The organism is Veillonella magna DSM 19857 (assembly GCF_000428745.1).
Lineage (GTDB): Bacteria > Bacillota > Negativicutes > Veillonellales > Veillonellaceae > Veillonella_A > Veillonella_A magna.
This window is the reverse complement of record NZ_AUAN01000005.1, coordinates 57,672-115,342: the sequence shown is the minus strand read 5'-3', so window position 1 is coordinate 115,342 and position 57,671 is coordinate 57,672. Positions and strand designations below refer to the sequence as shown.

53 protein-coding genes, 1 tRNA gene and 1 other RNA gene (2 of these 55 cut by a window edge) are annotated in these 57,671 nt (G+C 43.0%); 54 read left to right on the top strand and 1 reads right to left on the bottom strand.

The window, feature by feature from the left end:
* The 11 genes from mmdA to pyrR form a co-directional block, all read left to right on the top strand.
* Positions 1-1,159 carry the 3' portion of a methylmalonyl-CoA decarboxylase subunit alpha gene (gene mmdA, locus G344_RS0102305; RefSeq protein ID WP_028254786.1) on the top strand. It extends 371 nt beyond the left edge of the window, so the window shows 1,159 of its 1,530 coding nt (coding positions 372-1,530); the start codon falls outside the window, past its left edge; the stop codon is at positions 1,157-1,159.
* 72 nt (positions 1,160-1,231) lie between these two features.
* Positions 1,232-1,576 (top strand): methylmalonyl-CoA decarboxylase subunit delta, encoded by a 345-nt coding sequence (mmdD, locus tag G344_RS0102300; protein ID WP_028254785.1) that lies wholly within the window; start codon positions 1,232-1,234, stop codon positions 1,574-1,576.
* Between the two features lie 26 nt (positions 1,577-1,602).
* Positions 1,603-1,788 (top strand): methylmalonyl-CoA decarboxylase subunit epsilon, encoded by a 186-nt coding sequence (mmdE, locus tag G344_RS10475; protein ID WP_038154757.1) that lies wholly within the window; start codon positions 1,603-1,605, stop codon positions 1,786-1,788.
* A 59-nt stretch (positions 1,789-1,847) separates the two neighbouring features.
* A complete protein-coding gene (mmdC, locus tag G344_RS0102290) occupies positions 1,848-2,237 on the top strand; it encodes a methylmalonyl-CoA decarboxylase subunit gamma (RefSeq protein ID WP_028254784.1) in 390 nt (129 codons plus the stop codon).
* Positions 2,238-2,287: 50 nt separating this feature from the next.
* On the top strand, positions 2,288-3,406 hold the full coding sequence (locus G344_RS0102285; RefSeq protein ID WP_028254783.1) for a sodium ion-translocating decarboxylase subunit beta: 1,119 nt from the start codon (positions 2,288-2,290) through the stop codon (positions 3,404-3,406).
* Positions 3,407-3,571: 165 nt separating this feature from the next.
* Positions 3,572-3,826: a hypothetical protein gene (locus G344_RS0102280; RefSeq protein ID WP_028254782.1), complete on the top strand. Its 255-nt coding sequence runs from the start codon at positions 3,572-3,574 to the stop codon at positions 3,824-3,826.
* A gap of 95 nt (positions 3,827-3,921) precedes the next feature.
* A complete protein-coding gene (locus G344_RS0102275) occupies positions 3,922-5,181 on the top strand; it encodes an SLC13 family permease (RefSeq protein WP_028254781.1) in 1,260 nt (419 codons plus the stop codon).
* Positions 5,182-5,654: 473 nt separating this feature from the next.
* On the top strand, positions 5,655-5,822 hold the full coding sequence (locus G344_RS0102270) for a DUF362 domain-containing protein (protein WP_028254780.1): 168 nt from the start codon (positions 5,655-5,657) through the stop codon (positions 5,820-5,822).
* 158 nt (positions 5,823-5,980) lie between these two features.
* Positions 5,981-6,415, top strand: a complete 435-nt coding sequence (lspA, locus tag G344_RS0102260; RefSeq protein WP_028254779.1) for a signal peptidase II — start codon at positions 5,981-5,983, stop codon at positions 6,413-6,415.
* 136 nt (positions 6,416-6,551) lie between these two features.
* Positions 6,552-7,469 (top strand): RluA family pseudouridine synthase, encoded by a 918-nt coding sequence (locus G344_RS0102255; protein WP_028254778.1) that lies wholly within the window; start codon positions 6,552-6,554, stop codon positions 7,467-7,469.
* A 64-nt stretch (positions 7,470-7,533) separates the two neighbouring features.
* The gene (pyrR, locus tag G344_RS0102250; RefSeq protein ID WP_028254777.1) at positions 7,534-8,052 is read left to right on the top strand and encodes a bifunctional pyr operon transcriptional regulator/uracil phosphoribosyltransferase PyrR; all 519 of its coding nucleotides are present in this window, start codon (positions 7,534-7,536) and stop codon (positions 8,050-8,052) included.
* A gap of 163 nt (positions 8,053-8,215) precedes the next feature.
* On the opposite strand, the gene G344_RS0102245 is transcribed toward pyrR, so the two are convergent.
* Positions 8,216-9,421, bottom strand: a complete 1,206-nt coding sequence (locus tag G344_RS0102245; RefSeq protein ID WP_028254776.1) for a nucleotidyltransferase family protein — start codon at positions 9,419-9,421, stop codon at positions 8,216-8,218.
* 182 nt (positions 9,422-9,603) lie between these two features.
* Here G344_RS0102245 and G344_RS0102240 point away from each other — a divergent pair, with 182 nt between their 5' ends.
* The 43 genes from G344_RS0102240 to G344_RS11360 form a co-directional block, all read left to right on the top strand.
* Complete coding sequence (locus tag G344_RS0102240; RefSeq protein ID WP_156886130.1) at positions 9,604-10,167, top strand: hypothetical protein; 564 nt, start codon at positions 9,604-9,606, stop codon at positions 10,165-10,167.
* A gap of 3 nt (positions 10,168-10,170) precedes the next feature.
* On the top strand, positions 10,171-11,385 hold the full coding sequence (locus G344_RS0102235; protein WP_028254774.1) for an acetate/propionate family kinase: 1,215 nt from the start codon (positions 10,171-10,173) through the stop codon (positions 11,383-11,385).
* A gap of 164 nt (positions 11,386-11,549) precedes the next feature.
* Positions 11,550-12,242 carry a hypothetical protein gene (locus G344_RS10470; protein ID WP_051245660.1) on the top strand — a complete coding sequence of 231 codons (693 nt, stop codon included), beginning with the start codon at positions 11,550-11,552 and terminating at the stop codon, positions 12,240-12,242.
* Positions 12,243-12,426: 184 nt separating this feature from the next.
* On the top strand, positions 12,427-13,005 hold the full coding sequence (locus tag G344_RS0102225; RefSeq protein WP_028254773.1) for a Maf family protein: 579 nt from the start codon (positions 12,427-12,429) through the stop codon (positions 13,003-13,005).
* The gene (gene radC / locus G344_RS0102220) at positions 13,005-13,688 is read left to right on the top strand and encodes a RadC family protein (protein WP_038154752.1); all 684 of its coding nucleotides are present in this window, start codon (positions 13,005-13,007) and stop codon (positions 13,686-13,688) included. The genes G344_RS0102225 and radC overlap by 1 nt, the downstream gene beginning before the upstream one ends.
* A 72-nt stretch (positions 13,689-13,760) precedes the next feature.
* On the top strand, positions 13,761-14,798 hold the full coding sequence (mreB, locus tag G344_RS0102215; RefSeq protein ID WP_028254771.1) for a rod shape-determining protein: 1,038 nt from the start codon (positions 13,761-13,763) through the stop codon (positions 14,796-14,798).
* On the top strand, positions 14,798-15,715 hold the full coding sequence (mreC, locus tag G344_RS0102210; protein ID WP_028254770.1) for a rod shape-determining protein MreC: 918 nt from the start codon (positions 14,798-14,800) through the stop codon (positions 15,713-15,715). Before mreB ends, mreC begins: the two co-directional genes overlap by 1 nt.
* Positions 15,712-16,203 carry a rod shape-determining protein MreD gene (gene mreD, locus G344_RS0102205; RefSeq protein WP_028254769.1) on the top strand — a complete coding sequence of 164 codons (492 nt, stop codon included), beginning with the start codon at positions 15,712-15,714 and terminating at the stop codon, positions 16,201-16,203. Before mreC ends, mreD begins: the two co-directional genes overlap by 4 nt.
* A 17-nt stretch (positions 16,204-16,220) precedes the next feature.
* Entirely contained in the window at positions 16,221-18,116 is a 1,896-nt protein-coding gene (gene mrdA / locus G344_RS0102200) for a penicillin-binding protein 2 (protein WP_028254768.1), read from the top strand.
* Positions 18,117-18,128: 12 nt separating this feature from the next.
* Complete coding sequence (locus G344_RS10465; protein WP_051245658.1) at positions 18,129-18,980, top strand: AAA family ATPase; 852 nt, start codon at positions 18,129-18,131, stop codon at positions 18,978-18,980.
* An 8-nt stretch (positions 18,981-18,988) separates the two neighbouring features.
* On the top strand, positions 18,989-20,092 hold the full coding sequence (rodA, locus tag G344_RS0102190; RefSeq protein WP_028254767.1) for a rod shape-determining protein RodA: 1,104 nt from the start codon (positions 18,989-18,991) through the stop codon (positions 20,090-20,092).
* 104 nt (positions 20,093-20,196) lie between these two features.
* On the top strand, positions 20,197-22,077 hold the full coding sequence (locus G344_RS0102185; protein WP_028254766.1) for a TIGR03960 family B12-binding radical SAM protein: 1,881 nt from the start codon (positions 20,197-20,199) through the stop codon (positions 22,075-22,077).
* Positions 22,052-22,741 carry a TIGR03936 family radical SAM-associated protein gene (locus tag G344_RS0102180; protein WP_028254765.1) on the top strand — a complete coding sequence of 230 codons (690 nt, stop codon included), beginning with the start codon at positions 22,052-22,054 and terminating at the stop codon, positions 22,739-22,741. The genes G344_RS0102185 and G344_RS0102180 overlap by 26 nt, the downstream gene beginning before the upstream one ends.
* Before the next feature lie 28 nt (positions 22,742-22,769).
* On the top strand, positions 22,770-24,191 hold the full coding sequence (locus G344_RS0102175; RefSeq protein ID WP_028254764.1) for an Rne/Rng family ribonuclease: 1,422 nt from the start codon (positions 22,770-22,772) through the stop codon (positions 24,189-24,191).
* Between the two features lie 120 nt (positions 24,192-24,311).
* Complete coding sequence (locus G344_RS0102170; RefSeq protein WP_028254763.1) at positions 24,312-24,875, top strand: manganese efflux pump MntP; 564 nt, start codon at positions 24,312-24,314, stop codon at positions 24,873-24,875.
* Between the two features lie 154 nt (positions 24,876-25,029).
* Positions 25,030-25,341: a 50S ribosomal protein L21 gene (gene rplU, locus G344_RS0102165; RefSeq protein WP_028254762.1), complete on the top strand. Its 312-nt coding sequence runs from the start codon at positions 25,030-25,032 to the stop codon at positions 25,339-25,341.
* 3 nt (positions 25,342-25,344) lie between these two features.
* Positions 25,345-25,659 (top strand): ribosomal-processing cysteine protease Prp, encoded by a 315-nt coding sequence (locus tag G344_RS0102160; RefSeq protein ID WP_028254761.1) that lies wholly within the window; start codon positions 25,345-25,347, stop codon positions 25,657-25,659.
* Between the two features lie 12 nt (positions 25,660-25,671).
* Entirely contained in the window at positions 25,672-25,956 is a 285-nt protein-coding gene (gene rpmA, locus G344_RS0102155; protein WP_004696430.1) for a 50S ribosomal protein L27, read from the top strand.
* A 259-nt stretch (positions 25,957-26,215) separates the two neighbouring features.
* Entirely contained in the window at positions 26,216-27,634 is a 1,419-nt protein-coding gene (hydG, locus tag G344_RS0102150) for a [FeFe] hydrogenase H-cluster radical SAM maturase HydG (protein WP_028254760.1), read from the top strand.
* Between the two features lie 324 nt (positions 27,635-27,958).
* On the top strand, positions 27,959-29,950 hold the full coding sequence (recJ, locus tag G344_RS0102145; protein WP_028254759.1) for a single-stranded-DNA-specific exonuclease RecJ: 1,992 nt from the start codon (positions 27,959-27,961) through the stop codon (positions 29,948-29,950).
* A gap of 12 nt (positions 29,951-29,962) precedes the next feature.
* Positions 29,963-32,200 (top strand): RelA/SpoT family protein, encoded by a 2,238-nt coding sequence (locus G344_RS0102140; protein WP_038154749.1) that lies wholly within the window; start codon positions 29,963-29,965, stop codon positions 32,198-32,200.
* Complete coding sequence (gene dtd / locus G344_RS0102135) at positions 32,200-32,649, top strand: D-aminoacyl-tRNA deacylase (protein WP_028254757.1); 450 nt, start codon at positions 32,200-32,202, stop codon at positions 32,647-32,649. The genes G344_RS0102140 and dtd overlap by 1 nt, the downstream gene beginning before the upstream one ends.
* A 22-nt stretch (positions 32,650-32,671) precedes the next feature.
* Complete coding sequence (locus G344_RS0102130) at positions 32,672-33,292, top strand: MBL fold metallo-hydrolase (protein ID WP_028254756.1); 621 nt, start codon at positions 32,672-32,674, stop codon at positions 33,290-33,292.
* Between the two features lie 11 nt (positions 33,293-33,303).
* Positions 33,304-34,368 (top strand): AI-2E family transporter, encoded by a 1,065-nt coding sequence (locus tag G344_RS0102125; protein WP_028254755.1) that lies wholly within the window; start codon positions 33,304-33,306, stop codon positions 34,366-34,368.
* Positions 34,365-34,838, top strand: coding sequence for a Fur family transcriptional regulator (locus G344_RS0102120; RefSeq protein ID WP_028254754.1), 474 nt, complete (start codon positions 34,365-34,367; stop codon positions 34,836-34,838). Before G344_RS0102125 ends, G344_RS0102120 begins: the two co-directional genes overlap by 4 nt.
* Positions 34,828-36,267, top strand: a complete 1,440-nt coding sequence (gene hemZ, locus G344_RS0102115; protein ID WP_028254753.1) for a coproporphyrinogen dehydrogenase HemZ — start codon at positions 34,828-34,830, stop codon at positions 36,265-36,267. Before G344_RS0102120 ends, hemZ begins: the two co-directional genes overlap by 11 nt.
* A 6-nt stretch (positions 36,268-36,273) precedes the next feature.
* Positions 36,274-37,545: a histidine--tRNA ligase gene (gene hisS / locus G344_RS0102110; RefSeq protein ID WP_028254752.1), complete on the top strand. Its 1,272-nt coding sequence runs from the start codon at positions 36,274-36,276 to the stop codon at positions 37,543-37,545.
* Positions 37,546-37,550: 5 nt separating this feature from the next.
* Positions 37,551-39,347 carry an aspartate--tRNA ligase gene (gene aspS, locus G344_RS0102105; RefSeq protein WP_028254751.1) on the top strand — a complete coding sequence of 599 codons (1,797 nt, stop codon included), beginning with the start codon at positions 37,551-37,553 and terminating at the stop codon, positions 39,345-39,347.
* Positions 39,348-39,500: 153 nt separating this feature from the next.
* A non-coding RNA gene (gene ssrS, locus G344_RS11610) (6S RNA) lies at positions 39,501-39,673 on the top strand.
* 122 nt (positions 39,674-39,795) lie between these two features.
* Positions 39,796-41,103 carry a replication-associated recombination protein A gene (locus G344_RS0102100; protein WP_028254750.1) on the top strand — a complete coding sequence of 436 codons (1,308 nt, stop codon included), beginning with the start codon at positions 39,796-39,798 and terminating at the stop codon, positions 41,101-41,103.
* An 86-nt stretch (positions 41,104-41,189) separates the two neighbouring features.
* On the top strand, positions 41,190-43,937 hold the full coding sequence (locus G344_RS0102095; protein WP_420864495.1) for an FtsK/SpoIIIE family DNA translocase: 2,748 nt from the start codon (positions 41,190-41,192) through the stop codon (positions 43,935-43,937).
* An 11-nt stretch (positions 43,938-43,948) separates the two neighbouring features.
* Entirely contained in the window at positions 43,949-44,398 is a 450-nt protein-coding gene (locus G344_RS0102090; protein WP_028254748.1) for a helix-turn-helix domain-containing protein, read from the top strand.
* Between the two features lie 36 nt (positions 44,399-44,434).
* A complete protein-coding gene (locus tag G344_RS10460) occupies positions 44,435-46,435 on the top strand; it encodes a YgiQ family radical SAM protein (RefSeq protein WP_083963043.1) in 2,001 nt (666 codons plus the stop codon).
* Between the two features lie 23 nt (positions 46,436-46,458).
* The gene (locus G344_RS0102080) at positions 46,459-47,499 is read left to right on the top strand and encodes an extracellular solute-binding protein (protein ID WP_028254747.1); all 1,041 of its coding nucleotides are present in this window, start codon (positions 46,459-46,461) and stop codon (positions 47,497-47,499) included.
* A gap of 3 nt (positions 47,500-47,502) precedes the next feature.
* A complete protein-coding gene (rimO, locus tag G344_RS0102075) occupies positions 47,503-48,846 on the top strand; it encodes a 30S ribosomal protein S12 methylthiotransferase RimO (RefSeq protein WP_028254746.1) in 1,344 nt (447 codons plus the stop codon).
* A complete protein-coding gene (locus G344_RS0102070) occupies positions 48,843-50,096 on the top strand; it encodes a competence/damage-inducible protein A (protein WP_028254745.1) in 1,254 nt (417 codons plus the stop codon). The genes rimO and G344_RS0102070 overlap by 4 nt, the downstream gene beginning before the upstream one ends.
* Entirely contained in the window at positions 50,093-51,133 is a 1,041-nt protein-coding gene (recA, locus tag G344_RS0102065) for a recombinase RecA (RefSeq protein WP_028254744.1), read from the top strand. Before G344_RS0102070 ends, recA begins: the two co-directional genes overlap by 4 nt.
* Before the next feature lie 31 nt (positions 51,134-51,164).
* Positions 51,165-51,728, top strand: coding sequence for a regulatory protein RecX (locus tag G344_RS11365; protein WP_028254743.1), 564 nt, complete (start codon positions 51,165-51,167; stop codon positions 51,726-51,728).
* A gap of 205 nt (positions 51,729-51,933) precedes the next feature.
* Complete coding sequence (gene rny / locus G344_RS0102055; RefSeq protein WP_028254742.1) at positions 51,934-53,478, top strand: ribonuclease Y; 1,545 nt, start codon at positions 51,934-51,936, stop codon at positions 53,476-53,478.
* A 393-nt stretch (positions 53,479-53,871) separates the two neighbouring features.
* The gene (gene dnaG, locus G344_RS0102050) at positions 53,872-55,641 is read left to right on the top strand and encodes a DNA primase (protein WP_028254741.1); all 1,770 of its coding nucleotides are present in this window, start codon (positions 53,872-53,874) and stop codon (positions 55,639-55,641) included.
* A complete protein-coding gene (gene rpoD, locus G344_RS0102045) occupies positions 55,641-56,837 on the top strand; it encodes an RNA polymerase sigma factor RpoD (RefSeq protein ID WP_071838080.1) in 1,197 nt (398 codons plus the stop codon). The genes dnaG and rpoD overlap by 1 nt, the downstream gene beginning before the upstream one ends.
* An 81-nt stretch (positions 56,838-56,918) precedes the next feature.
* Positions 56,919-56,993: transfer RNA gene (locus tag G344_RS0102040), tRNA-Ile, on the top strand.
* 68 nt (positions 56,994-57,061) lie between these two features.
* Positions 57,062-57,671, top strand: partial view of a tRNA (adenine(22)-N(1))-methyltransferase gene (locus G344_RS11360; RefSeq protein ID WP_028254739.1) — the 5' portion only. Its footprint extends 86 nt past the window's final position; only the first 610 of its 696 coding nucleotides appear in the window; the start codon lies at positions 57,062-57,064; the stop codon falls past the right edge of the window.

The window sequence follows — 57,671 nt, the reverse complement described above, 5'->3', positions numbered from 1 at the left end:
TATTATCGGTATTAATGATTCCGGCGGGGCACGTATTCAAGAAGCAGTTGATGCACTTGCTGGCTATGGTAAAATTTTCTTTGAAAATACTTGTGCATCAGGTGTTATTCCGCAGATTTCTGTAATTATGGGACCATGTGCAGGTGGTGCTGTTTATTCTCCGGCATTAACTGACTTTATCTACATGGTTAAGAATACATCCCAGATGTTTATTACTGGTCCGGCAGTTATTAAATCCGTAACCGCCGAAGAAGTAACAGCTGAAGATTTGGGTGGTGCAATGGCACATAACAGTGTATCTGGTGTAGCTCACTTTGCTGCTGAAAATGAAGATGATTGCTTGGCTCAGATTCGTTATCTGTTAAGCTTCTTACCGAGCAATAACTTGGAAGATGCTCCGATTGTTGAAACTGGTGATGATCCGACTCGCGAAGATGAAGCTCTTAACAGCTTGCTTCCGGACAACAGCAACATGCCTTATGATATGTTTGATGTAATTCGTGCGTGCGTAGATAATGGTGAATACTATGAAGTTCAGCCGTTCTATGCACAGAACATCATTACTTGCTTCGCTCGTTTTGATGGACAGAGCGTAGGTATCATTGCTAACCAACCGCGTGTAATGGCTGGTTGCCTTGACATCAATGCTTCTGATAAATCTTCACGCTTTATCCGTTTCTGTGATGCATTTAACATCCCTATTGTTAACTTTGTTGACGTTCCTGGTTTCTTACCGGGTACTAATCAGGAATGGGGCGGCATCATTCGTCATGGTGCTAAAATGCTTTACGCATATTCCGAAGCAACTGTACCTAAGATTACTGTTATTACTCGTAAAGCTTACGGCGGTTCCTACCTTGCTATGTGTTCTCAAGACCTTGGTGCTGATCAGGTTTATGCATGGCCAACTTCTGAAATTGCAGTTATGGGACCGGCAGGTGCAGCTAATATTATCTTCAAGAAGGACGAAGATAAAGAAGAAAAAACAGCTAAGTATGTTGAAGAATTCGCAACTCCGTATAAAGCTGCTGAACGTGGCTTCGTAGACGTAGTTATTGAACCAAAACAGACTCGTCCGGCTGTTATTAACGCGTTAGCAATGCTTGCAAGCAAACGCGAAGCTCGTCCGCCTAAGAAACATGGCAATATTCCATTATAATATGGTATAATATGCAAGTTCAAAGCATATATTGCTTATGACGACTTATCATTATAAGAAAGGGTGGAGAGCATGGAAGGACATGTAGTTACTACGAATCCTTGGCTGGTAATGGCCATAAATATGACCGTTGTTTTCGGCGTCCTGATTTGCCTAGGTTTTCTAATGAAGTTGATATATATTATCGACCCGACCAAAAAAAAACCGGTAAAAGCTGAAACGGTTGTGCCTGCCCCGGCTACGGAATCGACCAAATCGGTTGAACAGCCTGTTGCAACGTCTAACGACGAAGAAATCGTAGCAGTTATCACTGCCGCTATCTGTGCAATGGGATATTCGTCTGACCGAATTGCATCTATTAGACCAGCAATTAGTAATAGTTGGAAGCTCGACGGACGACTTACCGGAAGGACGTAATACGTACGAGATTAGGAGGTATTCCAATGACTAAAACTGCAACTTCGAATAACTCGAAGAATGCAGGTGCTGCTTCCTTGAATCAGGAGGTAGTAGCTGTTATTGTTGGCGCTATTGCGGCTATGGGCTATTCTGAAAATCAGATTGCTAGCATTCGTCCCGTAATCAGTCGCGGATGGAGATTTGAAGGTCGCTTAAGAGGCCGATTCTAATACTGGGTAGAGCACAAACAAACACGATAAACACAAGGTTTATTTAGGAGGATTCAAAAATGAAAAAATTCAATGTTACAGTAAATGGCACCGTATATGAAGTTGAAGTTAACGAAGTAGGCGGCGCTGCTCCGGCAGCAGCTCCTAAAGCAGCACCGGCTCCGGCAGCAGCTCCGGCTCCTAAGGCAGCTCCAGCACCGGCTCCGGCTGCAGCAGCAGCTCCGGTACCGGCAGGTGCAGCAACTGTTAAATGCCCAATGCCGGGTAAAATTCTTTCTGTTGCAGTAAGCGCTGGCGCAGCTGTTAAGAAAGGTGATCTTCTTTTAGTTCTTGAAGCTATGAAAATGCAGAACGAAATTTACGCTCCGCAGGATGGTACTGTTTCTGAAGTTCGCGTAGCAGCTAATCAGACTGTTGCAACCGGCGACGTATTGGTTGTTCTCGGCTAATTGACTAACACAACATTATATTAGTTTATTAGAATCGAGGAGGAACGTTCATGGATGCTTTTATGGTCGCATTGAACTCTGTTTGGACAGACAGTGGTTTAATCGTCTTCACATGGGGCCATGCAGTAATGATCGCCGTTGGGTGCTTGTTAATGTACATGGCATTTGCAAAAAACTTTGAACCTTTACTCTTGGGTCCGATTGCCTTCGGTTGTATTCTTGCTAACCTGCCGCGCAATGGTTTTGAAGAGGGGGTTATGGCGCTTATTGGCGCAGGGATTAAATATGAAATTTTCCCACCGTTAATTTTCTTGGGTGTAGGGGCCATGACCGACTTTGGTCCGTTGCTCGCTAACCCGAAGACGTTGTTATTAGGTGCTGCAGCACAGATTGGTGTGTTTGTTGCATTAGCTGGCGCTATGTTACTTGGCTTTACGGAACAGCAAGCAGCAGCGATTGGCATTATTGGTGGTGCTGATGGTCCGACATCTATTTATCTGGCTTCAAAGCTGGCACCGGAATTACTGGGTGCGATTGCTGTTGCCGCATATTCGTATATGTCGTTGGTACCGTTGATTCAGCCACCTATCATGAAACTTTTCACGACGCAAAAAGATAGAGAAATTGTAATGGAACAGCTTCGCGAAGTATCTCGCTTTGAAAAGATTGTATTTCCAATTGCTTCAACTATCTTCATTTCGCTCTTGTTACCTCCAATTACCTCTTTGTTGGGTATGTTGATGTTAGGTAACTTGTTCCGTGAATCTGGTGTAACTGCTCGTTTGGCGGATACATCTGAAAATGCACTTATCAATATTGTAACCATTTTCTTGGCAACCGGTACTGGTTTAACGATGAGTGCTGACAGTTTCCTGAACTTCGATACATTGCTTATTATCGCTTTGGGCTTGGTAGCTTTTATTGGCGGTACTGCCGGCGGTGTATTGTTTGGTAAATTGATGTGTATGCTTGATGGTGGTAAAACAAATCCACTTATCGGTTCAGCAGGTGTATCTGCCGTGCCGATGGCAGCCCGTGTATCACAGGTTGTTGGTGCGAAAGCAAATCCATCAAACTTCTTATTAATGCATGCAATGGGTCCGAACGTAGCTGGTGTAATTGGTACAGCAGTTGCTGCAGGTACTATGCTTGCAATGATGTCTCGCTGATCAATGTTGGAAGGAGGGTTCGGCGCCCACTGAACCCTTTCCTTTCCACATAGCATATATTTTTTAAATGAGTATATCTATGTAGTTTGATTGGGCAATGAGCATGATATCGGGCAGATTAGGCCGTGTAGATCTATTGTTTTCACAGCTTGAGGTGAGTGTTTCATGAGTGATCTGGAAAGAGTATTTATTTGTCTTGGTATTGCGTTCATTGTATTCTTGGCCACTGCGCTTCTGATTGGACCGGAACGGAAGGCTCGCTGGTTTAGAAAGCGCAAAAAGGAATCCTTCTTTACCAAACGGGGCCCTATGGGTGAAGTACTTCGCTTTGGGCGTCCTGTGACATGGGAAGGCTACCTGACTACTTTAATTATGTTTGGTGTTATAGGACTGTGTAGTTGGTTAGTGGGGGCTATATAAAAGCCTATCGATATTATTATATTTGATTCTTACACAGCACACATAGGGCCGAGCATAGACAGGATTCATTATGTTATGGCATAGGAGATGATTTTATGGATCCCGCAGTACAGACCCTAATAGTATTAGGCGTAATGGCAATTTTCTTCGTGACGGAATTAGTTCCGTTGGCAATCACCTCTTTGAGCGGTGCGATTGCGTTAGGTCTTTTGGGTGTAATCTCCCCAAAAGCTGTATTTAGTGGCTTGTCAGACAGTACGGTTGTATTGTTTGCAGGCATGTTCGTTGTTGGTGGCGCATTGTTTTATACCGGTTTGGCTCAAAAAATTGGTATAGCTGTTGTAAAGCGTGCCGGTACGAATGAAAACTCGTTGATGTTTGCTGTAATGTTGGTAACGGCAGTTATGTCATCTGTCTTATCCAACACTGGTACAGCAGCAGCCTTATTACCGGTAGTCGTTGGTATTTGCTCTGTTGCGAAAATCCCAGCATCCCGTCAGTTAATGCCAATGGCATTTGCTGCAGGTATCGGTGGTATTATCACAATGGTTGGTACGCCTCCAAATATTATCGCAAACGGTGCATTGAAGGCCGCCGGGTTACAGCAGTTTGGTTTCTTCGAATTTGCTTGGATTGGCGTTCCTTTGACTGTAGCTACTATCGCATTTATGATGTTAATCGGTAAACGTTTTTTACCGAAGCATATTATCAGCGGTGATGTAGAAGTAGAACAGGAAGTTGATGAAGTATCCAATGATCCGAGAAAACAGTTGTATGCAGGTCTTATCTTAGCAGGTGTTGTTGTTGTAATGGCTGCTAATATTATGCCTCTTCATATTGCGGCTGTAATCGGGGCAATCCTTTGTGTATTGACTGGTTGCTTAAAAGAAAAACAGGCGTACACTTCTATTGACTGGGTAACGATTTTCTTGTTTGCTGGCATGATGCCGGTAGCAACAGCTATGGATAAATCTGGTGCTGGTAAAATGATTGCTGATCTTGTTGTTGGATTAATGGGTAGTGATCCTAGTCCGTATATGGCTACAGCAATTTTGTTCTTATTGTCTTGTATCTTAACTCAGTTTATGTCCAATACGGCATCAAGTGCATTGTTAGCACCGATTGCAATTGCTATTGCAAAAGGTATGGGTGCCAGCCCATATGCAGTTATGATGGCAGTTGCGGTTGCCGCATCTTGTGCATTTGCTACACCGGTAGGTACCCCTCCGAATACATTGGTATTGGGCCCTGGCGAATACAGCTTTATGGATTATGTAAAAGCAGGTATTCCACTTATCATAGTATGCTTCATTGTAAGTATCATTGTTATTCCGATGGTATGGCCGTTCTTCTAATAAGGACTGGTCGGTAGAATACTTGTTGTGGGCGAAAAAGAGAGTCTCCGAGAGGGGACTTTCTTTTTATATGTTTCTATGCATTGGGGAGTTGTATTAGTAATACCGATGATTAATAAAGAGTGAGTTATTGTGTATTAAAAGATTGCCGTTATATTTACCTGGTAAATGATAATGATATGCAATAAAACACACTAAATTTAAATGCTTTAAATGAGAATTATAATGAAGCGGCTCATTATATTGTAAGGGTTAAAAATATTTATGATAAAAATTATCAAATAATAGAAATCCAGTTATTTACTATGACGAAAGCTACTAACTGGATGCGTAAAATTAATAGAAAATCTTTATCCAAAAGTTTGACAAGCAATGAATTTCATGTAATAATGAGAACATAAAGTTAAGGTAAGTTCCTTACGACAGATGATAATTAAGCTGTTATCTATAACTATTTTTGGAGGTGTCCAACAATGAGAATTATTGGCGATGAATGTATTAAATGTGGTTCCTGTGCTTCCGTGTGCCCGGTAGGCGCTATTAGCGAAGGCGAAACTAAATACGAAATTAACGAAACTTGCATCGACTGCGGTTCTTGCGAATCCGTTTGCCCGGTTGGTACAATTCATCCGGCAGAATAATTAAGGATGCCAAAGCCCTCCATGTGGAGGGCTTTTTTGTTGCTTATATTTAAGGTACAATATAAGCATGTGATGTGTAGAGAAGCTGGCATTTTGGTAGGATGGGAGCTTTTCATTTGCGGTGTATATGCTTAGAAAGGATTGAATACATGCCAGGTATTGTGTATGTTATAGAAGCCATTGTTATATTAGTTGATGGGATTACCAAGCAACTGGTTCAAAGTCATATGAGTTTAGGTGAATCCATTCCTATTATACCTAATATTTTTCATCTTACATATATTATAAACAGGGGGGCAGCATTTGGTTTGTTCTTAAACCAGCAGGTCATGTTTGTTGGTGTAGCAGTTGTATTGGTGATTGCTGTTGTTTATTGGCGCAAACAGATTCGAGAAGGAAGCAAATCATTGCAAGCTGGTGTCGGTTTACTAGTGGGTGGTGCTATTGGTAATGCATGGGATCGAATTTCTAATGTAGGGGTTGTTGATTTTTTTGACTTTAGAGTTTGGCCTATTTTTAATGTAGCGGATATAGCGATATGTATTGGGGTAGCCTGTATTATGTATGCGTTATGGAATGATAGAAGTGAATAGATATATTAAAAGTGAATAGGTAAATTAAATGCGAATAGGTAAATTAAATGCGAATAGATATATTAAATGTGGATAGGCATACAACATAAAAACTTACAACAGTAGTATATAGATGTACAGCGTGATGGAGGAAATAATGGAAGAGCAGAAATTTGTTATAACAGCAGACCAAGAAAATCAGAGGTTGGACGTGTTTTTGACAGAACAGTTAGAAGGATCGCGCAGTTATATACAGCAATTAATTAAGGACGGCCATGTAGAAGTGCATCCTAAAAAAGCAAAACCAAACTTACGCTTAACAGAAGGCATGGAAATAATGGTTACTATTCCGGAACCAGAATCAACCGAAGTATTGCCCGAAGCGATACCATTAGATATTCTTTATGAGGACCATGATATTATTATCATAAATAAAGCACGTGGCATGGTAGTTCATCCGGCAGTAGGAAATTATTCGGGAACATTGGTGAATGCGCTACTCTATCATTGTGACGATTTATCGGGCATTAATGGTGAGATACGACCGGGAATCGTTCATCGACTGGATAAAGATACTTCCGGCGTGATGATGGCAGCAAAGACGAATCAGGCGCATTTAGGGTTAGCGGAGCAAGTGAAGGCTCATACTGCAAAACGCACGTATTATGCATTGGTGCAGGGAAATATTGTGGAAGAGAAGGGTGTTATCAAGGCTCCCATAGGACGTCATCCAAAGGACCGTATGAAAATGGCAGTTGTTTTTGAGAACAGTAAAGAGGCGGTTACTCATTTCACTGTATTGGAGCGTTATGGTAAACATACACTAGTTGAATGCGTGTTGGAAACAGGACGTACTCATCAAATTCGTGTACACTTTGCACATATTGGTCATCCTGTAGTCAATGATCCTTTTTACGGATACAGAAAGATGGATTTCCCTATAGAGGGGCAGGCATTGCACTCTAGGACGCTGGATATCATACATCCCATTAGTGGTGAGCCTATGCATTTTGAAGCTCCACTTCCGAAGGACTTCTTGGATTGCATCGCGTATGCGAAGGAACATAATCATTAAGGTTGCTATCGTTTTATCTCAGCCATAGTAGGATAAAACGATTAGATTAATAGGAGGAACGGCCATGGAAGAGAAGCGTATTTTAATGGATGAAGCAGCGATGATGCGCGCCATTCGACGAATTAGCCATGAGATATTAGAAAAAAATAAAGGATTGCATGATGCATTGCTTATTGGTATTGAAAGTCGCGGTGTTTATTTAGCACAACGATTACAACGAGAAATTAGAGCTATCGAAGGGGTCGATGTTGCTGTGGAGCCGATGAATGTAGCAATGTACCGTGATGATAGGGATACAAGGCCCAAGAATGGAATGCCCTTCGAATTGGATACTACCGATAAATTAGTTATCTTGGTGGATGATGTTTTATATACGGGACGCACTATTCGATCGGCACTTAATGCATTAATGGAAGCAGGACGGCCGAGGGCGATACAGTTGGCAGTTTTAGTTGATCGTGGGCATCGTGAGTTACCGATTCGCGCAGATTTTGTGGGCAAAAATGTACCTACTTCGCATACGGAAATTGTTAAGGTGTTTATGCAAGAACAGGATGGGCTTGATAGTGTTATCATCCAATAAGAGAAGCGCTATAATAAGACGAGTAGTATAATAAAAAGAGTAGTATAATAAAAAGAGTAGTGTAATAAAAAAGTAGCGTAATGTAATACAAAAACGCGGCGCAGTATATTGAAACTGTGCCGCGTTTTTATGTAATCGTTATTAGATTATAGATGTTAGATTACTAGGCTAGATAATGTGGTGTAAAGCGATAGTCGGTATCGCCTAATCGCATAGCTTCGGCTGTGAAACAAGCATGTTGTATATCGGTAGCAAGCATATCTGCCAATACATAATCCTTAACTAACCCCGTACTGTGGCGAACAAAAGGTGCCCACTTTTGAATGAGGGGAAGAGTACTGTCATTACCGCGTAACCAATCACGGGCAGCCCCGGTAAATCCTAAGAGACGAGCGTAAAGAGGTCCGTGTTGATGAGCTTTTTTTTGTAATGCTGCAGAGCGACGTAACACAGTGTAGGCAGCCATGCGATCTAGGCGAGAAAAGGAATATCGCTTTGACTTAAGTTGATGGCGCGCCAGGAACCAAGAGGGCAGTGAAGCCCCCTTTTTCCATGCATTTTCTAAACCTTCCCCAAAGTCTGTTAGCTGGGACAATTCTGCTGTTGATAAGATACGACTTTGCCAATGAACCATATCATAGTAACGTTGCATGTTTACATAACGACCGAGCGATAAGGCGTTTTCTACTGAGGGTAATACGTCCTCCGGAAAATAGCAGGCGAGTGAGGCTGTACTGGGGTTTGCTTGTAAATAGTTGCGAAGTGCTGAAGCTGAGGGAAGTGATTCGGTAAGAGAGGTGCTATTATAGTCACTTTGCCGTTCGATGACAATGGGAAGTAGTGAAAGTCCATAGGTGTCGATGGCACGTAAATATTCTATCCCTAAGGTGGCATTGGGATGGTTCAGTGCCTCATCGGCATGAGGCACAATTTCAAGCAAAGCTTGTCTTAGTGCGGCCCCGTAAAAATGTCCCGACTTGAGGAGCTCGCGAATTCTTTCGTTTACGCTGGCATTGTTGGCTGCTTCCGCAATAGAGGTAAGCATGTCAAGATTGGTCACCTCTGAACCAAAGCAAAAGGCATCAACTCCCAGCGCAGCTAATAGTCGCATAGCACCGGCGGAAAAAATTTCTGCACTTCCCAATGCAAAGAGTGATGGCAACTCGATGACCATGTCGGCTCCGGCTAATAAGGCCCAGTACGCACGATCGTACTTACTAAAGAAGGCCGGCATACCGCGTTGTACAAAGGAACCGCTCATGACTACAATGCGTAATGCTTGGGGCCACCGTTCGGCCAAGTACGAAAGTTGGTAGGCATGGCCCATGTGCAATGGATTGTATTCGGCGACAATGCCTATGGTGTTCATGATAAAACCTCCCTTAGAAGATAACTTTCAACTTGTATTATAATAGATAGCATAATTGTGGTAAAATGTAAATTGACCAGCATGCTGAAAACTGATAGCAACTATATCGAAAAAGAGTAATGCAAGGTGTCGAAGAGAGTGATATAATGATTGAGTACATGTAAGTAAAGTAGGGGTAATGTATGAGACGAATTCTAATGGGATTATTAGGGCTGATGCTCATGTTTGTTGTCAGTGGGTGTGGTACTACCACTGCGCTGGATACCTACAGCTTTGGTAATAAAGTAGTCAATGTAGGTGTTTCGGAGATTATTGTACCAACTCCCTTTGACTTAGGAAAGTTAGCAAATCCTACCATAACTGATGATGGTTATCCTATTACTGTGTATCAGAATGGAGATGCCAATTTCATAACGACGATAAAAGCGATGACGGCGGCACCGGGTAAACCGTTGCCAACACCATTGGCACGAGCTGAGTATAGTCGCGATCATGAGTATAAACATTATTTTGGCGACTCCTTGCAATGGGAAAATACAGCAATTACATTAGATGGTGTTCCCGCTGTAGAATCTACCGGATTATATACGGTAAAAAATAAACAGATACGTTTCTTGCAGTATACCTTTATCAGCAACGGGGTACTGTGGAATATAGCCTATCAATATGCAGCCGATAGCACAGTCGGAGCTGAGGCATTAAAACTCGTTGAGGGCAAGATTCAAATTATCAAGAAAGAGGGTTAAGTAATGAACGTTCTAGTAGTAAACTGTGGTAGTTCTTCTTTGAAGTACCAGCTTATTGACATGGACAACGAACATGTAATGGCTAAAGGCCAGTTCGAAAAAATCGGTGCGGAGGATGCAATTTTTACGCATAAACGTCCGGATGCAGAAAAATTGGAACGCGTAGAACCGATTTTGGACCACAAAAAGGCATTAACCATTTTATTAGACATCTTGGTAGATCCTGAATTTGGGGTAATTTCTTCCATGGATGAAATTGATGCGGTAGGTCATCGTGTAGTACACGGGGCTGAAAAATTTGCTGACTCCGTATTGATTACACCGGCTGTTATGGATGCATTGGAAGAATGTGCTAAGATTGCACCGCTTCATAATCCGCCAAACATTCAAGGTATTGAAGCTTGCCAGAGCATTATGCCTAAGGTTCCGCAGGTAGCTGTATTCGATACTGCTTTCCATCAGACTATGCCGGCGGAAGCATTCTTGTATGGTCTTCCGTACGAAGCTTACACTGAACTCGGTGTTCGTCGTTATGGCTTCCATGGTACTAGCCATAAATATGTGTCCCAGCGTGTAGCTGAACTTATGGGCAAGCATATGAGCGATCTTCGCATTATTTCTTGCCACTTGGGTAACGGTTCCAGTGTTACTGCTATTAAAGGCGGTCGCTCCATCGACACATCTATGGGCTTTACTCCGTTGTCCGGTTTGATCATGGGTACTCGTTGCGGTGATATCGACCCGGCAATTGTACCGTTCTTGATGGACAAATGGGATATGACTTATCATGAAATTGATGCCATCATGAATAAAAAATCCGGTGTGCTCGGAATTTCCGGCGTATCCAATGACTTCCGCGTAATCGAAGAAGCTGCACAGGAAGGCAATAAACGTGCGCAGCTCGCGTTGGATATGTTCCATTACAAAGTACGTGCGACTATCGGTGCCTATGCAGCTGTTATGGGCGGCGTTGATGCTATCGTATTTACGGCCGGTATCGGTGAAAACGGTATTGGCAACCGCGATGCAATCTGCAATGGTTTGGAATACTTGGGCACGCGTCTTGACCGTGATCGCAATAACATTCGCGGTGAAGAAGCTGAAATCAGTGCAGAAGGCTCCAAGGTTAAGATTTTCGTAGTTCCGACAAACGAAGAAATCATGATTGCTCGCGATACGAAACGTATTACGGCTAGCCTTGTGATGAAAAACTGGTAATTAACTTTATACTAGAGAATAGAGAATCATCTATTTCGTAGGGACCGCTTCGGTATATTTGTGAAAACAAATTCTTTTGCCGAGGCGGTCTTTTTAGTAGTAAATCCGGTTGATTTTAGTTATAATAAAAGACGTAATAATTTTTTACGGATGGAGAGATTGTTATGACGGTAGTCTATCGAGAAAAGTCTAAGCGTTCGCGTAGCGGATTGCGATTGGTATTGTTGCTGTTAGCTTTTGTAGCGCTTATTTTAGGATACGCTACCTATGTGTCAATGGAAGCCGGGAAGTTAGCCATTGATTTATATTTTGTCGGAGTTTTCTTAGGCATTGTTGTTTGGACACAAGCTTTTGGTCGTTATGAATATGTATTGACGGAAGATAGTCTGATTATTATTGAGCAAGGGCTGTTTGGTAAAAAGTCTATGACGATTCCGTATGCCATGATTGATGGTGTATATGCTTTTAAACAACAATTAATGGGGGGACTTAAGTTTAGATATAAATTCCGCAAGCTATCCTCTATGGACCCAAGACCTGTATGGGCGTTGGCGTATGCCGTGGAAGCCGGAAATAAAATCAAGCACGGTCGTATTTTGTTAAAGGCAGACGAGTCCTTCTTTGAGAAGCTTAACGAATTTGTACCGAACCGTGTGTGCGTTCCTCAGGAAGATGTAGTGTTTTATGCCTATGTTCGCGAGGATGCGCATAAGCATGGAGAGAATGTAGAGACATACTACGCACAAATTATGGCGCAGTCTAATGAACAAAATGATGATGTTACCAAAGGGATGAGTATTGAAACGGAAATTTCCGACACAGCCGGTGAGCAAGTCAAGACAACATCGGCACGATAAAACTGTATAGAAGTATATTGCACGCAGCGTTCATGGGAATGCTGCGTGTTTATCAGTTATGGCTACGGTTGCGACAAGGATAAAAGATAGTCGGTCGATGAATTGGCATGTTACGAAGTCATAGGAAGTATAGACATGTAATGTAAATAGATAATAGATAGAGGAAGGAAGAATGAATATGAAAATAGGCAAGGTATGGTTAGCATCATCTTCACCGCGGCGTCGGGAATTATTAGAGCAAGTAGGGATTCCTTTTGAAGTAGTAACAAGTACGTATGAAGAAACCAATCAATGCTATGGAAGTCCAGTTGAATTGGTCGAAAGACAGGCAGAAGGAAAGGCCATGGCAGCTTCTGTTGATGGAATCCTGCAACCTGTTATCGGCGCCGATACCATTGTTGCTTACGGTAATCGTGTACTGGGAAAACCGGAAGACGAAGAAAACGCGAGACGTATGCTGCACTTGTTGTCTGGCAAGGTGCACAGTGTAATAACCGGCGTTTGTATACGCTATGGCCAATGCATTCATACATTTCATTGTGAAACTAAGGTGCACTTCTACACATTGAGTGATGATGATATTGATGCTTACATTACAACCGGTGAGCCTATGGACAAAGCCGGTGCATATGGCATTCAAGGAAAAGGGGCGCTCTTTGTGGAACGGATAGAGGGTTCGTATACGAATGTTGTGGGCTTGCCTGTTGAAATGGTGGCAAGGAAGTTAAGAAATATAAGTGAAGATAAAGGGATGAATGAGTAATGTTACGCATACAGGAGTTACGACCTTTTCAACGGCCGCGAGAAAAATTTTTTGCACATGGAGCAGCCGTGATGACAACGGAAGAGTTGATAGCAATACTGCTACGCACCGGTCATCGTGGAAAGTCGGCGATTGATATAGCCCATGATATAGTAGCTTCGTTACCGGAAGGGGAAACGGGATTACAAACCATTTCCGTGGAGGAGTTGTGCCAAATAAAAGGAATTGGTCGAGATAAAGCCGTTACTCTTTGTGCGGCTATTGAGCTGGGCAGACGGTTAACAGCCCTGCATGCAAAACAAGAATATAGCGATTTCAGCTCTCCGGAAGCAGTGGCCGATTACGTAATGGAGCAATTGCGCCACGAACCTAGTGAGCATGTATGCGTTGCCTATTTGACCTGTAAAAATAAACTTATTGCGGTTGAAACCATTTCTACCGGCGGTTTGACAGCAAGCTATGCAGAGCAGCGTAGTGTATTTCGCGGCGCGGTGCGAGCTAATGCAGCTTCTATCATTTTGATTCATAATCATCCATCCGGAGAGGCAACGGCTAGTCCTCAGGATGTGCGTATTACAAAAGAGTTTGAAAAGGCGGGACAGATTATGGGGATACCCGTGTTGGATCATATTATAATTGGTGATGGAGAGTATGTAAGCTTGGCAAAAGAAGGACTGTTATAGCCTAATTTTTTCTTATCATAATGAGTGTTTTGTGCTATCATTTAAAGATAGACTAACACAAGGAGATTTACGATGATTCGCTTATTTTCATCTCTTGAAAGAGATTTAGGGATAGATATGGGAAGCGTTAATACCCACGTATACGTACAGGGACGCGGGGTCGTGCTTTCCGAACCATCGGTGGTAGCCACCGATACTAAACAAGAATTTATTGTGGCTGTCGGAGCCGATGCAGAACGATTATTACTTCGCACGCCGGATATGCTGGAGGAGCTGCGTCCTCTTAAAGATGGATTTATTGTAGATTATCGTGTTATGCTTACTATGTTGCGCCATTTTATGCACAAAGCTTCTCGTTTGGTAAGTCGGGCACGTGTTATTATGGCTGTGCCATGTGGCATTACCGATGTAGAAAAACGAGCCATGACCGATGCTATTATCCAGGCCGGAGCGAGAGAGGCCTATTTAATCGAAACACCGGTGGCTTCTGCATTAGGATGCAAGTTACCGGTATTCGAAGCGCAGGGTAATATGGTTGTCGATATCGGTGGCGGTACAACAGACATCGGTGTATTGTCATTGGGTGGTAAAGTGGTAGCCTCTTCGGCACGTATCGGTGGTAATGATTTAAATGAGGCGATTCTACAATATATTAAGGAATGCTTTGCCGTTATGGTTGCCGAAGAAACCATAGAAGCAATCAAGCTTGAATTAGGAACAGCAAAGATGCCGGAAGAGGAAGCGGAATTGACTTTTACCGGTCGCGATATGTCCAATGGTTTAACGAAACGTATCATGGTGCGTAAAACAGAAGTGTACCAAGTACTGCAAGACCCCTTGAAGAGAATGGCCGATGAAGTGAAGCGAGTGATGGAAGTTACTCCGCCGGAATTGTTGGCTGATATCATGGAGCATGGTGTTTTGTTAACCGGAGCCGTTGCCGATATGGATGGACTGGCAGACTACTTCAGTCACGAATTGGGTGTGCCGGTATGGGTGCCACAGCAGCCGGGCTTTACAGTCGCTGTCGGCTTAGGTAAGGCATCGCAGGAGTTTGAACGTATGGATCGATTTATTATTGCGTCAAAAAATAGGAAGGGGCGTGCCTGATGTTTTCTTCAGATCGTAAACTGACGGTATTCGTCGTGATATGCTGTATAATATTGGCACTCTTAGGATATGGTTGGAAACATCGTACGATTATTCCCTATGTGACGGTGCCGCTTGAAAAAGTAACAACACCTTTTGCCTACGGGGCGTCCCGTGTATTGGACGGTGTACATACCGGAATTACTGTTATTGATAATGCGATTGCGGCAACTAAAAAAATAGAAGCCTTGGAAGCGGATAATGCACAGCTACAACAACGAGCTACCGACTATGACGAACGTGTGGCAGAAAATATTCGTTTGCGGCAATTGCTAAATTTCAGAACTACGCATCCGCAGTTTGATATGGTGCCGGCTATGGTTATGACGCGAGATATCGGAACGTGGACGAATACGTTTACTATTGATCGCGGCGAAGCAGAAGGCATTGCCGTTAATATGGCTGTGGTAGTACCCGGTGGGGTTGTTGGATTTGTAAGTGATGTATATGAGCATTCGGCGCGGGTACAGACTATGTTGGACCCGAGAACTGCAATCGGGGTTATCGTGCAGCGTCCGGAATCAAGAGTCGCTTCCGTTATTAAAGGGAATGGTAACCATCCGGATGAACCGCGGCTTGTTGATGTAGCGCGTGACGGTGATGTACTTGATGGGGATGCTCTGATTACATCCGGTTATGGTGGTATTTATCCGAAGGGACTCTTGGTTGGCCATGTAGTGCGCATTGAAAATGATGCGGAAGGTTTTGTAAAAAATGCTATAGTACAGCCGTCTGCTAATTTCCGTAATATAGAAGAGGTATTTGTTATTTTACGATCTCGCGAAGGGGATCCGGTAAAACCGGCATTGGAACCCAAATTGGTACCACAGACACAACGTGACCAAGTACAGGGTGTTAAAGGAGCGATGTCGCAATGAGAACAGCTGCCTTGATTTGCGTTGGGATTATCACATGTTTCCTGCAGAGCGAGTTATTACCGCTGCTCTTTAAGCAAGCGTGGATGCCCAATCTCATATTGACTTGGATTATTGTGGTGGCCCTTTTGAAAGGGCGTCGTGCAGGTATAACCGTAGCTGTTATCGGTGGTTTGGTTCACGATATTTTAATCAGCAATTTATTTGGATTACACTTGTTTCCCTATCTTGTGGTAGCATATGTTCTTAGCATGTGGTCTCACTCTGTATACGAAGAACAATGGTACGTCACTTTTTTCTGGGTTTTAGGAGGTACATTGCTGGATGCGGCAGTTCGTATAGGCATGCTGCTGATGGCACGGGAATCCGTTGATGTGCTGATATATGCTTGGCACTTTGTTTGGCCGGTTGTTTGGCTTAATGGCCTTATCGGCATAGGGCTGCATGAATTGATTTGGAATTTTGAAAAAGATGATGAGTATATTTGGTAGAAACGGAGGGCAGCAAAGTGCTGGAGGCACTCTATAAAAAAAGAAAAAAGGGCCGCTTTGATGCCCTCATGTATATTGTGATTGCCATTTTTGTGATATTGGTAACGCGTTTATTTTATTTGCAAATCGTCGAAGGGGAATACTACCACTCAAAGGCGGAAGGAAATCGGTTGCGCATGCTATCGGTGACGGCAGCACGAGGGATTATGTATGATCGAAACGGTCAAATATTGGTGGGCTCGCGGCCTGCATATACCGTATCCATTATGCCTACCGATAAAGAAATTGATGACAGTGAGCTGCAGCGATTGGCCGGTATTTTGGGCATGAAACCGGAAGCGATTAAAGAAAAAGTAAAAGCTCATGAAGGCGGATATGAGCCGATTCGCTTGGCTAACGATATTACCATGGATACAGTCACAAAAATTGCAGAACGCAGTCATGAATTGCCGGGGGTATCTATTGATGTAGAACCGCTTCGCTATTATCCTTATGATACAATGGCCTCCCAGCTTTTTGGGTATGTCGGAGAAGTAGGCGAAGAAGAGTTAGCTGATATTCGTGAAAAAGATCCTAATACAAGAGTCGGGCCGGGTACCATTTTAGGACGAGCCGGCTTAGAGCGGATGTATGATAATGTATTGCGCGGGATTGACGGTGGTAAGCAAGTAGAAGTAGATGCAGCGGGCCGTCCCGTAGCCGAAGTCGGACGGCAAAATACGGTACCGGGACGCGATATTCATTTGACCATCGACTTACCGTTGCAGAAGGCTGCCGAAAAAGCCGTAGCCGATCAGCTGGCTTCCTTGCGTTCACAAGGCATACCGGCCAAAGGAGCTGCCGTAGTGGCTATGGATCCCAATACGGGGGCTATTTTGGCTATGGTGAGTGCACCGGAATTTAATCCTAACTGGTTTGCACGCGGTATTACCTCGGCACAATGGAAACAATTAAACACGGATATGAATCACCCCTTTGATAATAAGGTGGTCTCCGGTGAATACCCGCCTGGCTCGCCGTTTAAGATTATTACCGGAGCTGCGGCCTTAGAATTAAAAAAGGTAACGCCGGATGAAATGATTTTTGACAGCGGGCGCCATTGGCTTATTGATAAACGAAATGCAGAAGGCGAAGCATTGGGCTGGCTTGATTTCAATACTGCTTTGGCTAAGTCGGATAATGTATATTTCTACGAAATGGGCAATCGTGTAGGTATTGAAAATCTTGATAAGTTTGCACGCTTATTTGGTTTGGGAGAAAAGACGGGCATCAAGTTATTCGGTGAAGCTGCTGGTAATATAGCCAGTCCGGAATACAAACGCAAGGTGTTTGATCAAGATTGGTATTTAGGGGAAACCTTTGATGCTGCAATAGGTCAGTCGTTTACGTTGGTAACACCGATTCAAATGGCTATGGTTATGTCTGAAGTAGCTAACGGCGGCATTCGATATCAACCGTACGTTGTCAGTCGTATCGATAACAGTGACGGCACGCCGGAAGAAATATTCGGACCTAAAAAGATAGGGGTCTTGCAGGTATCAAAAAGCGTTATGGATCTTATTCGTAACGCCTTACGTGACGTAACGGCTGAAGGTGGTACTGCAGGGTCTCTCTTTAAAGATTTGCCGATTGCTGTAGCCGGTAAAACGGGGACCGCAGAAAACGCTACAGGGCGCGATCATGGCTGGTTTGTTGCCTATGCGCCTTACGATAAACCGCGTATTGTTGTGGTGGCATTGGTTGAACAGGGCAGCTTTGGTGCCGGTTCGGCAGGACCTATTGTTAGAGCTGTCTTAGAAGAATATTTCCATGTAGGACAGAAATCGCAGACAAAGGCAGATGATGGTAATACTAAAGCTACAGAGGTGATTAAAGCCTCGGAGCCGGCCATTACAGGTCCACAAATGCGATAGAAAGGACATGCTATGGGACTCATTATTGCGATGGTATCCGGCAAGGGTGGCGTTGGTAAGACGACGTTAACAGCCGGGTTAGGCGGTGCATTGGCACGTCGTGGAAAAAAGATTTTGATTACTGACGGTGACTTGGGACTACGAGATTTGGATCTCGTTATCGGTAAGGAAAACGAAATTCTCTATGATGCGCTGGACGTGTGGAAAAAGAGATGCCGAGCGGAAGATGCTATTGTATCTGTCTCGGAAGGGCTTGATTTTTTACCAGCCAGTCAAGGCGTGCGTTGGGAGGACGTAGGCCGTAAAGGTTACGGCCGGTTATTGAAAAAAATGGCGAAACAATACGATTATGTGATTGTAGATGCACCGGCCGGTATCGGTCGCGGTAATGATGCAATTTTGCGTGTAGCCCAGCGACTGGTAATCGTTACGGAACCGGTATGGGTGGCGCTACGTAATGCGCAACGCGTGATGCAGGTATGTCGAGAACAGAGACAGCTTGACTATGCGCTGGTATTTAACAGAATTAATCCGCATATGTCGGTAGCGGATATAGAAGAGGCTTGGTATTCGTTGTCGGCGGAAATGCTGGGAGCCGTATTACCTTATAGTGAAGCGGTATGGCAACAAGGGCAAGCGGGTAAATTATACAATCCTATAGCTGATACGTTTGATAATCTGCTTACACCTTTGTGTGATTTTTGTCAAAGCGGTAATGCGTGGGATGATACAACAATATTTACGCAATATGCATCAGTGATGTCGGCAGAACAAAAGAAATTTGAAGAAAATAAACGACAGAAAGAGCAGCCAAGGTTACTTGTGCGTCAGCGCGATAGCCGATGGCGGCGCTTACGTCGATAGGAGGATATATGTGGCGACGAATATGGAGGGAGTGGGACTGGACTGTAGTACTATGTACTCTCGGGCTTATCGGTACGGGAATTGTTATTATAGGAAGTGCGACCCATGTAAATAAGGACGGCATCACTCTTTCGGGATTGGTTACGAAGCAATTTAGCTTTTTTTGTATAAATGCTATCATCGTTGTAGCTATGCAGTGGTTTGACTATAGACGATTAGCGTCGTGGGGAAAGCCCTTATATGCGATTACCCTACTTTTGTTGGTAGCGGTTATGCTTGTAGGCACCTCGGCATTAGGGGCTCAGCGATGGATTCAGATTGGACCGATTACGATTCAACCATCGGAGTTTACGAAATTATTGATGATAATTAGTATGGCTTCCATGATGACGAAGCATGTACAAAAGTTAAATACCTTTAAGTCACTGGTACCTATTGTTATATTTGTGGGTATTCCCGCCCTTCTGGTATTTAAACAGCCGGACTTAGGAACATCATTGGTATATCTGGCCATTCTTTTCGGTATGCTTTTCGTAGGCGGCATTCGCATGCGATTGGTTCAGATTATTGTTGGCGTAGCGGTAGTACTGGCTCCGCTAGGGTGGTTTGTATTGAAAGAATACCAAAAACAACGTATACTGGTATTCTTAAATCCTAATATTGATCCTTTCGGTGCCGGATATCATATTATTCAATCGAAAATAGCAATTGGTTCAGGTATGATACTGGGGAAAGGTTTGTTTGAAGGTACGCAAAGCCAGCTAAACTTTCTGCCGGAAAATCATACGGACTTCATTTTTTCGGTAATTGGTGAGGAACTGGGATTTGTAGGATGCTTTATTGTTTTGGTACTATTGTGTGTATTAATCTATCGCAGCATAGCCATTGCTAAAAGTGCTAATGATACATTCGGCATGTTGTTGGCTACGGGGATAGGTTCCATGCTTGTATTCCAGGTATTGGTAAACGTGGGGATGACTACCGGTATTATGCCTGTAACGGGAATTCCACTACCGTTTATTAGCTATGGAGTCAGTGCGTTGACAACGAATATGCTTAGTGTAGGACTTTTATTAAACATAGCTATGCATCGCAAACAACTGATGTTTTAATTGGTATTGTGAGAAATTACATAGTAATTTTTCATGGGGTTAAGCGTAGAACTTAAATGAGGCATTATTATTGAGATAAATGATAAGACTGTATAGGAGGCTATATGATTCAATTAGATGCGGCGTGGTTACAGCATGTAAGCAAGCCGGCTCGTTATACCGGCGGAGAATGGAACAGTATCGTTAAAAATCATGATGAAGTAGATGTGACGATGGCGTTGGCATTTCCCGATGTATATGAAGTAAGCATGAGTCATCTGGGAATTAAAATTTTATATTCTTTATTGAATGAACGTGCCGATGTAGCGGCAGAACGTGTATTTGCTCCATGGGTAGATATGGAGGAAGAAATGCGAAAACGTCATATTCCTCTGTTTTCACTGGAAACAAAGACTCCGGCTAAGGATTTTGATTTATTGGGATTCACTTTGCAATATGAAATGAGTTATACCAATATTTTGAATATGTTGGACTTGGCAGGGATTCCTTTTTACGCAAAAGATCGCGATCTTAGTTTTCCCTTGCTGTTGGCAGGTGGCCCTTGCGCCTATAATATCGAACCGATAGCTGACTTTTTTGACATTGTGTCTATTGGTGAATCGGAAGAATGGCTTAATGAATTTGTCGATTTATACAAGGCTGAAAAAGCGGCCGGTTTTCCCGGTGGTAAGGAAGCATTTTTACGTAAAGCGGCTCTGATTCCGGGCACGTATGTTCCTGCTTTGTATAAGCCGGAATATACCGCAGCCGGTGATTTCAAGGGAATGAAACGCTTGGCTGAAGAAGCACCGGAGGTAATCAAAAAGCGTATTATTGAAGATATGGAACATAGTTTTTATCCAACGAAACCCGTGGTTCCTTTTTTAGATGTTGTTCATGATAGAGCCGTATTGGAATTGTTCCGCGGTTGCACACGAGGATGTCGTTTCTGTCAAGCCGGCATGTTGTACCGACCGGTGCGCGAACGCACCCCGGAACGATTGGTACAGTTGGCTAAAGACATTATTGCCAATACAGGATATAACGAAATATCTTTGATGTCGCTTAGCTCAGCGGATTACTCAAAGCTTCCCGAGTTGGTAGATATGCTTATGGAGGAATTTAAAGACAAGCAGGTCAGCGTTAGTCTGCCGTCACTTCGTATCGATGCATTTTCTATTGATATTGCAAAAAAAGTACAGCAAGTGCGTAAGAGCGGTCTTACCTTTGCGCCGGAGGCTGGTTCGCAGCGCATGCGTGACGTAATCAATAAAGGTGTCAGTGAAGAAGACCTTATAGCAGCTTGTACGAATGCTTTTAAATCGGGATGGCATACGGTGAAACTGTATTTTATGATGGGATTGCCAACGGAAACCGATGAGGATGTAGCCGGAATTGCCGATTTAGCCTATAAAGTGTTGGATTTACATCGCGAAATTACAGGCAAACGCAACGGTAAGGTTACAGTTAGTGTATCCTTCTTTGTACCTAAAAGTCATTCCCCCTATCAGTGGTACGGTCAACAGGCAGTGGAGGAAATTCATCGTAAGCAACAGTATTTAAAGACGCTCATTAATAATCGCAATATTTCTTATCATTATCATGACGGGGCTACCGGTTATATGGAAGCGGTGTTTGCTCGCGGCGATCGTCGTTTGGCTAAAACACTTATTGAAGCATGGAGGCTGGGCTGTAAGTTTGATGGCTGGACGGAATACTTCTCTATTGATACATGGCTGGAAGCTTTTAAAAATACAGGTATTGATCCGGATTACTATGCGCGGCGCAATCGTGATTTTGATGAACCTTTGCCGTGGGATCACTTAGATGATACGGTAAGTAAAAATTATCTTAAACAAGAGTGGGAGCGTGCCGTGCGGGCCGATTTAACTCGCGACTGCCGACGGTTACCTTGCAATGGCTGTAATGTATGCCCTGAATTGGACACAGCTATTATTGATTATAAGGAGGGTGGACGCGTTGAAAAAGTTACGTTTGGCATTTAAAAAGGGGGAGCAATTGCGATTTTTATCGCATTTGGACTATGCGCAAGCTGTAGAACGCACAATCCGACGGGCCGGTATAGCCATGGCATATTCAGAAGGTTTTAATCCTCATATGAAAATTAGCTTTTCCTCGGCGTTGGCATTAGGGATTACGGCTACCTGCGAATACGCAGATCTTGATATATTGGAAGACACACCGGTAGACGCAGTTATAGCGCGTCTGAATCGTGTGGCTCCTCCGGGATTGGAAGTCATTGATGGCTGCGAAATGCCGAATAAGGTTCGAAAAATGATGGCTATCTGTAATTATGCCGTTTATGAAGTGACGGGGCCGGTTGAAGATAAAGCTGATTGGAAGTCGTTGCTGGTTCCTTTTAATGAAGCAACGGAAATTAGTTATGAAAAAGTAACGCCTAAAAAAATGCGACTTATCGATGTGAAACATTTCGTAAAAGAGCCTATTACGGCAGCGGTCAACGGCAACCGGGTTACATTGACTATGGGAATTGGTATTTATCCGGAAGGGACGATTAAGCCCGGTGAGGTATGGTTGCTAGGTCGTGATCGATACGGATGGCCTTTGACGGATGCGTATACTATTCATCGTAAAGCTATCTTGGTGGAAGAAAACGGTGAACGAAAATCCCCGTTAGATGTGGTATAACCAGTTATGATAGGAAAGGAGGTGTAGTATGAAGCGAATCATAATTACTACGATGCCTGAAGAAAGTCGCATCGCCATTACCGATGAAGCGGGGGTATTAACCGATATATTATATGAGCGTCCGGAAGCAACACACACGGTTAATCATATCTATAAAGGTGTCGTGCGCAATGTATTGCCCGGTATGGCATCCGCTTTTGTTGACATCGGTCGTGGGCAAAATGCATATTTAAACTTAAAGCATGGTAAGCAAACACGAGAAATGGGCAAGCTCTTCGTGGGACAGGTTATTATGGTGCAAGCGGTAAAGGAAGAGATGCGCGGCAAAGGAATACGTGTTAGTGCGGATATTAGTTTGGCCGGTCGCTTCATGGTACTACTTCCTTACTCAAAGGGCATTCATATTTCTAAAAAAATTACCGATACTGCACGACGACAGGCCCTTGAGTCTATGGCAGCACCGTATTTGGCAAGAGGCTGTGGCTTCATATTGCGAACGGCCGCAGCCGATGCAAAGGAAGAGGATATTGCAGCCGATATGGAATTCTTATGGCAAACATGGGAACAATTGCAGCGGCGTTTTGCAGTGGCAAAAAATGGAACGGAGATTTACAGTGATGCCGATGTATGGTTACGGTTGTTGCGCGATTACGTAGGGCGTGGTGACACGGAAATTGTAGCAGATGATGAGGCGGTAGTTCAACGTTTAGGAGAATTATGCCGTAATATGGCGGCTATGAGCAATGTTGTAATCCGTTATGTGGAAAGCAAAGAGGACATTTTTAAGCATTACGAAATAGATACCCAAATCGAGGCATTGGTAAGTAATCGCGTAGAGTTGCCATCCGGTGGATTTTTACAAATTGATTATACGGAGGCCTTGACTGTTATTGATGTTAACTCAGGACATTTTACCGGCGGAAATCCCGGTGAAACAGCGCGGATTGTCAATATGGAAGCAGCCGATGCGATTTGTCGACAGTTGCGTTTGCGCGATATTGGCGGTATCATCTTATGTGACTTTATAGATATGCCTAAAAAAGAGCAACGTGAAGCATTGATAGCCTATCTGACTAAGCAGGTGCGCTATGATCGCGTTAAAACTGTGGTTTGTGGTATTACATCACTGGGACTGGTGGAAATGACACGCAAGCGGGAGCGACAAGGATTACAGAGCTTGTTATTTGATACGTGCTCCCACTGTGGTGGCAGTGGCACGGTCTTATCTGCGCAGACGGTCTATTTACAGATTTTGCGACGCCTTCGTCAGTTATCTCGTTCGGGACGACTTAAGACTGATATTATGATTACAGTACATCCTGAAGTAGGCGCATGTTTTACAAAAGGTGTTTTGAAAGAGTTGCGCCAAGAACTGCAGCGTGATATACGTGTTGAATGTGATGCCGTATTGCATCGAGAAGCATATTCTCTATTGGCCGTAAATGAATAGCAGTATTCTGCTATCGGGAGATACCTGGTGTAGTAATAAGTTTAGGCAAGGTACCATAGAAGGCATATGATAGTGTCAAGATTATAGATATAAGTATATAGCTTGGAGTGAAGAAGAGTAATGAGTGGCTTTGAAATTGTATTGTTGGCGGTGGGATTGGCCATGGATGCTTTTGCGGTATCGGTAGCCAAAGCGCCTTGTATCGGACCTAAGGAACAATATAAGAAGGTAGTATTACCTTTCTTATTTGGGCTTTTTCAGATGGGAATGCCTATTATAGGTTGGTTGGTAGGTGCACAATTAGCCGATATTATCAGTGAATACGATCATTGGATTATTTTTGCACTCCTTGGGTATCTTGGTATAAATATGATTCGCGAGGCCTATCATAAGGATGCTGATGATGATATATGTCTTTTCATGGACTGGAAGGAAATGCTGATGTTAGCATTGGCTACCAGCATTGATGCATTAGCGATAGGTATTACATTGGCCTTTTTGTCGGTCAATGTACTCTGGGCATCCGGTATTATAGGAATTATTACCTTTGGTATTTCATTAGTTGGTATTTATCTGGGACATCAACTGGCAAAGCTATTGCGTGGACGAGCAGAGATTATTGGAGGGATCGTATTGGTTCTTATTGGTACTAAGATTTTATTGCAGCATTTGGGAATTATTTAAAGGACGATTCTTGACAGAACCGTCCTTTTTTGCTATATTTATTAAGTCGTAGTTTGGGTACGCCTAAGCTATTGCAGCCGCATGGAGGGGTAGTAAATTCCGACTCCACGTCGGGTACCGTATTCAGCGAGTTCGAAAACAAGGAGGTGTCACAATGTACGCAATCATTAAAACCGGTGGTAAACAGTATCGCGTTGCAGAAGGCGATGTTATTACCATTGAAAAATTGGAAGCTGCTGCTGAAGCAACCGTAACGTTTGACGAAGTATTAACTGTTGTTAACGACGGTGATGTTAAAGTAGGCGCTCCGCTTGTGGACGGTGCAAAGGTTACAGGTACTGTACTTGAACATGGTAAGGCTAAAAAGATTTTGGTTTTCAAATACAAAGCTAAATCTAATTATCGTCGTCGCCAGGGTCATCGTCAGCCGTTCACTAAAGTTCGCATTGACTCCATCCAGGCATAAGCTATGATTTCGATTGTAGTTGATCGTGATGCGGAAGGCCTCGTCCGGGCCTGTCAAATTTCCGGTCATGCCGGGTATGATGTAGCGGGCTATGACATAGTGTGTGCTGCTGTATCAGCCTTGTCTTGTACGGCTATTGTCGGACTTGAGCAAGTAGCGAAACAGAAGGGACACTATTCGAACGGCGAAGGTCAGTGCCGGATTGAGCTTTCCGGTCTTATAACGGAAAGCGGACAAGCTATATTGGAGACAATGATTCTCGGGCTTTCTGAAATCAGTCGTCAGTATAGTGAATTTGTAAAGATTAGTGAAACGTAGGAGGTGAACACAATGTTTACTTTTGATTTGCAGTTGTTTGCGCATAAGAAAGGTGTATCCAGTACACGTAATGGTCGCGATAGCGAATCCAAACGTCTTGGTGTGAAATGCCATGATGGTTCTATCGTTAAGAGCGGTAACATCATCGTTCGTCAGCGCGGAACTCATTTCCATCCGGGTACCAACGTTGGTATCGGTAAGGACGACACGTTGTTTGCATTGGTTCCGGGCAAGGTTGCCTTTGAACGTGCAGGTCGTTATAACCGTAAAGTAAGCGTTTACCCTGTAGAAGCGTAAAAGCATATACACTGGAGCCGAAGGCCAAGGTCTTCGGCTCTTTTTGCGTGTAATTGTAGCTACGGTCATTCACAAAATCATCTAAATGAGGTATACTTAGTACATATCCGGTGAAATGGGTATGATATAAGTTTTATGCATAATTATAATACCCCGGTGAGAATCATTGGGGAGGTAATCGGTATGTAAGCTGCTAATGGCATTAACAGGTAGGTGGCTGAATATCGGGTTGTATGCACCGAGAGTAAAGGAGATACGTATGTATGATGTTCGCTCCTCCAAAGCAGAGGAATTTATTAATCATGAAGAAATTTTAGATACCTTAGCTTATGCGGAAGCTAATAAAGAGAACAGAGAGCTTTTAGATCAAATTTTGGCTAAGGCAGCTACTTACAAGGGATTGAATCACCGTGAAGCAGCTGTATTGCTAGAATGCCCGTTGCCTGAGTACAAGGAAAAGCTGTTTGCTTTGGCGAAAGAAATTAAGCAGAAAATTTATGGTGACCGTATTGTTCTTTTTGCGCCGTTGTATTTGTCTAATTACTGCGTTAATGGTTGTGTATACTGTCCTTACCATGCAAAGAATCGCCACATTTCCCGCAAAAAATTGACGCAGGAGCAGGTACGGGAAGAAGTTATGGCTTTGGAAGCTATGGGGCATAAACGCATTGTTATCGAAGCCGGTGAAGATCCGATTAATAATCCGCTTGAATATATCTTGGATTGTATTAAAACTATTTATAGTATTAAAAATAAAAATGGCGAAATTCGTCGCGTAAATGTAAACATTGCCGCTTGCGAAGTAGAAGATTATAAGAAGCTTCATGAAGTAGGCATCGGTACGTATACATTATTCCAAGAAACCTATAATAAAGAAAATTATGAAATGCTTCATCCTCATGGTCCTAAGAGTAATTATGCTTACCATACGGAAGCTATGGACCGCGCCATGCAGGGTGGTATTGATGATGTAGGTATTGGCGTGTTGTATGGCCTTGAACATTATCGTTACGATTTTGTCGGCTTACTAATGCATGCGGAACATTTGGAAGCTGTTTTCGGTGTAGGCCCGCATACAATTAGCGTACCGCGCATTTGTCCGGCTGATGATATTGATGTGGATGATTTCAGCAATGCTGTGCCGGATGATATTTTTGAAAAGATTGTAGCTTTGATTCGCGTATCTACACCGTACACGGGTATGATTATGTCTACTCGCGAAAGTAAGCGCATGCGTGAACGTGGTTTGGCATTGGGTATTTCTCAAATCAGCGGAGGCTCCCGTACTAGTGTAGGTGGTTATGCAGAAGAAGAGTTGCCTGATGATAACTCGGCACAGTTTGATACCAGTGACCGTCGTTCCTTGGATGAAATTGTCGAATGGTTATTAGGCCTTGGTTATGTACCAAGCTTCTGTACGGCTTGTTATCGAGCAGGGCGTACAGGTGATCGCTTCATGGCATTGGCTAAAAGTGGTCAGATTTCCAATTGTTGTCAGCCTAATGCGTTGATGACGTTGAAGGAATATCTGTTAGACTATGCAACAGACGAAACAACCGAAGTGGGGCAACGCGTAATTGATAAGCAACTAGCATCTATTAAGAATGAAAAGGTTAAGGAAACAGCCCGTAATTACATTGCACAAATGGAAGATGGGGAACGCGATTTCCGTTTTTAATAGATGGTTGGAAAAGATATAAAAATATGTAATGGCCAATTCCGGAGAACGCACCAACTAATGATAGTGCAGGAGCTGTTATAAAATAATACAGTTAGTTCTGGCAATATAACAGAATATATACCAATGAATAGAAAATGAGTGGTGATTCTAAATGATAACCACTCATTTTTTATTATCTGGTGAAGTAATGATGGAATACGAAAATATGGGCTTTTATTAGGAAGTTGAATGGTGTATAATGTACCTATATTGATAATGATAATAGACTAGCGAAGAAAAAAGTAGTTTCGAGGATTCGAAATAGATGAGGCAGTGAGATATATGAAGCAGAGTAAAGAGAGGCGGTGGCGAATCGCTACCGGTGATACGGCAGAGGAAGAACGCTTAGTACGAGAAATCGGTGTGTACCCGGTGGTGGCAAAGTTACTGGTAAATAGAGGTTTAGGGTCTGTAAAGGACGCGGCAGCATTTTTAAGAGGGACCATGGATGAGTTGCCGGATCCGTTTGGACTCAAGGGGATGGAAAAAGCAGTAGCCACTATAGAAGAGGCTATAACGAACAAGGTTCCTATTGTTGTTTATGGAGATTATGATGTGGATGGTATTACAGCCACATCGTTGCTGTATCGTTTTTTGAAACGCTGCGAAGCAGATGTTACCTACTATATTCCTGAACGACAAAGTGAAGGATATGGTCTAAATGAGGAAGCATTAGAACATATTATAGAACGCGGTGTTGGACTGGTAGTTACAGTGGATTGTGGAATCAGTTCTTATGATATTGTGGAAGGTGTCCGCCAGCGTTTACAGATGATTATAACTGACCATCATAATGCGCCGGATCAAATACCACGGGCTGCTGCCGTGGTCAATCCGAAACAACCGGGGTGCATGTACGAGGACAAGAACCTATCCGGAGTTGGAGTGGCATTCAAATTATGCCAAGCGATCTGGCACCGGAGGACAGGATTGAGTTATCGGGAAGATTTGGATATCGTGGCATTGGGGACAATAGCCGATGTGGTTCCGCTGGTAGGTGAGAATCGTATTATTGTTAGAGAAGGACTTCGCAAGATGGAAGAATCTCCCAACTTAGGTATTGAAGCGCTTATCAAGGTAGCTGGCTTGGAGGGACGAAAGCTTAATGCCGGGCATATCGGATTTACTTTAGCTCCGAGACTTAATGCAGCCGGGCGCGTGACACATGCTACGCGAGCCGTTGAGCTGTTAACAACGACAGATCCACAGGCAGCGGTGGCCATTGCAGAGGAGTTACAGGCTACAAATACAGAACGGCAGATGATCGAACGCAGTATCTACGAGGAAGCGCATAGAGATGTACTTAATCAAGGTGAGAGTGCTGATAAGGTTATTGTTGTTGCCGGTGAGGAATGGCATCCCGGAGTTATCGGCATTGTGGCTTCACGATTGGTAGAGGAATTTTATCGGCCCACATTGGTTATAAGTGTTCATGATGGTGTTGGCAAAGGATCATGTCGCAGTATTGAAAACTGTAATATCTATGAGGCACTAAAATCAGCAGAGGATTTATTAATACAGTTTGGCGGACATAGACAGGCGGCAGGTTTTAGTATTGCCGTAGAAAATATTCCGGCATTGCGGGAACGATTGACAGCGTATTGTGAAGAGCATCTTAGCAGTGAAGATTATGTGCCGATTGTCGATATTGATGCATTGTTGGAAACAGAGGAAATTACCGTAGAACTGGTTGATCAAATCGAAACGTTGGAGCCGTACGGTATGGGAAACAGTACGCCTGTATTTGCACTGCCTAAAGTTACCGTTCGTGATGTGTATTTAATGGGGCAGCAAAAAAATCATTGTAAGATTTTATTGGACACTGAAGGGGCTCCTTTAGATGCCATCGCATGGCAGGGGGAAGCATATCATCGCGAGATATTCCCTAATCAAACGGTTAAAATGGCAGTTACGTTACAAAAGAATGAATGGCAAGGCAGGATTTCTCCTCAGTTGGTCATACAAGATATATCTCCGATGGAAAGACAAAGAGCTCGTTTGACAGAAAATGGTTTGCGTGAGATGTATCTGGTGGTTAAATCAGTATTTCGCAGTGCTACCGCGCCGCGATATATTGTTGAAAATGAGGTAATTCACCATCATCCGGCCAATCAGTCGGATCGAGAGGCTATTTTGTCTTTGGATGTATTTAAAGAGTTAGGCATATTAAAAGAAGAAACATCACCGGATGGTATGATGCTGTACCGTTGGTGTCATATAAAAGAAAAGCTAGAGTTAATTACTTCATTAACATTCTTGAAGTATAGCTCGTAGGAGGTGTGTTATATGGCAGAAAATGAAGAAGGCAAGGTACTGGTTGAGAACAGCACCTTTAATAAAGAAGAAGCCTTGGGGCGTTTAATGGATATCGTGAAATCCTATTTGGATGATGCCGATTGTGAACGCATTATGGAGGCGTTTCGATTAGCTGATAAAGCACATGCGCCTCAGAAGCGTGCCTCCGGGGAGCCGTACATTCTGCATCCGTTGGCAGTCGCTACTATTTTGGCGCATCTACAGATTGATGCGACTACAGTTATTGCGGCTTTACTGCATGATGTGGTAGAGGATACGGAATACACGTTAGAGCAAATCGAAGAGATGTTCGGTAAGGATGTAGCATTTTTGGTTGATGGCGTGACGAAGTTAAATCAGTTCCAATATCAGACAAAAGAAGATCAACAGCTGGAAAATTACCGTAAGATGATATTGGCGATGGCTAAGGATGTGCGTGTTGTTGTTATAAAATTGGGTGATAGATTACATAACATGCGCACGCTGAAGCATATGCGCAGTGATAAACAAAAACGCATTGCTAAGGAAACGCTGGAAATCTTTGCACCATTGGCCCATCGTTTAGGGATTTTCAATATTAAATGGGAGTTAGAGGATTTATCATTCCGTTACTTGGAACCGGACAAGTACTATGATCTGGTTGAGCAGATGAAAGAAAAACGCAAAGCCAGAGAAGAAATCGTTAATGATACGATGGTACAGTTAAAAAAGGCTTTGGAAGAAGCGCATATTAAGGCAGATGTAAAAGGGCGCCCAAAGCATTTTTATAGTATCTACAAAAAAATGAAGAAGGATAACCGTGATTTATCGCAGATTTATGATTTATATGCGGTGCGTGTTATCGTTGATACAATTCCCGATTGCTATGCCGTGTTGGGGATTGCCCATAGTTTATGGAAGCCGTTGCCATATCGTTTTAAAGATTATATTGCTATGCCGAAGTCAAATATGTATCAGTCGTTGCATACCACAGTTATAGGCACGATGGGACACTCCGTCGAAATACAAATTCGAACTTGGGAAATGCATCGTGTATCCGAGTATGGTGTAGCGGCACATTGGCGTTACAAAGAAGGTAATAAAGGTGGCGACAAGGATTTTGATCAAAAAGTAGGGTGGCTTCGCCAAGTATTGGAATGGCAGGATGCCAGCAACCCGAAGGAATTAGTGAATGCTCTTAAATTAGACGTGTTCTCCGGCGAAGTTTTCGTATTTACACCGCGCGGCGATGTGATGAAGCTTCCCAAGGGGGCCGTACCGTTAGACTTTGCCTACCGTATTCATACCGATGTGGGACATCAATGTGTAGGGGCAAAGGTAAATGGTAAAATTGTATCTTTGGATTATACTTTGCAAAATGGCGACATTGTAGATATCATTACGTCGAAAAACGGTAAGCCGAGCTTAGATTGGTTGAATATTGTAGGTTCTACGGAAAGTAAGAGCAAAATCCGTAATTGGTTTAAAAAGGAAAACCGAGAAGAGAATATCGTCAAAGGACGCGAGTTGTTAGAAAAAGAGGCAAAGCGTCTTAACTATGATTGGAAAGCGCTCAACAAGTCGGGACGTATGGAGCAAATCGCTAAATCATTAAATGCGGGTAGCGAAACGGAACTGTTATCAGCCGTAGGTTATGGCGGCGTGCCGGTTAACTCCGTATTACTTCGCTTGATTGATATGTATAAACGAGATCAGGCAAAAGAAGATAATCGTAAAGATACGATGGCTATGCTCGAAAAATTGAAGAGCCATGAACCGGTGCGTAAGAAAAGTAGCAATGGGATTTTGGTCAAAGGCGAAGCTGATGTAATGGTTCGAATGGCGCGTTGCTGTAATCCGGTGCCGGGCGATGAAATTATTGGTTATATTACGCGAGGGCGCGGTGTTTCCGTCCATCGCGCGGATTGTCCGAATATTGGTCATACTTCGGAAGATGTGGAGCGCATGATCGAGGTTTCTTGGGATGGGGCAACAAGTGATAATTTCCAGGTGGCTATCGATATTATGGCCTATGATCGCGGCGGTATGCTTATGGAAATCATGGCTACTTTGTCGGAGATGAAAATCAACATTGTCAATATTAATGCTAAAGTAGACGATACAAAGAATGCACATATCTCAATGATTATAGAAATTAGAGACTTGTCACAGCTTGATTTTGTAATGACAAAAGTGCGGCGTATTCGTGATGTATACACGGTACAGCGTGCCAATAACGGAGGTGCGTAATGCGGGCAGTTATACAGCGTGTTACTGATGCCAGGGTAACGGTGGAAGGTGATGTTACTGGAGCTATCGAGCAAGGACTGGTAGTTCTGCTCGGTGTAGGAAAAGAGGATAACAGCAAAGATGTGGCGTATCTGGCAGAGAAGGTATGTAATCTCAGGATTTTTGAAGACGAAAATGAAAAAATGAATTTATCTCTTCGTGATATCGGCGGTTCATTATTAGTCGTCTCACAGTTTACCTTATATGGTGATGTGCGTAAGGGACGACGCCCGGGCTTTGAAGGGGCAGCTTCACCGGACAGAGCGAATGCGTTATACGAAGAGTTTGTAGAAGCCTGTCAGGCATTGGGTGTCAAGGTAGATACCGGCAAATTTCAGACCCATATGCAAGTTGCCTTAGTTAATGATGGGCCGGTTACTATTTTGTTAGATAGTAAGAAATTATTTTAATGCTGTGCATGAGGTAATGTGTATGAAGCTTTATAGAATGCCCTTGGGAATGTTGGGCACGAATTGCTATATTGTTGTGGATGAACAAAGCAATCAATGTTTGGTAGTTGATCCGGGTTCGGACGGTGAACATGTAGTAGAGGTACTGCAAGAAAAAAAATTAAATCCTTTAGGTGTGGTTCTAACGCACGGACATAGTGATCATATCGGTGGCATACAGCCGATAGTGGATACCTATCATTGTCCGATTTATGTGCATAAAAAGGATGAACCCTTTTTGACGGACAGTCGATTGAATCTGAGTGTGTATAGTGGTAGTACTGTAGAAGCGCATGGTGAAGTTCGTCATGTCAAGGAGAGCGATATTCTTTCTTGTGGTAGTTTATCTTTTCGAGTAATTGAAACGCCGGGACATACACCGGGTGGCGTGTGCTATTACGGGGAAGGAGTTTTATTGGCCGGAGATACTCTCTTTAGGGAGTCTGTGGGGCGTACAGATTTTCCCGGTGGATCGTTTGATGATTTGGTGGCAGCTGTCAGTGAGAAGCTATTTCCCCTACCGGAAGAAACGGTCGTATACCCGGGGCATGGTCCGGAAACAACGATAGCACATGAGAAAGAATATAATCCTTTCGTGCGATAGGTGGTGAAACTATGGTACAGCGATCGACCCAATACTGGTTACGCTTGCTATTGCTGGTCGCTGGTGTAGCATTGCTTATCTGGGTTACGCCAGTGACCTTACCGTTGCTACTGGCGTTAGTACTTACTGTAATTCTTTTGCCGGTAGTCAATGGTATTCAAGATTATACGCGGAAAAGAGTGGGGTTGAAATGGTTTCCACGGAGTCTAGCCATTTTGCCGGCTTTCTTATTGGTAGCGTTGGCGACAGTAGTTATTATTCAATATATTATTGTCCCCTTTTTGGTAGAATTTACAAAGCTGTTAAATAATTTGCCGGTACTTATTAATCAGCTTCTTCATGTATGGAAAGAAACACAAGCGCAATATGCGCTGGTGTTACCGCCGGAGATAAACGGGCTCATTGGGAGTACGCTGAATAAAATAGGAAATTATAGCGTTGACCTAGCTCAGCGTGGGATTTTTGCTATCGTATCGTTGGCAACGACATTATTACAGCTGTTACTAGTGCCCATCATGACTTTTTACTTACTGAAGGATGGGCGTATATTGAAACAACGTATGGTTTCTATCTTTTCAGAACCGATAGCTTCACATTTGGATGAGATTGTCAATCAAGTACATCATACGATGGGTGGCTATTTGCGAGGGCAATTGGTACTGGCGACTAATATGTTTTGTATTATTTCTGTGGTGGCGTACATTTTTGATTTACCGTATCCTTTAGTTTTGGCATTGTTAGCCGGTATAGCTGAATGGATTCCCATTATAGGGCCTATTGCGGCGGCATTGCCGGCTATTATTCTAGCAGCTTTGAGTAGTGGTACATTAGCTTTACAAGTTATGATTACTTATATGGTAATTCAATTAATTGATGGACAAATTATTATGCCGAAGATTATGGGCCGTGTCATTAAACTACATCCTTTGGTAATTATTACAGTTATTTTTATCGGAGGATATCTATACGGTATTATCGGCATGATGACGGCGGTTCCTATTACCGCTATATTACAAATTGTTATCAATAAACTTTGGTATTTTAATCAGTATTACAAAAAGGATGGAGCGTTATGAACACAACATTAGAAAAATTAAAAGAACGTATTAAAGACAAGAAATATAAATTAACCACGCAGCGACAAACCATTTTACAGGCATTCATTGATGCAGAAGAAAAGCATCTCAGTGCAGAAGATGTATATGTACTGGTAAAAGCAGTAGCACCGGATATCGGCTTGGCTACAATTTATAGAACATTGGATTTATTTACGGAATTGGATTTGTTAAAGCGTCTTGATTTTGGAGATGGTCGTAATCGTTACGAGTTGAATGATGAAGAATTCTCTCATTTCCATCATCACTTAATCTGCGTGAAATGTGGTTGTGTCAAAGAATTTGAAGACGATATGCTGGAAACCTTGGAATCTATTATCGCAAAAAAATTAAACTTCCGTACTATTGACCATCAGCTCAAAGTGTATGGTTACTGTGGTGAATGTCAGGAAAAAATGAAAGAGGAAGAAGAAGCGCGCAATGCACAATAAGTATCATTACGAAGGGCCGTTACCGCTAGGATCGGTAGTAGCTCATAATTGTGCTGGTGCCGGACTGTTTGTTGCTACTCACGGTGAGGAGGTAGCATGGCGTCTAACGGGTTCGGAAGAAAATGGTTTCTACACACTTTGCATAGTTGGACCGAATCAACAGACAAAGCGTTTTTCCTCGGAGGCTACAGCTGAGGGGCGGCGTATTATTGGACGTGATGTGTTGTATTATTTACGCGAAGCCCAAGGGTTTATCCGCGTGGGAAAGTGGGGTAGTTTAGTCGGCGTACGTCCAACCAAGCTTTTTCACAAATTGTGGGATGAGACAGGTAAAGCGGGGGTAGCGGCACAAATACTGAGGGATAGATATGACATAAGCCTGGAGAAGTTGTCTATATTACAGTCGATTACAGAGTTGCAACGACCATGGGTGGCAGTCGATGAAGAAAGCAATCGACGCATCAGCGTGTATGGTGGAATTCCTTTTTGCGAGAGCCATTGCACATATTGCTCTTTTCCGTTTGGACTTGTACAGCAATACAATAGATTGGATGAATTCGTGCAAGCATTTGTTCAGGATGCTTCACAACTGGCGGCTTTGCAAAGAGAATTTAACCTAAGCGTGGACAGCTTATATATGGGGGGCGGAACTCCGACCAGTTTAAATCATGAAGCATTTGAGAAGGTCGTAGAGGCTTTGGCTATGTTACGCATGGAAGGAAAGGAATTTACAGTGGAGGCTGGTCGCCCTGACTCGGTAACGCCGGAAAAAATAGATACGATGCTTCGACATGGTGTGAATCGCATGAGTATTAATCCGCAAAGTATGCAGGATCATATATTAAAGGCTGTCGGTCGCGCCCACACAGCTGGGGCTGTGGTTGATTTATATGACTATGTACGAGAGCATACCTCTTTGGCAATCAATATGGACTTTATTGCTGGATTACCACAACAGACAATGTCGGATATGCAGGAAAATATGAAATTCATTTGTCGTACTATGCCGGAAAATGTTACAATTCATACATTGGCATTAAAAAAAGGCAGTCCTCTCTATGATATGAGGGAAACGGCGTTACTACCTGAAGAAGAGCAGGTAGAGGAAATGGTTTCTTATGCAGGAGAATACTTGCGTAAGATAGGCTATGTGCCGTATTATCTATACAGACAGAAATATATGACGGGGCAGATGGAAAATATAGGCTATACTCTGCCTGGTTATGCCTGCGAATATAATATTCGTATTATGGAAGAGCGGCAGACAATTGTAGCCGTCGGACCGGGGAGCTCATCGAAATGGATGCGCGCACCGGAATTCCGTCAACTGCAATTGCATACGCCGAAGGATGTGTCGGTTTATATTGATACATTGGATACGCTGTTGGCAAAACGCCGAGAGCGATGTGAACAATTTTGGGAGGCTTGAGGAACGATGGCAATTCAAAAACCGAGAGGAACACAGGATATTTTGCCCAGCACAATAGCAAACTGGCATTATATCGAAGGTCGTATTCGTAAACTTTGTAAGACATATGGCTTTCAGGAAATTCGCACACCTATGTTTGAGGAAACAGGTTTATTTTTGCGTGGTATCGGTGAGACTACCGATGTAGTGCAAAAGGAAATGTATTCATTCCCCACGGGTGACAAAAAGGAGCAAACCTATACATTGCGTCCGGAAAATACCGCATCAGCAGTGCGTGCATACCTGGAAAATAAAATTTACGGTCAAGAAGCATTAACAAAATGGTTCTATATCGGGCCTATGTTCCGTCATGATAAACCGCAGGCAGGACGTTATCGTCAATTTCATCAGTTTGGCGTAGAGGTGTTGGGAACACAGGCGCCGATGGCAGATGCAGAAGTTATTATGTTAGTCTTGCAACTCTTTAGGGATTTTGGTTTGAAAGATTTAAGTGTAGAGGTTAATTCGGTAGGATGCCCGAATTGTCGTCCGGCATATCGTGATAAGCTCATAGCTTTCTTTGAACCGAAGAAAGATCAGCTTTGTGATGACTGTAAATCGCGTCTCTATAAAAATCCGTTGCGCATTTTGGACTGTAAGAATGAAAGTTGTAAGGCATTAACGATAGGTGTTCCGGAAATTCATGAAAATCTTTGTGACGAGTGTCATGATCATTTTGAAGAATTAAAACAATATTTAACAGCAGCCGGGATTAACTATAATGTGAATCCTCGTTTGGTGCGCGGTTTGGATTATTATACCAAAACAGCCTTTGAAGTGCAGTATGCACCGTTGGGGTCACAAAGTGCAGTGGCCGGTGGCGGTCGTTACGATGGTTTAGTAGAGGAATTAGATGGGCCTCATACACCGGCAGTTGGCTTTGCCATGGGAATGGAACGACTGTTATTAGCTTTGGAAAAACAAGGGTTGTTGCCGGAAGAGGTACAGGAACCATCGGTATTCGTGGTTTCTCTTGGAGATGCCGCCAAGGTAGCAGGCTTTACATTGGTGAAAGAACTTCGTGAACGTTATATTATTGCGGAAACCAGTGGTGAAGCAAAAAGTATGAAAAGCCAATTAAAACATGCTAACAAAATTAATGCAAAATATGTTATTATAGTGGGTGATGACGAATTGGCTCGTCGTGAAGCTATCCTTCGTGATATGGAAAATGGCGAGCAAGAAACCGTAGCTATCGATGCGATAGTAGATCGGGTAACTTCACTAGTGAAAGGATGACAATAATGGAAACAATGAAAGGTTTGCACCGTACCCATGGTTGTGGTACCATCAGCGAAGAACAGGTAGGTAAAGAGGTTGTTCTTTGCGGTTGGGTAGAACGACGTCGCGATCATGGCGGGCTTATCTTTATCGATTTGCGCGACCGTTCCGGGGTTGTACAGATTGTAGCTTCTCCGGATCACAATATGGAATCGTTCCATAAAGCAGAAGATGTGCGCAATGAGTATGTGCTTTGTGTACGCGGTACTATCACTAAGCGTGATGCAGATGCAGTAAATCCGAATTTGGCTACCGGTGCCTATGAAATGTACTGCGAAGAACTTCGTGTCTTGAATAGCTCTAAGACACCGCCGTTCTACATTCAGGATAATGTAGATGTTGATGAAAATATTCGTTTGAAGTATCGCTATTTGGATTTACGTCGTCCAGAAATGCAACGTAATTTAATGTTGCGTCACCGTGTGACCAAGGCTATGCGCGATTATTTGGATTCTCGAGATTTCCTTGAAATTGAAACGCCGATGTTAACGAAAAGTACACCGGAAGGGGCGCGCGATTACTTAGTACCGTCTCGTGTGAATCCGGGAACTTTTTATGCGTTGCCGCAGTCTCCTCAAATTTTTAAACAAATTTTAATGGTGGCCGGTTATGAAAAATACTTCCAAATTGTTCGCTGTTTCCGTGACGAAGATTTGCGAGCTGACCGTCAGCCGGAATTCACACAGCTGGATTTGGAAATGAGCTTTGTTGATCAGGAACAAATTTTGGCTCTATTGGAAGGTTTGGTAAAACATGTCTTTAAAGAAGCCATGAACGTAGATGTGGTGACACCGATGCATCGTATTACCTGGGATGAAGCCATGGATAAATACGGTTCCGATAAGCCGGATTTACGATTCGGTATGGAATTTACGAATGTAACAGAATTAGTGAAGGATACAGAATTTAAGGTATTCCGCAGTGTTATTGACAATGGTGGTGTCGTTAAGGGAATCGTAGTTCCGGGAGATGCCGGTATTCCGCGCCGTGAATTGGATGCGTTGGTTGATTACGTAGGACAGTATGGTGCTAAGGGATTGGCCTGGGCATGCTTTAATGAAGACGGCTCTATTAAATCCCAGATTATGAAATTCCTCGGTGAGGATACGATTCGTGCCATTGGTAAAGCCATGAATGCACAGCCCGGTGATTTGGTACTTATGATTGCCGATAAACCTGCCGTAGTAGCCAAAGCATTAGGCGAACTTCGATTAGAAATGGGACGCCGCATGAATCTTATTGACGAAGATAAGTTGGCATTCACTTGGGTAACGGACTTCCCAATGTTCGAATACAGTGAAGAAGAAAAACGTTATGTGGCTATGCACCATCCGTTTACTTCTCCGCGCGAAGAAGATATGGATAAATTAGAAACAGCACCGGGTGATGTGAAAGCAATCGCTTACGATATGGTATTGAACGGTGTCGAAATCGGTGGCGGTAGTATCCGTATTTATCAGTCGGATGTACAGGAACGCGTATTTAAAGCCATTGGGTTATCTGAGGAAGAAAGTCGCCAGAAGTTTGGCTTTATGCTGGATGCCTTCCAGTTTGGTGCACCTCCGCACGGTGGCTGCGCATTTGGGTTGGATCGCCTTGTTATGCTCATGGCAAAACGACAATCTATTCGTGATGTAATTGCTTTCCCGAAAACACAAAGTGCTTCTGACCTCATGAGCCAAGCTCCGTCCGAAGTAGCACCAAAGCAATTGCGTGAGCTTCACATTAAGACGGATACAACAAAAGAAAAGCTAGTATAATTAAGGTGTCTTGTTGAGATGTACAGTTCACGGGGCGGGGTGTTGAAAAGAACAATTTGTAATTGTCAAGACCTACACAATATCAAATGAGTATTACTTCATTTGTGAAAAGCCTTGAAAATACTGGATTATTCTGTTAATATAATAACAAAGATATCCCTGCTGTGTGCGTGTGGTATCGCAGTTTTGAGCCAACATATTAACTTAGGGAGCCTGGACTCTTGTATCGGCGCTACGCCTGTGAAGGACAGCAATGTTATGAGGAGGGCACCCACCTGCCCTTGCAGGATCAAAACGCGGTACATATACGGCATGGTGGGGCTCTTTTTATATGTACTTTATAAGGTCGCCATAAGCGACCTTTTTTGTGTATAATTTAATAGAATGACCATTTACAAAAGGATAAAGCGACGAATGATAATTTGAGAGAGGTGATCAAGATATGGCAATGGACAATTTATTTGCATCGCTGGAAACACATAGTTTTGAACCTCTGGCGGTACGTATGAGACCTACATCACTGGACCATTTTTACGGTCAAGAAAAGGTGGTAGGAAAGGGCAGTTTTTTGCGGGCTATGATTGAGAAGGATACGATACCGTCATTACTTCTTTACGGGCCATCGGGTACGGGTAAGACGACATTAGCTCGGATTATTGCAGAAATGACACATAGTCGTTTCGTTTCATTGAATGCTACTAATACGGGTACAGGTGAATTGCGTAATGTCATTGAAGAGGCACGTAAACACGTTCGTGCCTTTCAGCAACGAACAATATTATTCTTAGATGAAATTCATCGCTTTAATAAAAGTCAACAGGATGTACTCTTACCATGTGTTGAGGATGGTACGATTATTTTAATCGGTGCAACTACAGAAAATCCATTTTTTGAAGTGAATCGTCCGTTGCTGTCCCGTCTGCGATTGCTTACTTTACAAGCGTTGTCGCCAAAAGCAGTCGCCAACATACTAAAAAGGGCATTGACAGATGCTGATATAGGGCTGGGCCATCGAAAATTAAAGGCTGAGGAAGACTTATTGGAAGAAATAGGAATTTTTGTCAATGGAGATGCCCGTATGGCTCTCAATATCTTAGAACAAGCGGCGGCTATGATTGAAGATGGCGGTACTATTAATGGAACGGTATTGGAGCAGGTTATCGGTCGACGCATATACAGCTATGATAAAAAAGGGGATAACCATTACGACACAATTTCAGCGTTCATTAAGAGCATGCGCGGTTCCGATCCACAAGCAACCAGTTATTACTTGGCAAAAATGATAGAAGCCGGCGAAGATCCTAATTTTATTGCAAGGCGTATCGTTATATGCGCAGCAGAAGATGTAGGCTTGGCCGATCCGAATGCTTTGGTGGTGGCGAATGCAGCGGCACAGGCATCACATTTGGTGGGGTTTCCAGAAGCACGCATCATTTTATCGGAAGCGGCTTTATATGTAGCGTTAGCTCCTAAAAGTAACAGCGCTTACTTGGCAATCGATAGTGCTATTGCGGCAGTGCGGCATCAAGTAAATGGAGAAGTTCCGTTGCATTTACGAGATACGCATTACAGTGGTGCATCTAAATTAGGACACGGGACCGAATATAAGTATGCACATAATTATCCGAATGGGTATGTAAAGCAACAATATTTACCGAATGAATTAGTAGGGACTGTATATTATAAGGGAATACGACGGGGAAAAGAAAAAGAAATACTTTCAAATTGGTGCGAACGTACAGGCGAAAAAATATGATGGAGTATAGGTATATTCATTGGTTATGTGCTATAATGGATTGTTGAAGAGATTATAGATTAACGTAATAGGAGTGTACTGTATAGATGGCAGAACGGAAAAAAAGGACAACGGCCGGAAAGGCTAAGACAACTGCAAAGATGGCCGGCGATAGCACACAACGCAAACGCGTCGTACGTAAAGCAACATCGAATACGGCCACGGCGACAAAGGTAAAGGCAGCATCCGGAAAAGGTTTTACCCTGCGTAAGGAGATTAAAGGATTATTGGTAATGGTGTTTGCCATTATTATACTGTTAGGCATTATAGGATATCCCATGGGAACCGTAGGTGAGTTTATGTCAAAGGTCTTTATGTATGCCTTTGGTCTTGGCGCTATGATTCCGGTGCTCTTTTTTGGGTATATGGGATGGCGCATGTTATATTCGGAAAATGGTTTGAGAATAACACGGCGAGGAATTCTTTTTTCATCCTTATTCCTTTTGCTTGTTACAATAGTTCCTTTAGTGTCGGTTGATGCAGGCCATGAACTGGATACGGATGTATTGACTACTAAGGGTGGCATTATTGGTGGCGCATTAGCTGCTATGTTGAGGTCTTTGGTAGGTGACGTGGGTAGCCTATTGTTGACAGTTATTCTATTGATAAGCTGCTTACTTCTTATTACACGATTATCTTTACGAAAGGGTCTTCATAAGGCTAAAGAACATACAGAGGTTGGGTTAGATAAGGCTATCGGTATGGCCGGTGAAACGGCACAAGTGGTGAAAGAGCGTTTTGAAGAGTGGAATGAGCAACGCAAGTCTCAGCATGCAGTATATAATCAAGTTGAAGATACACGTTTTGGTCGAAGTGCGGCAGCCGAGGCTATTTTAGCCGCCTCACAAACATCATCGGATGCCAAAGAGAAAGCAGCGCTAGAACTGGCTCGGGCAGAAGAAGAGCAGCATAAGGAGAATAGTAGTAAGAATAATCTCTATTCCAATGGCGATAGAGAGTTTGATTCCGATAGTGATGGAATAATTAGCTCTGCTGAGATAGAGCGTATGCCTTGGGAGACTGCAATAGTAGAACAAGAAGAAGAACACACTGCAGAGCATGAGAAATACGACTTACAAGTAAGCGCGGAAGAAGAGACTGTTACGGCTAATGATGGGATAGAAGTTGATCAAAACCGATTAGAAGATACGGAAGACTGCGAAAATAAAATGGACCTCCACGCTGAGAGTCAGACCCAAGCTATGGCAGGTGGGGTGTCGCCAATGCTTCCAGATACATCTGTTCGGAATGCTGCAGAGAATACATCGACGTTAGTACCGACTATGGAAAGTACTGATGCGGATATTGCTGCTGTGGCTGTATCTACGGAAGGGGAACAACGCCCTCGGCGTCCGGAGCGCTTATATCGCTTTCCTTCGCTGGAAATGTTATCTAAAGGTAAACCCAGTGAAGTATCGGCAGAGGAAATCAACCAGAATGTAACTACTTTGGAATCTACTTTAAAAAGCTTCGGTGTAACGGCTCGTGTTGTTAATGCCACGAAGGGGCCGACGGTAACGCGCTATGAACTGGAGCCGGCACCGGGGACAAAGGTGAGCAAAATTTTAAATCTTACCGATGACTTGAAGCTAAGCCTAGCGGCTACAGATATTCGTATTGAAGCACCTATTCCCGGTAAATCGGCAGTAGGCATTGAAGTGCCGAATCGAACCGTTTCTCCAGTACATTTACGAGATGTGTTGGAATCTGACGACTTTAAAAAGGCCAAAGGTGGTATTCCTGTGGGCTTGGGGAAAGATATTGCAGGTAAGGCTATCATAACTAATTTGGCAAAAATGCCACATTTGTTGGTTGCAGGTTCGACGGGCTCAGGTAAATCGGTTTGCGTAAATACATTGATTGCCAGCATTTTATTCAGTCGTAAACCGGAAGAAGTAAAGTTAATTTTGGTGGATCCTAAAATGGTAGAGCTGTCGAATTATAACGGTATCCCTCATTTGATGGTGCCGGTTGTGACGGATATGAAGAAAGCAGCCGCTGTATTACGTTGGGCAGTTCGTGAGATGGAGGCACGCTACCGTACGTTGGCTACGGTGGGCTTACGTAACATAGACAGCTATAACGAGCAACACCCTGATACGGCAATGCCATTTATTTTAATTATTATCGATGAAATGGCAGACTTAATGCTTACAGCGCCGGATGTGGAAGAATCGATTAATCGGTTAGCGGCAAAAGCACGAGCTGCAGGGATTCATATGGTGTTGGCTACGCAGCGTCCATCGGTTAATGTAATAACAGGTACAATTAAGGCAAATGTGCCAAGTCGAATTTCTTTTGCAGTAGCGACACAGATTGATTCTCGAACTATCCTTGATATGGCAGGAGCCGAAAAATTATTAGGGAAAGGTGATATGCTTTTCCATCCTATAGGAGCTAATAAACCGATACGAATTCAAGGAGCCTTCATTTCTGATGATGAAGTTGAAAGTCTAGTAAATTTTGTAAAGACACAAGATGAACCGGAATATGATGAATCTGTAACAGCGGCAGAGGAAGAAGCTGTAGCGACAACGGAAGAAGAAAAAGAGGAAGAGCCGCGCGATGAATACTTGGAACGGGCGGTAGACTTGGTTATGGATTCAGGACAAGCATCGGTTTCCATGTTGCAACGGCGTTTTCGTATAGGATACACGCGAGCGGCACGTTTAGTGGATACGATGGAAGATATGAAAATCATCGGTCCCAATAATGGTAGCAAAGCACGAGATATTCTTATGTCCCGTGAGCAAGTAAAACAGTTATATTTTTCGAATACAAATGATAATACATAGGAGGAATTACAGTGGCATCCATCGGAGAAGAATTACAGCGTGAACGTCATCGAAGGGGTCTCACATTGCATGATGCGGAAGAGGTGCTGCATATTAAAGCTGCTTATTTGGAAGCACTGGAGCAAGATAATTACGGAGTTATTCCCGGAGCTGTGTATGTGAAGGGCTTTATTAGTAATTATGCTGAGTTTCTCGGATTGGATAAACAGCGATTGGTTGATGGGTACAAGGCTTCTATCGGTGAAACGATAGGTGTTCCTTTGCGTCGTATGCAACCACGTAAATTAAGAGCACATGAAGATGTCGAGCATAAGCCAGAAATGATAAAGCCTACACCGCAACGCTTGCCATACACAACGCGAAGGGAACGGCGTAAAAAGGTTATGGCACAAGAAAGAATTACAGTGGCAGTTATTGCCGTGCTGGTAATAATCTTTTTATTTTGGCTGTTTATTTTTTAGAACAAAGTACGCCGTAGAAAGGTACATAACAGTATGATGAATGAATTTTTGATTACTACATCGGAAGAAATGAAGCAACGAGGTTGGGAAGAGTTGGATTTTGTTTTGGTTACCGGTGATGCGTATGTGGACCATCCTTCTTTCGCCGGCTCCGTTATTGGACGTTTGCTGGAGCATAAAGGCTACCGTGTTGGTATTATTGCTCAACCGGATTGGCATGATGTTAATGCATTTAAAGTTTTAGGAAGGCCGCGCTTGGCCTCATTGGTGACGGCCGGAAACTTGGACTCGATGTTAAATAAATTTACGGCGGCCAAACGAATTCGACACAATGATGATTATTCGCCGGGCGGCGAAGAAGGGCATCGTCCCGAACGGGCCACATTGGTGTATGCTAATCGTATGCGGGAGGCATTTAAAGGTGTACCGGTAATTATTGGCGGTATCGAAGCTAGTTTACGACGGTTTGCCCACTATGATTATTGGTCGGATACCGTGCGACGTTCTATATTGGTAGACAGTAAGGCAGATGCATTGATTTACGGTATGGGAGAGAAGCAAATCGTGGCATTAGCAGAGGCGCTGGACAAAGGACGATTTGAAGAATCTCTACCTAATATTAAAGGCATTACATATATGGCTAAGCAAATACCTGATGGGGCAGTACAATGTCCTTCCTACGAAGCGGTAATAGCAAGCAAACATACTTTTGCGGAAGCGTTTAAATTACAGTATGATGAGCAGGATCCGTATTATGGTCGTACCGTAGTGCAGGCACATGGTGATCGTTATGTAGTACAAAACAGTCCAGCTATGCCGTTAAGCCAGGCTGAAATGGATGAAATTTATAGTTTGCCTTATGCGCGCCGTTGGCATCCACGTTATGATGAACAAGGGGGAGTACCGGCATTGCATGAGGTGCAATTTAGTCTGGTCAGCCAGAGGGGGTGTTTTGGTAGTTGCTCCTTTTGTGCCATTACTAGTCATCAAGGGCGCATAATACAGAACCGTAGCCATGAATCATTGTTGGCAGAAGCTAAACGTATGATTTCTATGGATTCATTTAAGGGATATATCCATGATGTAGGAGGGCCTACAGCAAATTTTCGACATTTAGCATGTAAGAAGCAAGCTACTTATGGCGCATGCAAAGGAAAAACATGTGCAGCTCCGAAGGTGTGTCCTAATTTAGATACCAGCCATGATGACTATACAGCATTACTTCGTAAGCTACGAGCTCTAAAGGGCGTAAAAAAGGTGTTTATCCGATCCGGATTGCGTTACGATTACGTACTAGCGGATAATAACATGGATTTTATTAAGGAATTATGTCAATATCATGTGAGCGGACAGCTTAAAGTAGCTCCAGAGCATGTCGCTGATAAAGTGACTTCTATTATGGGAAAGGCTGATAAAGCGTGCTTTTTAAAGTTTAAGGAAGCCTTTGAAAAAGCGAATCATCAATTAGGGCTGAAGCAGTATTTGGTCCCTTATTTTATGAGTTCTCATCCGGGATGTACATTGGATGATGCTATTGAATTGGCTGAGTTTTTGCGCGATCAGCATATGACTCCGGAACAAGTACAAGACTTTATTCCTACACCGGGTAGCTTGTCAACGGCAATGTATTATACAGGAATTAATCCTCTCACGGGAGAATTGGTTTATGTTGCAAAAAAAGCAAGAGAAAAGGCCATGCAGAGAGCTTTAATGCAGTATAAAAATCCTGATAACTATAACTTGGTTAAGGAAGCACTCCTAATAGCCGGGCGTCAAGATCTTATTGGATTCGGGGAAAAGTGTTTAATTCCGCCGCGTCCTATTAAGGAGTATCGCCATAGAAATACGAATAAGAGCAGTCATAAACGAATGAAAAAAGCTAGACGAGAAGCTACTGCATTCGATAGTGCGTCTCCAGCATCACAGCGATTGAAAAATCGGGTGGGGAGAGAAAAGAAAAATGACCTACATCATATAGGTATAGGTAAAAAAGAAAACAGACGAAAAAAAGAAGGGTTTTATAAAGGCCGTGTGTAATTAGTGGAAGGGAGAGGAGATGAATGCGAAGATATTGGCTAATTGGCCTGTTAATTATCTTTGTACTCAGCATTCTTGGTATAGGCGCCTATATAGAAAACAGTAGACAACAAGAGAGAACGGCCATACCTATACGTGCGGAGCTTACTATGTACAGTGACCTTCCTAACACATTGACAAAGCTTCTGACACAGCAATATGAGCTTTTGTATCATGTACGTGTGCATGTGCTACCGCTTACGGAGGAACAGATGGCAGTACGTATGACGTTATCGGAAGCCGACCGTACCGGAGATATTGTATTGACATCACGGGATAATCTACATATTGGTGAAAAGTATGGACAGTTTATACCGGTTCTAAGCGAAGGAATTGATGAAATATCTAATCGATTTAAACAGCCGGATGGGCTGTGGGTTGGAACATGGTATGATCCGGTTGTATTTGTACAAAATATTCAGTTTTACAATGGCGAAGGGCGTTATATTAATACATGGCACTCCTTGGCTATGCCCGGTGACTGGACGGTAGTCATGACTGATTTTGTAGCGGCCCGAGGCGCTGCCAATATTTTATATGGATTCATAGAAACGCGCGGTGAAGCAGAAGGTCTACAGTATTTTATGGAGCTAAAACCTCATGTAGTCCAGTATGCTAAGTTCTTAACAACTCCGGTGCGATTAGCTGCATTAGGGGAAACCGACATAGGCATCGGGAATTATTCCGATGCACATCAATATGAAGAGCACAAGTATCCGTTGAAAGTAATTTTTCCATTAGACGGTACTCCATATTATTTAACGGGAACTGCTGTGTTAAAGAGTACAAAAAATAAAGAAGAAAGTGAGCGTTTTATTAAGTGGCTGCTTTCTAAACAGACGGCACAATTCCTTCAGAGTAATGACATGTATTTCGGATTTACTAATCCGGAGGTGACACATTTGACGGATTCGTTAGGTCGTGAGGCAGTGCTGTTAGAAACTAAAGGCGATTATACAGAAGAAGGCAAGAAACGTTTGCTAAATGATTGGATTAGTCAAGTGCGATTTAGAAAGGGTAATTAACAGATGAACAAAAAATTAGGCTATGTGAGTTTAGGCTGTGCTAAAAATTTAGTAGATACCGAGGTGATGCTAGGTGTATTAAAAGATAATGGATATCAAATTGTGGATGATTTATCAGAAGCATCAGTAATCATCGTTAATACGTGTACCTTCATTGAAAAAGCGAAAGAAGAATCCGTAAATACTATATTGGAAATGGCGGAGTACAAAAAGTTTGGCTCCTGCAAGGCATTAGTGGTAGCCGGATGTTTAAGTCAGCAGTACCAAGAAGAATTATTCCGAGAAATTCCTGAAATTGATGCACTTATCGGTACCGGATCCTGGCACCGGATTATGGAGGCCTTGCATGCGGTAGAGGATGGTAATCGAGCATGTATTATGGATTCAATTACCAATATTTATAACGAGCGTATGCCTCGTATGCAAACAACACCGACCTACAGTGCCTATGTAAAAATATCGGAAGGCTGCAATAACGGATGTACCTTTTGTATTATCCCAAAAGTGCGTGGGCGCTATCGTAGCCGTAGTATAGAGTCGATTGTAGAAGAAGTTACTAAATTGGCTGATATGGGCGTGAAGGAAATTAATTTAATTGCTCAAGATACAACGAGTTATGGCGCTGATTTGAATAATGGTACGCCGATGTTGACAGAGTTACTGAAAGAGCTAGTTAAAATAGATGGCATTCAGTGGTATCGTTTGTTATATTTGTATCCCAAATATTTTACCGATGAGTTGCTAGATGTTATTGTTAATGAACCGAAAATCTGTAATTATATTGACTTACCATTGCAACATATCAATGATCGTATATTGAAACGTATGAATCGCAAGGATTCCAGAGCTGATATTGAGCGCTTGTTAACGAATGTTCGTGCGAAAGCAAATCATGTAACATTGCGTACGTCAATTATTGTTGGGTTCCCGGGAGAAACGGATGAAGAATTTAAAGAGCTGTGTGATTTTGTAAAAACAGTGCGTTTTGATAATATGGGCGTTTTCACATATTCTCGTGAAGAGGGAACTCCGGCCGGAGCTATGGAAGATCAAGTACCGGAGGAAGTTAAAGAAGAGCGATACCATACGTTAATGGCTATCCAGGCGGCTATATCAGAAGAGAATAATCGAGATTTAGAAGGAACACACCATCAAGGCATTATCGAAAGTATGGAAGAAAATGAGGATGGTACTTTATTAGCCAAAGGGCGCTTAGAGGTACAAGCTCCTGACGTGGATGGCAATATGTATATTGAAAATGCAGAAGGTTTGTCAGAAGGTGATATTGTACCTGTTACAGTAGTACAAGGGTTTGCTTACGATGTTATTTGTGAGGTAGAAAAATGATAGTAGAACTAATATCCACGGGCTCCGAGCTGTTATTGGGAGATACGATTAATACCAATGCAGCCTGGTTGGCCCGCGAGTTCAATCGTTTGGGATATTCGGTGACACATCAGACGACAATTGGTGATAACAGTCAACGTATGTGTGACAGTTTTATTACGGCGGCCGGGCGTGCCGACATTGTAGTTAGTACCGGCGGATTGGGTCCCACACAGGGAGATATAACCAGAGATTCACTGGCTATAGCAGTCGGTAGTGAATTGGTGAAAAATGAAATGGCGCGCTGTGAGGTGGAGGAATTTTTTAAGAAGCGTAAGCGTGAAGTTCCTCCGGCCAGTGAGCGAGAAATGATGGCATTGCCGGATAGTACAATTCTCCACAATAGTTGTGGTGTGGCTCCGGGAATTGCTTATTATGATGAAGCAACGGAAACAACTTTTATTTTACTACCAGGGCCGCCGGCAGAAATGAAGGCTGTGTATACCGAGGCGGTAGTGCCGTACTTACAGCAGCATTTTGGTAATCAGGGTGTTGTCTTATCGGAGCGTTACGCGGTATATGGCTACCGTGAGTTGGCGCTTGAGAATATGTTTATGGATTTAGTAAAGTCACAGTCTAATCCTACAATTGCGTTTTTAATAAAGAATGGCTATATAGAACTTCGCATAACCGCGCGTGGTGAGAGCAAAACTGCAGCAGAGCTGCTATTGGCACCGTGGAAGAAATATATTGAAGAGCGCATTCCCACCAATCGGCGTAGAAGTTTGACTGATAATATTGAAGAAACTGTGGCAACAGCATTGCTTGTAAGACAGGGAACTGTAGCTACAGCAGAATCTTGTACAGCCGGTTTGGTGGGTAAACGTTTAACAAATTTACCTGGGAGTAGTGCTTACTTTATGGGCGGCATTTTATCGTATAGCAATGATGTGAAAGCGCGGTTATTGGAGGTTCCAGAAGAAATGCTCGTTGAATATGGCGCAGTTAGTGAGCAAGTAGCTAAGGCTATGGCTGAAGGAACCCGACGGAGTGTGGGCACTACCTATGGTATTTCGACAACCGGTATTGCCGGACCCGGAGGAGGTACAGCTGAAAAACCGGTAGGCCTTGTTTGGTTTGGCGTTTCTGGACCAAATGGTACAAGAGCTTTTCGCAATGATTTTATTGGTAACAGAGAAAGTATTAGACAAAGTGCAGCAGAATATGCATTACATTGTTTACTTGTGTATATGCAAGAAGAAAGGAAATGAGTATGGACGGCAGAGAACAGGCGTTAGATAATGCGTTAAAAAAGATAGAAAAAGATTATGGTAAAGGAGCTATCATGCGCCTTGGCGATGTGGTCGATCGTATGAATATTGAGGTTATTTCCTCAGGGTGTTTGGCTATTGATTTAGCTGTTGGTGTTGGGGGATTTCCTCGTGGACGCGTAATAGAAATATACGGTCCTGAATCATCCGGCAAAACAACAGTGGCACTACACGCTATTGCAGAAGCACAAAAAGCGGGCGGTATAGCGGCATTTATTGATGCGGAACATGCATTAGATCCGGTATATGCACGTAACTTAGGTGTGGATATTAATAATTTACTTGTATCACAGCCTGACTGTGGTGAACAGGCATTGGAAATTACTGAATCATTAGTGCGCAGTGGTGCGGTTGATATGATTGTTGTCGATTCCGTAGCAGCTTTGGTGCCTAAAGCCGAAATTGAAGGCGAAATGGGGGACGCTCATGTAGGTCTTCAGGCTCGGTTAATGAGTAAGGCACTGCGCAAATTGACAGGGATTATTAGCAAATCAAGAGCCGTAGTTATTTTTATCAATCAATTGCGTGAAAAGGTAGGTATCATGTTCGGCAATCCGGAGACGACTACAGGCGGTAGAGCATTAAAATTCTATTCGACCATTCGTTTGGATGTACGAAAAGGTGAAGTAATTAAGCAGAATAATGAAAATGTAGGTAGTCGTACCAAGGTCAAGGTAGTAAAAAATAAGGTGGCACCTCCGTTCAAGACAGCAGAATTTGACTTGATGTATGGCACAGGCGTTTCTTATGAAGGTACATTAATCGACATTGGTGTGTCTATGGATATAATAAAAAAGTCCGGTGCGTGGTATTCTTACAATGATGAACGTATGGGACAAGGCAAGGAAGCGGCTAAAGACTACTTACGCGAACATAAGGAGATTGCTAAAGAAATCGATACCATTATCCGAGATACATTAATGGCAGAACCGGAGACATTTGATGTTGTTGGTGAAGAAGCGCACGAAGACGAATAAGATGTACTTCAGTGATAGTGTGTGATAGTTTATGGGATTTAAAAGAAAAGCAATTGATACCTATGAAGCGGCTATGGATCAAGCCATGCGGTTTTTAAGTGCTCGCTTTTTAAGTTGTATGGAATTGCGACAAAAATTACGGCAAAAGAAGGTTTCGGGAGAATTAATAGAGCGTGTCGAACAACGATTAATAGAATTAGGCTACTTGGATGATGAGCGACTTTCGAAAGAAGCATTGCGTTTATATATGGAAGCTGAGAAATACAGCGCTGTTTATATTCGGCAAAAAATGCAGCAACGTGGACTTTCCATCGGTTCGGCTTTTTCTTCATACGATGAAACGGTGGCAGCTAGACGGATTTTACAGCAAAAAGGCTTATGGCCCTTTGAAGATGAGTCATATGTGTATATAGATGATACTAACGTAGATGCGGATAGAGCATCAGAAGAGTATGATACTGCACCGATTGATGCGGCTAGTCGCCAAGCGATACAATATAAGATGATGAAAGTATTGCATAACCGTGGTTTTTCCATGCATACGATTCGAGAGATTGTGGCAATGTATGAAGCAGATACAAGTAGAACTGTATAATGGTATAAATGACATGCGACATATGGAATAGAATATATGATTCTATATAAAGTGAATAAAGACCGTATATGTGCCAGACCTTGACATCTCAAGGTGTACAGAATACAATTAAAGTAGCCTTAATAGGCTATAACAATTGATGGTAGATAGACGGCAAACCGGGAGAAGCCGATATATATCGGCTTCTCACTTTTGTATAGAGGAGGTGAGAACGATTTTAGAGTACAGTATTATTGCAGTTGTAATGGTACTCATCGGTCTTGGCGTTGGTTATTTTCTGCGTAAAAATATTGCGGAAGGTAAATTAAATCAAGCAGAGGTGGAGGCATCACGTATCATCGCTGACGGTGAACGTATGGCTGAATCCAAGAAAAAAGAAGCTTTGTTGGAAGCTAAGGAAGAGATTCACAAGCTTCGCGCAGATGTAGAAAAAGAACAGCGTGATCGCCGAGTAGAATTACAACGTATGGAACGCCGTATTCTCCAAAAGGAAGAGCACTTGGATAAGAAACTCGACACCTTGGAGAAAAAAGAAGAAACCTTGCAGCGCAAGGAACATGAAGCTAATGCATATCGTGAAAAGATTCAAGGTCTTTACGATAAGCAGATGGCAGAGCTGGAACGAATTTCCGGTATGACATTTGAAGAAGCAAAAAACATGTTGCTCTCAAACGTAGAGCAGGAAATTAAACATGAAACGGCTGTTATGGTTAAAGAATTGGAACAGCAGGCTAAAGAGGACGCGGAAAAGAATGCCCGCGAAATTATTGCCGGTGCTATCCAACGATGTGCTGCCGATCATGTAGCGGAATCCACGGTTTCTGTAGTGGCACTTCCTAACGATGAAATGAAGGGTCGTATTATCGGCCGTGAGGGGCGTAATATTCGTGCATTAGAAACGCTTACAGGGATTGATTTAATTATTGATGATACACCGGAGGCGGTTATTTTATCGGGCTTTGATCCGATTCGACGCGAAGTGGCACGTATTGCGTTGGAGAAATTAATTGTTGACGGACGTATTCATCCGGCGCGCATTGAAGAGATGGTTGGCAAGGCGCGTAAGGAAGTAGATCAGACGATTAAGGATGCCGGTGAACAGGCAACCTTTGAAGCCGATGTACATGGCTTGCATCCTGAAATTATCCGGATTTTGGGTCGCTTGAAATACCGTACCAGCTACGGTCAAAATGTACTTAAGCACTCCATAGAAGTATCTCACTTAGCCGGGATGATGGCAGCCGAATTAGGTTGCGATGTAGCTTTGGCTAAACGTGGTGGATTACTTCATGACTTGGGAAAAGCCTTGGATCATGACATGGAGGGCTCACATGTACAGATCGGTATAGATGTGGCTAAGAAATACCATGAAAGTGCAGCTGTACAAAATTGTATTGGTGCCCATCATGGTGATGAAGAATTTAAATCCGTAGAAGCAGTGCTGGTGGCTGCGGCCGATGCTATTTCGGCAGCACGTCCAGGAGCACGTCGCGAAACATTGGAAAATTATTTGAAGCGCTTAACTAAGTTAGAGGAAATTGCCGAGTCCTTTGATGGTGTTGAAAAATGTTTTGCTATTCAGGCGGGCCGTGAAATTCGTGTGATGGTAAAGCCGGATAAGGTTGATGAAGCAGAAGCTACATTACTTGTTCGTAATATCGTTAAACGAATTGAAGCTGAGCTTGAATATCCGGGACAGATTAAAGTAGTTATTATTCGTGAAACCCGTGTTGTGGATTACGCAAAATAATAATCAATGAAGTAAGGACTGCGTTTTCATCGCATAAAAGATGAGGACGCAGTCTTCTTTACGTTCGGGAGAATAAGCTATGTGAGGTGGAGAAGCTTGTATGATTTTTATGAGTTACGATTTGTATAAGGGAAGGAGATTAGCAGAAACAGATTGTTAATATAGGCAAAAGATAGATACGGCTGCCAAGTAAATGAAAGGCATAGAACAGATAAAGAAAAATCATAAAGAAAAAGAAGGATTTCAAGGAAACGTATGGAATTGTAATATATGTCAATGCTACAAAAGAAACGGATTGGTTAAATTCAAAGGGGAAAGTTGTTGTGAAAAAAAGGAGAATCTGTATTTTTTGTAGAACTAATATAATGTGAGTTATAGATAGGATGTGAGGAAATGAGCAGACATTTTGACAATGACTTAATAGAGCGTATTAAGGAAGCGAATGATATAGTGGCGGTCATTTCTGAGCATGTGGCATTGAAGAAGAAGGGAAAAAACTACTGGGGCTGTTGCCCGTTTCATAATGAGAAGACGCCCTCCTTCAGTGTGACTCCGGAAAAGGGCTTTTTTTATTGCTTTGGATGTCACGCTTCCGGAAATGCCATAAACTTTCTAATGCGATACGAAAATCTCACCTTTCCAGAGGCTTTAGAACGGCTGGCAGCAAGAGCCAATATTCCCTTGCCAACGGCGGAACTGAGTGCTGAAGAAAGAAAGCGCAATGCGCATCGGCAAGAGTTATATGAAGTAAATCAATTAGCAACTACATTCTTTCATAATTGTTTGACAAAAACAGAAATGGGAAAGACTGGTCTTGCGTATCTACGAAACCGTGGGTTATCAGATGAGACTATTGCACGGTTTCAGTTAGGCTTTGCTCCGGATAGTTGGGATCGGTTGTATCGTGCTTTTACGGAACGCGGAATTTCCCCCGGTCTTCTGGTAGAGACGGGGCTTTGTAGGCAAGGGAATAATGGCCGTGTATATGACTATTTCCGAAATCGTGTCATGTTTCCCATTTGTGATGGCAAAGGAAGAGTAGTCGGCTTTGGTGGACGGGTGCTCGATGACAGTACGCCTAAATATTTAAACTCACCGGAAAATGTTATTTTCAATAAAGGGCATTTATTATTTGCTTTTGATAAAGCATATCGTGCTATCCGTGAAAAACGACAGGCTATTTTAGTTGAAGGTTACATGGATGTTATCAGTGCTCATAATCGTGGTGTTACTAATGTGGTGGCTTCGCTGGGAACAGCGTATACCAAAGACCACGGGAGACTACTGTTGAGGCAGGCGGATGAGGTTGTGCTGGCCTATGATATGGATGGTGCCGGACAAAAAGCGGCACGGCGAGCTATTGAATTATTGCAAAATACAGAGTTTAAAGTACGTGTTGTGGCCATGCCGGATGGCAAAGATCCAGATGACTATGTGCGCAATCATGGACCGGAAGCCTTCTTAGCATTGGTTGATAAGGCGGTGAAGCCTTTCGAGTTTTTACTAAATGATGCGCTGATACGTTATGATAGTACAGATATACAGGGAAAGCAGGCTGTATTAGAAGAGGTATTCCCTTTTATTGCGGCAACCAGTAACCAAGTGCAGAGAGAGGGTTATTTACGTGCTTTGGCTTTGCCCTTATGGATGGATACATCTAGTGTATTTCGTCATTTTAGACAATTTTTGGCGAAAGGGAATGTAACATTAGAAAAAGAAGCAGCTCCTAATGTAACTGTGGAAGCGTCATCGTCGGAAGAGGATGCGCTAATGGCAATGACAGTCGGAAGTAAGGCGGCTTATGAACGAGTGATGGCATATTTACCGAAAGAGGATATTACGATGTCGGTTCATAGGTCTATGCTGGATAAAATGGCAATGCTAAGTGCTTCGGGAGAAGCCTGGACATTCACCGCATTGGAGTCTGTATTTGATGAAGAGGAGACAAATGAATTGTCTCGGTTGATGGTAATCGGTGATGATGCCTATGAGGAAAGTAAGCTTGATGTATATATACGAGCTGTTCGCCTTCGTTCATTGCGTGAGCAGTACAAGGCACATAGTGTACTGGCGGACCAACTGAGTAGAGCTGGCGATTCAAAGTTTGTGGAAGAGTTAAGACGGTGTCAGGAGATACAAGCATTAATTAATGAGTGGTCGTAATGATACGAAAGGAAAGGAAGAGCGCTGTGGCTAAGAGTGTATCTAAGAAAACAAAATCCCGATTAGAGGAAATAATAGAGCAATTGTTGGCTAAAGGTAGAAAAAATGGGTCGTTGACGAGTAAGGAAATTACAGATGCTCTTCATGAAGAAGTAGAACTAACAGCAGAGCAGCTGGATGATATGTATGAAATTTTGCAAAAAAGTAACATAGATGTTATTACTGATGACGACACAGTAAACTCGCAAGATGATATTATTGACGAAGATGATGAAAGCGATGATGTACGTGAAGCCAAGGAAGTAAGTCTTGATTTGAGCATTCCGGAAGGCGTTAATATTGACGATCCCGTGCGCATGTATTTAAAGGAAATCGGACGAGTACCACTGTTGTCGGCAGATGAAGAAATTCTCTTGGCTCAGCAAATTGAAGCCGGTGCCAAGGAGGACGCTTCTTATAAAGAAATGAAAGCCGGAGAAAAAGCTAAACAGAAGTTGATCGATGCAAACTTACGATTGGTCGTTAGTATTGCCAAGCGCTATGTCGGTCGTGGTATGCTATTTCTTGATTTGATTCAAGAAGGAAACTTAGGCTTGATTAAAGCCGTTGATAAGTTTGATTACACCAAAGGGTATAAATTTTCTACCTATGCTACGTGGTGGATTCGTCAAGCGATTACCCGTGCCATTGCAGATCAGGCACGTACGATTCGTATTCCGGTTCACATGGTAGAAACGATTAATAAGTTGATTCGCATTTCTCGTCAATTATTACAGGATAAAGGCAGAGAACCTCTACCGGAAGAAATTGCCGAAGGTATGGGAATCAGTGTAGAACGCGTTCGTGAAATACAGAAGATTGCGCAGGAACCAGTATCGTTAGAAACGCCGATTGGGGAAGAAGAAGATTCGCATTTAGGTGATTTTATCGAAGACCAAGATGCAATTGCGCCGGATGATGCGGCCAGTTATATTTTGTTGCGCGAGCAGATTCAAGAAGTATTTACTTGTTTGACGGAAAGAGAGCAGCAGGTGTTGATTCTTCGCTTTGGACTAAAAGATGGTAAGCCACGTACATTGGAAGAAGTAGGACAGCATTTTAATGTTACTCGTGAACGAATTCGTCAGATCGAAGGCAAAGCACTGACAAAACTGCGTAACCGAGGGAAACGTGACAAAATTAAAGACTTCTTATAATGTGTAGGTTGCTTATGCTTGACGAAAGTCCCATCTATTGGCTATAATATATGGGTACGAAATACGTAAGTATTTCCCTATGGGCCTATAGCTCAGGGGTAGAGCAACCGGCTCATAACCGGTCGGTCCCTGGTTCGATCCCAGGTGGGCCCACCAAGCATACACTTACGAACCTCCTGAAGCGGATACAGCTTCAGGAGGTTTTTTTATACGAGGAGGAAGTCATGAAATTGACAAAACGGTTGGAAACGGCATTGGCTATTACTCCGATGAGTAGAACAATAGCTGATGTAGGTACTGACCATGGATATTTAGCAGTAGCGTTAGTGGAAATGGAAAAAGCACATCGCGTAATTGCTATCGATGTAAATGAAGGACCATTGCAATCGGCGCAGGCCTATGTGGAAGAACAAAATATGACGATGCGCGTCGAATGTCGCTTAGGAAATGGATTAACCGTTACAGAGAAAGGGGAAATAGACGGAGCCATCATGTGTGGCATGGGAGGTTTTTTGATGAAGAATATTATCGAAAGTGGACCGGAGTTATTGCCGTATTATGTATTGCAGCCACAGAATGGCCGTAGAGAGCTTCGACAATGGTTGGCTAAGGCAGGCTATGGTATTACTGACGAGCGATTAGTATATGAAGGGCGACACTTTTATGATGTGTGGCTTGTAGAAAAAAATCAATTTGCATCATCGTATTATGCAGAAGTGCCTTTGGCATCGGTACAGTGGGAAGTCGGTGGCTTAGCAGGAGCTTTGGGTGATCCGCTGTGGAAAGCATATGTATCGTATTTAATTACTAGACGACAGCGCGTTCTTCGCGCGT

What these genes read in the sequence shown, in the direction of transcription:
- G344_RS0102170 (WP_028254763.1), top strand. Translation starts at nt 24,312, where the DNA reads ATGAGTGGCTTTGAAATTGTATTGTTGGCGGTGGGATTGGCCATGGAT.
- mreD (WP_028254769.1), top strand. Translation starts at nt 15,712, where the DNA reads ATGAGAACAGCTGCCTTGATTTGCGTTGGGATTATCACATGTTTCCTG.
- G344_RS0102285 (WP_028254783.1), top strand. Translation starts at nt 2,288, where the DNA reads ATGGATGCTTTTATGGTCGCATTGAACTCTGTTTGGACAGACAGTGGT.
- rplU (WP_028254762.1), top strand. Translation starts at nt 25,030, where the DNA reads ATGTACGCAATCATTAAAACCGGTGGTAAACAGTATCGCGTTGCAGAA.
- radC (WP_038154752.1), top strand. Translation starts at nt 13,005, where the DNA reads ATGTTACGCATACAGGAGTTACGACCTTTTCAACGGCCGCGAGAAAAA.
- G344_RS0102175 (WP_028254764.1), top strand. Translation starts at nt 22,770, where the DNA reads ATGAAGCGAATCATAATTACTACGATGCCTGAAGAAAGTCGCATCGCC.
- mreB (WP_028254771.1), top strand. Translation starts at nt 13,761, where the DNA reads ATGATTCGCTTATTTTCATCTCTTGAAAGAGATTTAGGGATAGATATG.
- hisS (WP_028254752.1), top strand. Translation starts at nt 36,274, where the DNA reads ATGGCAATTCAAAAACCGAGAGGAACACAGGATATTTTGCCCAGCACA.
- G344_RS0102280 (WP_028254782.1), top strand. Translation starts at nt 3,572, where the DNA reads ATGAGTGATCTGGAAAGAGTATTTATTTGTCTTGGTATTGCGTTCATT.
- G344_RS0102070 (WP_028254745.1), top strand. Translation starts at nt 48,843, where the DNA reads ATGATAGTAGAACTAATATCCACGGGCTCCGAGCTGTTATTGGGAGAT.
- hydG (WP_028254760.1), top strand. Translation starts at nt 26,216, where the DNA reads ATGTATGATGTTCGCTCCTCCAAAGCAGAGGAATTTATTAATCATGAA.
- mreC (WP_028254770.1), top strand. Translation starts at nt 14,798, where the DNA reads ATGTTTTCTTCAGATCGTAAACTGACGGTATTCGTCGTGATATGCTGT.
- G344_RS0102080 (WP_028254747.1), top strand. Translation starts at nt 46,459, where the DNA reads ATGCGAAGATATTGGCTAATTGGCCTGTTAATTATCTTTGTACTCAGC.
- G344_RS0102185 (WP_028254766.1), top strand. Translation starts at nt 20,197, where the DNA reads ATGATTCAATTAGATGCGGCGTGGTTACAGCATGTAAGCAAGCCGGCT.
- dnaG (WP_028254741.1), top strand. Translation starts at nt 53,872, where the DNA reads ATGAGCAGACATTTTGACAATGACTTAATAGAGCGTATTAAGGAAGCG.
- mmdE (WP_038154757.1), top strand. Translation starts at nt 1,603, where the DNA reads ATGACTAAAACTGCAACTTCGAATAACTCGAAGAATGCAGGTGCTGCT.
- G344_RS10470 (WP_051245660.1), top strand. Translation starts at nt 11,550, where the DNA reads ATGACGGTAGTCTATCGAGAAAAGTCTAAGCGTTCGCGTAGCGGATTG.
- G344_RS0102270 (WP_028254780.1), top strand. Translation starts at nt 5,655, where the DNA reads ATGAGAATTATTGGCGATGAATGTATTAAATGTGGTTCCTGTGCTTCC.
- G344_RS10460 (WP_083963043.1), top strand. Translation starts at nt 44,435, where the DNA reads ATGAATGAATTTTTGATTACTACATCGGAAGAAATGAAGCAACGAGGT.
- recA (WP_028254744.1), top strand. Translation starts at nt 50,093, where the DNA reads ATGAGTATGGACGGCAGAGAACAGGCGTTAGATAATGCGTTAAAAAAG.
- G344_RS0102275 (WP_028254781.1), top strand. Translation starts at nt 3,922, where the DNA reads ATGGATCCCGCAGTACAGACCCTAATAGTATTAGGCGTAATGGCAATT.
- dtd (WP_028254757.1), top strand. Translation starts at nt 32,200, where the DNA reads ATGCGGGCAGTTATACAGCGTGTTACTGATGCCAGGGTAACGGTGGAA.
- rpmA (WP_004696430.1), top strand. Translation starts at nt 25,672, where the DNA reads ATGTTTACTTTTGATTTGCAGTTGTTTGCGCATAAGAAAGGTGTATCC.
- mmdD (WP_028254785.1), top strand. Translation starts at nt 1,232, where the DNA reads ATGGAAGGACATGTAGTTACTACGAATCCTTGGCTGGTAATGGCCATA.
- G344_RS11365 (WP_028254743.1), top strand. Translation starts at nt 51,165, where the DNA reads ATGGGATTTAAAAGAAAAGCAATTGATACCTATGAAGCGGCTATGGAT.
- G344_RS0102160 (WP_028254761.1), top strand. Translation starts at nt 25,345, where the DNA reads ATGATTTCGATTGTAGTTGATCGTGATGCGGAAGGCCTCGTCCGGGCC.
- G344_RS0102120 (WP_028254754.1), top strand. Translation starts at nt 34,365, where the DNA reads ATGAACACAACATTAGAAAAATTAAAAGAACGTATTAAAGACAAGAAA.
- G344_RS10465 (WP_051245658.1), top strand. Translation starts at nt 18,129, where the DNA reads ATGGGACTCATTATTGCGATGGTATCCGGCAAGGGTGGCGTTGGTAAG.
- G344_RS0102235 (WP_028254774.1), top strand. Translation starts at nt 10,171, where the DNA reads ATGAACGTTCTAGTAGTAAACTGTGGTAGTTCTTCTTTGAAGTACCAG.
- G344_RS0102140 (WP_038154749.1), top strand. Translation starts at nt 29,963, where the DNA reads ATGGCAGAAAATGAAGAAGGCAAGGTACTGGTTGAGAACAGCACCTTT.
- G344_RS0102245 (WP_028254776.1), bottom strand. Translation starts at nt 9,421, where the DNA reads ATGAACACCATAGGCATTGTCGCCGAATACAATCCATTGCACATGGGC.
- G344_RS0102125 (WP_028254755.1), top strand. Translation starts at nt 33,304, where the DNA reads ATGGTACAGCGATCGACCCAATACTGGTTACGCTTGCTATTGCTGGTC.
- G344_RS0102095 (WP_420864495.1), top strand. Translation starts at nt 41,190, where the DNA reads ATGGCAGAACGGAAAAAAAGGACAACGGCCGGAAAGGCTAAGACAACT.
- rimO (WP_028254746.1), top strand. Translation starts at nt 47,503, where the DNA reads ATGAACAAAAAATTAGGCTATGTGAGTTTAGGCTGTGCTAAAAATTTA.
- G344_RS0102130 (WP_028254756.1), top strand. Translation starts at nt 32,672, where the DNA reads ATGAAGCTTTATAGAATGCCCTTGGGAATGTTGGGCACGAATTGCTAT.
- G344_RS0102100 (WP_028254750.1), top strand. Translation starts at nt 39,796, where the DNA reads ATGGACAATTTATTTGCATCGCTGGAAACACATAGTTTTGAACCTCTG.
- pyrR (WP_028254777.1), top strand. Translation starts at nt 7,534, where the DNA reads ATGGAAGAGAAGCGTATTTTAATGGATGAAGCAGCGATGATGCGCGCC.
- G344_RS0102255 (WP_028254778.1), top strand. Translation starts at nt 6,552, where the DNA reads ATGGAAGAGCAGAAATTTGTTATAACAGCAGACCAAGAAAATCAGAGG.
- G344_RS0102240 (WP_156886130.1), top strand. Translation starts at nt 9,604, where the DNA reads ATGAGACGAATTCTAATGGGATTATTAGGGCTGATGCTCATGTTTGTT.
- rodA (WP_028254767.1), top strand. Translation starts at nt 18,989, where the DNA reads ATGTGGCGACGAATATGGAGGGAGTGGGACTGGACTGTAGTACTATGT.
- hemZ (WP_028254753.1), top strand. Translation starts at nt 34,828, where the DNA reads ATGCACAATAAGTATCATTACGAAGGGCCGTTACCGCTAGGATCGGTA.
- recJ (WP_028254759.1), top strand. Translation starts at nt 27,959, where the DNA reads ATGAAGCAGAGTAAAGAGAGGCGGTGGCGAATCGCTACCGGTGATACG.
- mmdC (WP_028254784.1), top strand. Translation starts at nt 1,848, where the DNA reads ATGAAAAAATTCAATGTTACAGTAAATGGCACCGTATATGAAGTTGAA.
- rpoD (WP_071838080.1), top strand. Translation starts at nt 55,641, where the DNA reads ATGATACGAAAGGAAAGGAAGAGCGCTGTGGCTAAGAGTGTATCTAAG.
- aspS (WP_028254751.1), top strand. Translation starts at nt 37,551, where the DNA reads ATGGAAACAATGAAAGGTTTGCACCGTACCCATGGTTGTGGTACCATC.